This is a genomic window from Micromonospora sp. NPDC047074 (assembly GCF_040643815.1).
GTDB lineage: Bacteria > Actinomycetota > Actinomycetes > Mycobacteriales > Micromonosporaceae > Micromonospora.
Genome location: NZ_JBEYVB010000006.1, coordinates 106,445 through 164,115, shown reverse-complemented (window position 1 = coordinate 164,115; position 57,671 = coordinate 106,445). Strand labels below are relative to the sequence as shown.

46 protein-coding genes and 1 pseudogene (2 of these 47 running past the window's edge) are annotated in these 57,671 nt (G+C 74.1%); 29 read left to right on the top strand and 18 right to left on the bottom strand.

The genetic code is table 11. The features are described from left to right. Positions 1 to 101, top strand: the final stretch of a protein-coding gene (locus tag ABZ809_RS12185; protein WP_357562496.1) for a helix-turn-helix domain-containing protein. It extends 580 nt beyond the left edge of the window; only the last 101 of its 681 coding nucleotides appear in the window; its start codon lies off the left edge, out of view; the stop codon is at positions 99 to 101. A 65-nt stretch (positions 102 to 166) separates the two neighbouring features. On the opposite strand, the gene ABZ809_RS12180 is transcribed toward ABZ809_RS12185, so the two are convergent. The 3 genes from ABZ809_RS12180 to ABZ809_RS12170 form a co-directional block, all read right to left on the bottom strand. Next, entirely contained in the window at positions 167 to 3,430 is a 3,264-nt protein-coding gene (locus tag ABZ809_RS12180; protein ID WP_357562495.1) for a lamin tail domain-containing protein, read from the bottom strand. A 97-nt stretch (positions 3,431 to 3,527) separates the two neighbouring features. After that, on the bottom strand, positions 3,528 to 4,544 hold the full coding sequence (locus ABZ809_RS12175; RefSeq protein WP_357562604.1) for a GNAT family N-acetyltransferase: 1,017 nt from the start codon (positions 4,542 to 4,544) through the stop codon (positions 3,528 to 3,530). 72 nt (positions 4,545 to 4,616) lie between these two features. Beyond that, positions 4,617 to 6,203, bottom strand: coding sequence for a lytic murein transglycosylase (locus tag ABZ809_RS12170; protein ID WP_357562494.1), 1,587 nt, complete (start codon positions 6,201 to 6,203; stop codon positions 4,617 to 4,619). A 59-nt stretch (positions 6,204 to 6,262) separates the two neighbouring features. Between ABZ809_RS12170 and ABZ809_RS12165 the strand changes: the two genes are divergently transcribed. After that, a complete protein-coding gene (locus ABZ809_RS12165) occupies positions 6,263 to 6,469 on the top strand; it encodes a zinc ribbon domain-containing protein (protein WP_357562493.1) in 207 nt (68 codons plus the stop codon). A 130-nt stretch (positions 6,470 to 6,599) separates the two neighbouring features. After that, entirely contained in the window at positions 6,600 to 9,437 is a 2,838-nt protein-coding gene (locus ABZ809_RS12160) for an adenylate/guanylate cyclase domain-containing protein (RefSeq protein WP_357562492.1), read from the top strand. A gap of 153 nt (positions 9,438 to 9,590) precedes the next feature. On the opposite strand, the gene ABZ809_RS12155 is transcribed toward ABZ809_RS12160, so the two are convergent. From ABZ809_RS12155 to ABZ809_RS12135, 5 genes are all read right to left on the bottom strand, one after another. Then, a complete protein-coding gene (locus ABZ809_RS12155) occupies positions 9,591 to 10,130 on the bottom strand; it encodes a phospholipase (RefSeq protein WP_357562491.1) in 540 nt (179 codons plus the stop codon). A 176-nt stretch (positions 10,131 to 10,306) separates the two neighbouring features. Beyond that, entirely contained in the window at positions 10,307 to 11,971 is a 1,665-nt protein-coding gene (locus tag ABZ809_RS12150; protein WP_357562490.1) for a family 10 glycosylhydrolase, read from the bottom strand. Positions 11,972 to 12,334: 363 nt separating this feature from the next. Further along, entirely contained in the window at positions 12,335 to 13,060 is a 726-nt protein-coding gene (locus tag ABZ809_RS12145) for a methyltransferase domain-containing protein (RefSeq protein WP_357562603.1), read from the bottom strand. A 152-nt stretch (positions 13,061 to 13,212) separates the two neighbouring features. Beyond that, positions 13,213 to 13,530 carry a hypothetical protein gene (locus ABZ809_RS12140; RefSeq protein ID WP_357562489.1) on the bottom strand — a complete coding sequence of 106 codons (318 nt, stop codon included), beginning with the start codon at positions 13,528 to 13,530 and terminating at the stop codon, positions 13,213 to 13,215. 38 nt (positions 13,531 to 13,568) lie between these two features. After that, on the bottom strand, positions 13,569 to 15,206 hold the full coding sequence (locus tag ABZ809_RS12135; RefSeq protein ID WP_357562488.1) for an ABC-F family ATP-binding cassette domain-containing protein: 1,638 nt from the start codon (positions 15,204 to 15,206) through the stop codon (positions 13,569 to 13,571). 183 nt (positions 15,207 to 15,389) lie between these two features. Here ABZ809_RS12135 and ABZ809_RS12130 point away from each other — a divergent pair, with 183 nt between their 5' ends. The 3 genes from ABZ809_RS12130 (at position 15,390) to ABZ809_RS12120 (ending at position 17,214) form a co-directional block, all read left to right on the top strand. Further along, entirely contained in the window at positions 15,390 to 16,160 is a 771-nt protein-coding gene (locus tag ABZ809_RS12130; RefSeq protein ID WP_357562487.1) for an ROK family protein, read from the top strand. 236 nt (positions 16,161 to 16,396) lie between these two features. Next, entirely contained in the window at positions 16,397 to 16,765 is a 369-nt protein-coding gene (locus tag ABZ809_RS12125; RefSeq protein WP_357562486.1) for a tetratricopeptide repeat protein, read from the top strand. Between the two features lie 194 nt (positions 16,766 to 16,959). Further along, the gene (locus tag ABZ809_RS12120) at positions 16,960 to 17,214 is read left to right on the top strand and encodes a Smr/MutS family protein (protein WP_013736060.1); all 255 of its coding nucleotides are present in this window, start codon (positions 16,960 to 16,962) and stop codon (positions 17,212 to 17,214) included. Positions 17,215 to 17,224: 10 nt separating this feature from the next. Here ABZ809_RS12120 and ABZ809_RS12115 read toward each other — a convergent pair whose 3' ends face one another. After that, positions 17,225 to 17,410, bottom strand: a complete 186-nt coding sequence (locus ABZ809_RS12115; RefSeq protein ID WP_357562485.1) for a hypothetical protein — start codon at positions 17,408 to 17,410, stop codon at positions 17,225 to 17,227. 287 nt (positions 17,411 to 17,697) lie between these two features. On the opposite strand from ABZ809_RS12115, the gene ABZ809_RS12110 reads away from it, so the two are divergent. Then, positions 17,698 to 18,498 (top strand): proline hydroxylase, encoded by an 801-nt coding sequence (locus ABZ809_RS12110; RefSeq protein ID WP_357562484.1) that lies wholly within the window; start codon positions 17,698 to 17,700, stop codon positions 18,496 to 18,498. 18 nt (positions 18,499 to 18,516) lie between these two features. Next, the gene (locus ABZ809_RS12105) at positions 18,517 to 19,458 is read left to right on the top strand and encodes a threonine/serine dehydratase (RefSeq protein ID WP_357562483.1); all 942 of its coding nucleotides are present in this window, start codon (positions 18,517 to 18,519) and stop codon (positions 19,456 to 19,458) included. Here ABZ809_RS12105 and ABZ809_RS12100 read toward each other — a convergent pair. Then, entirely contained in the window at positions 19,452 to 21,647 is a 2,196-nt protein-coding gene (locus tag ABZ809_RS12100) for a tetratricopeptide repeat protein (RefSeq protein WP_357562482.1), read from the bottom strand. The two genes, ABZ809_RS12105 and ABZ809_RS12100, sit on opposite strands and share 7 nt — an antisense overlap. A 254-nt stretch (positions 21,648 to 21,901) precedes the next feature. Between ABZ809_RS12100 and ABZ809_RS12095 the strand changes: the two genes are divergently transcribed. Continuing rightward, positions 21,902 to 22,390: a hypothetical protein gene (locus ABZ809_RS12095; protein ID WP_357562481.1), complete on the top strand. Its 489-nt coding sequence runs from the start codon at positions 21,902 to 21,904 to the stop codon at positions 22,388 to 22,390. Between the two features lie 34 nt (positions 22,391 to 22,424). Here the strand turns inward: ABZ809_RS12095 and ABZ809_RS12090 are convergent, their stop codons facing one another. Then, on the bottom strand, positions 22,425 to 24,800 hold the full coding sequence (locus ABZ809_RS12090; RefSeq protein WP_357562480.1) for a M28 family peptidase: 2,376 nt from the start codon (positions 24,798 to 24,800) through the stop codon (positions 22,425 to 22,427). Positions 24,801 to 25,088: 288 nt separating this feature from the next. On the opposite strand from ABZ809_RS12090, the gene ABZ809_RS12085 reads away from it, so the two are divergent. The 7 genes from ABZ809_RS12085 to ABZ809_RS12055 all read left to right on the top strand — a co-directional run bounded on the left by ABZ809_RS12085 (position 25,089) and on the right by ABZ809_RS12055 (position 33,824). Next, positions 25,089 to 26,288 carry a fused response regulator/phosphatase gene (locus ABZ809_RS12085; protein WP_357562479.1) on the top strand — a complete coding sequence of 400 codons (1,200 nt, stop codon included), beginning with the start codon at positions 25,089 to 25,091 and terminating at the stop codon, positions 26,286 to 26,288. Continuing rightward, complete coding sequence (locus ABZ809_RS12080; RefSeq protein ID WP_357562478.1) at positions 26,285 to 28,024, top strand: ATP-binding protein; 1,740 nt, start codon at positions 26,285 to 26,287, stop codon at positions 28,022 to 28,024. The genes ABZ809_RS12085 and ABZ809_RS12080 overlap by 4 nt, the downstream gene beginning before the upstream one ends. After that, a complete protein-coding gene (locus tag ABZ809_RS12075; protein WP_334562146.1) occupies positions 28,021 to 28,473 on the top strand; it encodes a response regulator in 453 nt (150 codons plus the stop codon). The genes ABZ809_RS12080 and ABZ809_RS12075 overlap by 4 nt, the downstream gene beginning before the upstream one ends. Then, positions 28,466 to 29,278, top strand: coding sequence for an inositol monophosphatase family protein (locus ABZ809_RS12070; protein ID WP_357562477.1), 813 nt, complete (start codon positions 28,466 to 28,468; stop codon positions 29,276 to 29,278). Before ABZ809_RS12075 ends, ABZ809_RS12070 begins: the two co-directional genes overlap by 8 nt. A gap of 191 nt (positions 29,279 to 29,469) precedes the next feature. Next, positions 29,470 to 30,513 (top strand): hypothetical protein, encoded by a 1,044-nt coding sequence (locus tag ABZ809_RS12065; RefSeq protein ID WP_357562602.1) that lies wholly within the window; start codon positions 29,470 to 29,472, stop codon positions 30,511 to 30,513. A gap of 36 nt (positions 30,514 to 30,549) precedes the next feature. Then, positions 30,550 to 32,103, top strand: coding sequence for a fused MFS/spermidine synthase (locus tag ABZ809_RS12060; protein WP_357562476.1), 1,554 nt, complete (start codon positions 30,550 to 30,552; stop codon positions 32,101 to 32,103). A 71-nt stretch (positions 32,104 to 32,174) separates the two neighbouring features. After that, entirely contained in the window at positions 32,175 to 33,824 is a 1,650-nt protein-coding gene (locus ABZ809_RS12055) for a serine/threonine-protein kinase (RefSeq protein ID WP_357562475.1), read from the top strand. Between the two features lie 11 nt (positions 33,825 to 33,835). Here ABZ809_RS12055 and ABZ809_RS12050 read toward each other — a convergent pair whose 3' ends face one another. Together ABZ809_RS12050 and ABZ809_RS12045 are read right to left on the bottom strand one after the other, a co-directional pair. Beyond that, positions 33,836 to 34,504: a TrkA family potassium uptake protein gene (locus ABZ809_RS12050; protein WP_357562474.1), complete on the bottom strand. Its 669-nt coding sequence runs from the start codon at positions 34,502 to 34,504 to the stop codon at positions 33,836 to 33,838. Then, the gene (locus tag ABZ809_RS12045; RefSeq protein ID WP_357562473.1) at positions 34,494 to 35,852 is read right to left on the bottom strand and encodes a potassium transporter TrkG; all 1,359 of its coding nucleotides are present in this window, start codon (positions 35,850 to 35,852) and stop codon (positions 34,494 to 34,496) included. The genes ABZ809_RS12050 and ABZ809_RS12045 overlap by 11 nt, the downstream gene beginning before the upstream one ends. Positions 35,853 to 35,970: 118 nt before the next feature. Here ABZ809_RS12045 and ABZ809_RS12040 point away from each other — a divergent pair, with 118 nt between their 5' ends. From ABZ809_RS12040 to ABZ809_RS12005, 8 genes are all read left to right on the top strand, one after another. Next, positions 35,971 to 37,095, top strand: coding sequence for a glycerophosphodiester phosphodiesterase (locus tag ABZ809_RS12040; protein ID WP_357562601.1), 1,125 nt, complete (start codon positions 35,971 to 35,973; stop codon positions 37,093 to 37,095). 733 nt (positions 37,096 to 37,828) lie between these two features. Next, positions 37,829 to 39,028, top strand: a complete 1,200-nt coding sequence (locus ABZ809_RS12035; protein WP_357562472.1) for a substrate-binding domain-containing protein — start codon at positions 37,829 to 37,831, stop codon at positions 39,026 to 39,028. A gap of 6 nt (positions 39,029 to 39,034) precedes the next feature. Further along, a complete protein-coding gene (locus tag ABZ809_RS12030) occupies positions 39,035 to 39,778 on the top strand; it encodes an ABC transporter ATP-binding protein (protein ID WP_357562471.1) in 744 nt (247 codons plus the stop codon). Continuing rightward, positions 39,775 to 40,542 (top strand): ABC transporter ATP-binding protein, encoded by a 768-nt coding sequence (locus ABZ809_RS12025; protein ID WP_357562470.1) that lies wholly within the window; start codon positions 39,775 to 39,777, stop codon positions 40,540 to 40,542. Before ABZ809_RS12030 ends, ABZ809_RS12025 begins: the two co-directional genes overlap by 4 nt. Next, on the top strand, positions 40,542 to 41,432 hold the full coding sequence (locus tag ABZ809_RS12020) for a branched-chain amino acid ABC transporter permease (protein WP_357562469.1): 891 nt from the start codon (positions 40,542 to 40,544) through the stop codon (positions 41,430 to 41,432). The genes ABZ809_RS12025 and ABZ809_RS12020 overlap by 1 nt, the downstream gene beginning before the upstream one ends. Continuing rightward, positions 41,429 to 42,556 carry a branched-chain amino acid ABC transporter permease gene (locus tag ABZ809_RS12015; protein WP_357562468.1) on the top strand — a complete coding sequence of 376 codons (1,128 nt, stop codon included), beginning with the start codon at positions 41,429 to 41,431 and terminating at the stop codon, positions 42,554 to 42,556. The genes ABZ809_RS12020 and ABZ809_RS12015 overlap by 4 nt, the downstream gene beginning before the upstream one ends. 232 nt (positions 42,557 to 42,788) lie before the next feature. Then, positions 42,789 to 44,975, top strand: a complete 2,187-nt coding sequence (locus ABZ809_RS12010; protein WP_357562467.1) for a DEAD/DEAH box helicase — start codon at positions 42,789 to 42,791, stop codon at positions 44,973 to 44,975. 237 nt (positions 44,976 to 45,212) lie between these two features. Further along, on the top strand, positions 45,213 to 46,118 hold the full coding sequence (locus tag ABZ809_RS12005; protein WP_357562600.1) for a hypothetical protein: 906 nt from the start codon (positions 45,213 to 45,215) through the stop codon (positions 46,116 to 46,118). Between the two features lie 30 nt (positions 46,119 to 46,148). Here the strand turns inward: ABZ809_RS12005 and ABZ809_RS12000 are convergent, their stop codons facing one another. The 3 genes from ABZ809_RS12000 to ABZ809_RS11990 form a co-directional block, all read right to left on the bottom strand. Then, complete coding sequence (locus ABZ809_RS12000; RefSeq protein ID WP_357562466.1) at positions 46,149 to 46,565, bottom strand: helix-turn-helix domain-containing protein; 417 nt, start codon at positions 46,563 to 46,565, stop codon at positions 46,149 to 46,151. A 161-nt stretch (positions 46,566 to 46,726) separates the two neighbouring features. Then, complete coding sequence (locus ABZ809_RS11995; RefSeq protein WP_357562465.1) at positions 46,727 to 47,905, bottom strand: SAM-dependent methyltransferase; 1,179 nt, start codon at positions 47,903 to 47,905, stop codon at positions 46,727 to 46,729. A gap of 152 nt (positions 47,906 to 48,057) precedes the next feature. After that, positions 48,058 to 49,725 carry a DEAD/DEAH box helicase gene (locus ABZ809_RS11990; protein ID WP_357562464.1) on the bottom strand — a complete coding sequence of 556 codons (1,668 nt, stop codon included), beginning with the start codon at positions 49,723 to 49,725 and terminating at the stop codon, positions 48,058 to 48,060. Between the two features lie 317 nt (positions 49,726 to 50,042). Between ABZ809_RS11990 and ABZ809_RS11985 the strand changes: the two genes are divergently transcribed. Beyond that, the gene (locus ABZ809_RS11985; RefSeq protein WP_357562463.1) at positions 50,043 to 50,690 is read left to right on the top strand and encodes a ferritin-like fold-containing protein; all 648 of its coding nucleotides are present in this window, start codon (positions 50,043 to 50,045) and stop codon (positions 50,688 to 50,690) included. 68 nt (positions 50,691 to 50,758) lie between these two features. On the opposite strand, the gene ABZ809_RS11980 is transcribed toward ABZ809_RS11985, so the two are convergent. After that, positions 50,759 to 50,986 (bottom strand): DUF3107 domain-containing protein, encoded by a 228-nt coding sequence (locus ABZ809_RS11980; protein WP_357562462.1) that lies wholly within the window; start codon positions 50,984 to 50,986, stop codon positions 50,759 to 50,761. Between the two features lie 65 nt (positions 50,987 to 51,051). Then, the gene (locus ABZ809_RS11975) at positions 51,052 to 51,690 is read right to left on the bottom strand and encodes a TetR/AcrR family transcriptional regulator (protein WP_357562461.1); all 639 of its coding nucleotides are present in this window, start codon (positions 51,688 to 51,690) and stop codon (positions 51,052 to 51,054) included. Positions 51,691 to 53,036: 1,346 nt separating this feature from the next. Here ABZ809_RS11975 and ABZ809_RS11970 point away from each other — a divergent pair. The 4 genes and pseudogenes from ABZ809_RS11970 to ABZ809_RS11955 form a co-directional block, all read left to right on the top strand. Next, positions 53,037 to 54,938 (top strand): annotated as a pseudogene (locus ABZ809_RS11970) (hypothetical protein); the annotation flags it as partial. Positions 54,939 to 54,960: 22 nt separating this feature from the next. Further along, positions 54,961 to 55,935, top strand: a complete 975-nt coding sequence (locus ABZ809_RS11965; RefSeq protein WP_357562460.1) for an alpha/beta hydrolase — start codon at positions 54,961 to 54,963, stop codon at positions 55,933 to 55,935. A 5-nt stretch (positions 55,936 to 55,940) separates the two neighbouring features. Further along, complete coding sequence (locus ABZ809_RS11960; RefSeq protein ID WP_357562459.1) at positions 55,941 to 56,894, top strand: DUF3152 domain-containing protein; 954 nt, start codon at positions 55,941 to 55,943, stop codon at positions 56,892 to 56,894. 215 nt (positions 56,895 to 57,109) lie between these two features. After that, on the top strand, positions 57,110 to 57,671 hold the 5' portion of the coding sequence (locus ABZ809_RS11955) for a DUF3152 domain-containing protein (RefSeq protein ID WP_357562458.1). It continues 161 nt past the right edge of the window; only the first 562 of its 723 coding nucleotides appear in the window; it begins with the start codon at positions 57,110 to 57,112; the stop codon falls past the right edge of the window.

Below are 57,671 nucleotides of genomic sequence, written 5' to 3'. Positions count from 1 at the left end.
GCCAGTGGGAGGTGCGGGTGGCGAAGTATCGGAGCGTGCCCCCGCCGCCGCGTGTACCCCCGCCGCCGCGGCCGCCCGACCCACGCTTTCCGCCGCCGTAAGCGAACGGCCCGCCGCCCAGGTGAATCCTGGGGCGGCGGGCCGTCGGGACGCGCTCCGTGTGACGTCAGTCGTCGTCGGTGATGGTGCCCGCGGCGAGCGGGTCGGCCAGGCGCAGCCCCGGCACGCCGGTCACCAGCAGGTTCACCTTCTCGTCCGCCTCCCGCTTGCGGTCACCGCGCACGTCCACCGGGAAGGCCAGCGAGGTCTGCCCGGCGGCCAGCACCTTGCAACCGACGTACGGGTCGTAGTCGGCTCCGGCCTGGGCCGTGGTGCCGTACGTGGCGGCACAGAGCAGCACCGGCTGGGACAGCGGCCGCGAGACGGTGACCGTGAAGGTCAGCGGGCGGGTGCCCCGGTCGCCCTCGGTCACCGACACGTCGGCGACGCTCAGCGAGGCCCGTGAGCGGAACCGGGCCACCTGCGGGTCGTGGTCGCTGGAGCCCCGGGTGCCGTCGCCGGCGTGGTCGGCCGGCCAGTCGGCGTTGATGTGCGCGGCCCGCATCTGCACCAGGTCCCGGTGCAGCGTGCCGTTGACGAACAGGTGGTCCAGCGTCTGCGCCTGCCCCTCGAAGCTGTACGAGTAGGCGGACGACGGCGCGTCGGCGAGCAGGTCGTCCCAGAGGTTACGCATGCCGGCCTCGTACAGCGGCGCGAGCTGGTCCGACGCCACGGGGAACGGATCGTCGGGGCGGGGGAAGACGTTGAGGTCCCCGCCGTAGACCACCCGGGCGTGCGGGTCCGACGCCTCGACCGCGGTGACGATCGCGGCGCCGTACGCGGCCTGCTCCCGGCGCTGCCCGACCCGGCTGTCCGGCCCGGACGAGTAGTGGTTGCTCGCGGCCCACAGCGTGTACCGCTCGGTGGACCCGGGCGCGGCCGCGACGGTGAACTTGCCGAGCTGCGGGGCGCGGGTGAAGACGTTGTCGCCGTCCTTGCCCGTGGAGGTGTCCACGTCGGCGGGGAGCACCGCGTTGAGCGCCTTCGGGTTCTGCACGTCCGCGTTGCCGGCCAGCCCCGCGCCCCGGTACCGCACCGTCGGCGCCGAGCCCAGCAGCGGGTCACCGGCGGTGGCCTCGGCCAGCGTCACCCGGTCGGTGCGGAACAGGAACGCCGCCGTGATGCCCCGGGCGTCCGCGCCGGTCCGGTCGTACGCGGCCTGGTAGCTCGGGCCACCGGCGGCGGAGATGGTCAGCGCCAGGTCCTGGAGGGTGTCCGGTGCGCCGTCCGCGTTGTCCGTGGTGCCGCAGACCAACTCGCCGCCGGAGACCGAGCAGATGTCCTGGTCCTCGGCCTCCTGCACCAGGATCAGGTCCGGCGAGTGCAGGTCGGTGGTGATCTGGTCGGCCAGCGCCACGAGCTGCTCGCGGTACTCCTGCTCGCTGCCCGGCACGTAGTCGAACGGCGGGCGTACCCCCGGGCAGCCGGCGTTGCCGGTGAAGTCACAGCCGTCGAAGGGGTCGTCGCGGTAGTCGTACAGGTTCTCGACGTTGTAGGTCGCGACCGCGATCTCCTCCGACCGGTTGGCCGGCTTCGGCGGGTTGTTCCTCGACGGGTCGGCCCCGCCGGTGAACTCGGCCCGCTCGACCTGCACGCCGTACTTCTCGAACGAGTAGTAGAGCCCGCCCACCGCGTCGGCGGTCAGCGTGTCGAAGGTCCGCGCGGGCGGGAGCAGCGCGCTGCTGTCGCCCGTGGTGCCCTTGACACCCATGCTGCCGAGCAGGACGCGCTGCCCGTTGCCGTCGTCGACGGGGCGGCTCGGGTCGTTGTCCAACGGGTGCGCGTCCCGGAACACCCGGCGGGCGTACGGGTCGGCGCGGTCGAGCAGCGGGTCGTCCCGGTCGATCACGAAGATCTCGCCGTCGGCGGTGGAGGCGAAGACGTTGCGCCCGCTCACCGCGCCGCTGCCGGCCCGCACCCGCAGCCGGGCGCCCTCGTGCCGCTCGAAGAAGCGCTGCGCCGCCGCCAGTTCGACCGGCGGCACAGCGTCGGTCACCTGGACCTCGGTGTTCACGTCCACGCCGGTGGCGAGCCGGCGGACCAGCGACGCCCCGGAGAGCTGGGTGAAGTTGAAGTACTCGGAGACCCGGGCGCGCAGCACCACCTCGTCGCCGACGGTCGGCACGTAGCCGCCGATCAGCGAGGTGAACGAGCCCATGAAGACGAAGATGCCGTCCGAGCTGGTCGGGTCGCCGTCGGTGGCGTCGGAGCGGCTCTGCAGGAAGAAGCCGTGCTGGTCGCGGCCGGACGAGTCACGGGCCAGGGTGCGCTGGGTGATCACGCCGCGTACGTCGTACAGCGTGCTGCTGGTCCCGTTGCCGGACGCCGGCGCGAGCGGCGACCGGTCGGCGGGGCCGGACTCGCCGTCGGTGGTCGGGCCCTGCACCTCGCCGACGGTCAGCTCCCGGGTGACCTGCACGGTCAGCGTGCAGGTGGCGCTGTCGCCCTCCGCGTCGGTCGAGGTCAGCACGACGGTGTAAGCCCCGGCGGCCAGGTCCGCGCTCGCGCCGACCGTGGCCCGGGCGGTGCCGCCGACCGCGTCGGCCGGGGTCACCGCCGAGCGGCTGACGGAACCGGTGGCCGGGGTCGGGCTGACCGAGGTGACGACCAGGTCGACGATCCGGTCGTCGGGGTCGGTGGCGGTGACCTCCCGGGTGGCCGCCGTGCCGGCCGGGGTCACCAGCGCGGGGCCGCAGGTCAGCGTGGCCGGCGCGTCGACGGGGCCGCCCCCGTCGACAGTGTGCGTGCCGAGCCCGTCGAACGTGTCCACGGGGAAGCCGGCCCACTGGGCGGCCGGATCGAACGCGTCGGCGGGATCGGTGTCGCCGGAGGTCACGGCGGCCGACCGGCGCAGCGTGTTGTCGGCGGTGCTGGTGACGCCGGAGCCCCACTCGGTGCCCGGGTCGACGCCGACCTGGCCGATCGAGTCGAGCACGGTGCCGCCCCGCCGCAGCACGATCGCGTCGTCGCCGTTGAACAGGCTGGCGGTCGTGGTCTGGTCGGCCCGGTCCAGGATCGCCGGGGCGGCCGAGGCTGAGGCGAGGACGAAGGTGTCGCCGGCCGCGACGGTGCCCGTCAGCGCCAGGTTCGTCGGCGTCGTGGAGCCGTTGAAGTGCAGTTGGAGCTGGTAACCGCCGGCGGCCAGGTCGATGGCGGCACCGGTGCCGTTGAACAGCTCGATCGCCTTGTTGTTGGACGAGCCTTCGACGTACTCCGAGATGAAGAGGTCGGTTGGCGCGGCGCTGGCCGCGGTGGGAGCGATGCCGACGGCCGCGACGGTCACGGCGGCGGTGGCGGTCGCGAGCGCGGCAAGAGTGCGGCGCGGGCGCATGTGGCCTCCACGATGGGTGGACAGGGAGTCAACGCACGTTAAGGGCCGCCGCTGACCGCCGTCCATCCCCCACCGGACAGTTTCGTGAACTCTCCGGTCAACGTCCGGCGTCGAGACGGTGCACCAGCTCAGCCACGTCGATGCCGTATTCGCACCACTCGCGGTCCGGGCGGTAGCCCAGCTCTGCGTTGACCTTGAGCATCGCCTCGTTGGTCTGCGCGTTCCAGGTCTGCACCTCGGCCAGTTGTGGCTCCGCCGAGCGCAGCTCCATCAGCATCCGGGCCTTGATCGCCCGGTCGATGCCGTAGCCCCGGTGGTCCTGCACGACGATGGTGTCGTACTGGTCGGCGCGGGTGGGATGCTGGGCCGGCACGACCACCTCGGTCAGGCCGGCAACCTCCCCGGTCTGCTCGTGCAGGGCGAGCACGATGTAGGGCTTCATGCCCCGCCGACGTAGACAGTCCAGGCTGTCCCGCAGCCGCTGCGGGTCGTAGGAGCTGGGGCGTAGTTCGCCGTCCTCGACGTCGCGCACCTCCGCCTTGGCCCTGGCGTACGCCTCGATCAGCTCGTCCGGCGGCCCGCCGGGGCAGAACTCCAGGTGGTAGCCCGCGGCGACGCCGGTGGCCATCTCGGCCAGCTCGGCCCGGTCCACCCCGGACAGGTCGAGCACGCTGCGGGTCTCGACGTACTCCCTGGAGAAGCCGAGCGACTCGTAGAAGGCGATGGCTGGCGTGTCGCCGACCACCTCCACCCCGATGGACTGGAAGCCCTCCTGGTAGACCCGGCGGGCGGCGGTCAGGACGAGCTCACGGCCGAGGCCCGTGCGCCGGACCGAGGGGTGCACCAGCACCTCCAGCACCCCGATGTCGCCGAGCAGCAGCACGTGCACATGGCCGAGGATCGGCGCCTCGCTCCCGTCGGCGGTCGGCTCCGCCTTGGCCACCCAGGAGATCCGCCGCTCACCGGGCATCACCTCGGCGAGATATTCCCGCAGGGAACTCTCCCGCCAGGGCGGATCCTGCGGCAGATCGGCCGCCAGGACCGCGTTCAGCGTGTCCACCAGTGACGCGATCTCGGCGGACGACGCGGTCCTGGGATCCCACTCGCGCACCATCACCCGTCTAGCTTGCCGCTAACGGCTGCCCGGGGGAAGTGTCCGGTTCTCCAATGTATGCGGACGATCACATCACGTGCGGCTGGCCTGTCCGTACCGGTTGGCGGTATCGAAGACGTCCTGTGCGTACCGGCGGACGTCGTTGTAGGACAGGATCGCGTTCCACCAGTCGGCCGGAATGGTGAGGTTCCGGCCGCCCTTGCAGAGGTAGTTGCCGGCGGCGAGGGCGGCGTCGTCCAGGTCGTGCGGGTCCTTCACGCCGTCGTTGTCGGCGTCCGCCCCGATCTCCTGCCAGGTGGTGGGGATGAACTGCATCGGCCCGACCGCCCGGTCGAGGACGGTGTCCTTGTCGAGCAGGCCGCGGTCCGTGTCGGGGATGCGCATCCGCCCGCCCTGGCCGTCCAGCGGCAGCCCGATGATCTCGGGCAGCGCCTTGCCGTCCTGGCCGAGTGTGGCGTTGTTGGCCTGGCCGTGCCCCGACTCGACGAACCCGATGGCCGCCAGGGTGGTCCAGCTCAGCCCGCAGCTGCGGTTGGTCTGGGCGAGCACCATCTCGGCATAGCCGTACGCCTGTAGTGCCACCGGCGCGATGCCGACCTTCGGCCCGGTCTGCGCGGCCCAGGCGGCGAGCGCGTCGGCGGGACGGCCGGCGATTCCGCCGCCGAGGGGCGGGCCGGTCGGCACCGTGCCGACCGGCGGCACCGTCTGGGTGGGCAGTGGCACCCCGCCGGGCAGCCCGCCGGGGGTCGGCGCACCGGAGGTGGCGTCGGTGGCGCCCGGGCCGGACGCCCGGATCGTCGCGGGCACCAGCAGCGCACCCGCCGCGCCGGTCGCCGCGACCAGGACGAGCAGGAACACCCCGGACAGGGTGAGCCGGCCGCTGGGCCGCCGCGACCAGACCCGGGTGGCGCGGGCCGCGGCCAGCGCCACCCGGTGCGGCGGCCGGCGCAGGGCGTGCGCGAACTGCACCCGGCGTCGCCGGGGGCCGGCCGCCGATGTGCCCGCGAGCACGTCGGCCTTCGTCTCCGCGAGGTCGGCCTTCGTGGCCGGCGTGCCGGCGTCGCCCCCAGCCTCCGCCCCCAACTTCCCGTCGGTGGTCGCCTTGTCCGCCGGCTTTCCGTCGGTGGTCGCCTGGTCGGCCGGCTTCCCACCAGCGTCGGTCTTGTCGGCCGGTTTCGCGTCGGTGGCCGGCTTGTCGGCCGGCTTTCCGTCGGTGGTCGCCTGGTCGGTCGGTTTCGCGTCGGTGGTCGGCTTGTCGGCCTGCTTCGCGTCGGCACGGTCGGCGGGTTTCGCGTCCGCGCCGGTCTGGTCGGCGGGCTGCGCGGCGGCGGGCGTGTCGCCAGGCTTCGGGTCGGTGGTCGGTCCGGCGGCCGGCTTCGTGCCGGCGGCGGGCACGTCGGACTTTCCGTCGGGCGCCGGTGGGGCCGCCGACTTCTCCGGTGTGGACGGCGCGCTGGGCGTCGCCGCCGGCTCGGCCGGCCCGGCGGCGGGCGCGGCCGGGGCGCCGGCATCGGCGGGCGTCGCCGACCTCAGCCAGGGCCGGCGGGGTCGCGGCAATCGCGTCGGGGGCTCGGGCGGGACGCCGGAGCCGGCGGTCGGCCCGTCGGCCGGCGCGGCCGGTCGCAGGGGCCGAATGGTTGCGCTGTCCTCGCCGTCCACCACAAGTTGAGTATCACCCATGTACCCCCGTACGTCAGGACCGGCCGTACCCTGGTGGCATGCCCCGGTACGAGTTCCGTTGCCGCGCCTGCGGCGACACCTTCGAGGTCAACCGCCCGATGGCGCAGGCCGGCGAGCCGGCGTCCTGCCCGCAGGGCCACGCCGACACGGTCAAACTGCTCTCCACCGTCGCGGTGGCGGGGCGGGTTGGTGGCGCCCCGGCGCCCTCCGACGGTGGCTGTTGCGGTGGTGGCTGCGGCTGCTGACCGGTGGCGTCCGCCAGTGCTCCCGGCCCGCAAGCACCCCGTGGGTCCGGAACCGGCCGGCCGTTCTCACGATGCGTGATGGTCTGGTATCAGGCAGCATGAGTCCGACGTCACGGGCGGAGGTTCCACCATGTCGCCACGGATCCACCTCCCGAGCGGGTTGGTGACCTTCGTCTTCACCGACATCGAGGGCTCCACCCGCCTGGCCCAGCTGCTCGGGCCGGACTACCCGCCGGTGTTGCGGGAGCACCGCCGGCTGCTGCGCCGGACGATCGCCGCCACCGAGGGCGCGGAGCTGCTGACCGAGGGGGATTCGTTCTTCCTCGCCTTCGGCGACGCGACCGCCGCGTTGACCGCCTGCCTGATCGCGCAACGGGCGCTGGCCAGCCACGACTGGCCCACTGCCGAGGCCGTGCCCCGGGTCCGGATGGGGCTGCACACCGGTTGGGCCGAGCCGCGCGACGGCGAGTACGCCAGCCCGGAGGTGCACCGCGCGGCCCGGGTCGCCGCCGCCGCCCACGGGGGGCAGGTGCTCTGCTCGGCGTCGACGGTGCGGCACGCGGACCCGCTCCCGCCCGACGCGTCCCTGCTCGACCTCGGCCTGCACCGGCTGCGTGGCTTCGACGACCGGGAGCGGCTCTTCCAACTGGTCGCCCCCGGCCTGGAGCGGCAGTTCCCGCGCCCGCGTACCGCCGACGCGACCGCACACAACCTGCCCACCCAGGTCACCTCGTTCATCGGCCGGGAGGCCGAGCACGCCGAGTTGAAGCGGCTGGTGGAGGCGCACCGGTTGGTCACCGTGCTCGGTGCGGGCGGCGCGGGCAAGACCCGGCTGGCCGTGGAGCTCGCCGTCGACCTGGTGGACTCCTACCCGGACGGTGTCTGGTTCGTCGACATCGCCGCCGTCACCGACCCGGGTCTGGTGGCGTTCGCGGTCGCCGCCGTGCTCGGCCTGCGCCCCGAGCCGGGCCGCCCGATGGTCGACACGCTTGTGGAGTACGCGGCCGCCCGCCGGATGCTGATCCTCCTGGACACCTGCGACGCCCAGCCGGCAGCCTCGGCCGACGTGATCTCCCGGCTGCTGGCCGGCGGGGTGGGCGTCCGGGTCCTCGCCACGAGCCGGGAGTCGTTCGGGCTCCCCGGTGAGGTGGTCTGGCGGATCCCGCCGTTGTCGGTCGACCCGCCGCCGGACGGGGCCGAGAGCGACGCGGTCGCGCTGCTGCTGGACCGGACGGCGGCGGCCCGGGGCGGACGGCCGCCGGCCCCGGCCGAGTCGGCCGACCTGCGCCGGGTCGTGCGGCGGCTGGACGGGCTCCCGCTCGCCATCGAGCTGGCCGCCGCCCGGCTGCGGGTGCTCTCGGTCGGGCAGCTCGCCGAGCGCCTCGACGACGTGCTCGGCACCCTGGACGCCGGCCGGGACGCCCCGGCGGTGTCGCCGGTGGAGCACGGCTGGGCGGGTGATCAGCAGCAGTCGGGGGCGCGGGGCGTGGTCGCCCCGGGGATACCGCCGTTCGGCCCGGAGGCGCGGGTGGTGCAGCGCTCCGCCATCGAACGGCACCTCACGATGCAGGCGACGGTCACCTGGTCGTACCGCACACTGGGGCCGCGGGCGGCCCGACTGCTGCGCTGGCTGGCGGTCCCCGCCGGTCCGGTCGACCTGGCGACGGTGGAGTGGCTGCTCGGCGAGGACCCGCTCGACCCGCTCTCGGTGCTGGTCGACAAGTCGATGGTGCTGGCCGAGCCGCACGCCTCGGGATGCACCTACCGGATGCTCGACCCGATCCGGGCGTACGCGGCGCGACGGCTGGTGGAGGCCGGGGAGGAGCGGTCGGCCCGGGACCGGCACGTCGCATGGTCGGCGCACGCGTTGGAGCAGGCCCATCTCGGCCCGGACGGCCAGCCGGTGACCCTCTCGCTCTACGCTCTCGACCCGCTCGCCGGTGAGCTGCGGGCCGCGTTGCGCTGGTGCGCCACCGGCGGCAGTGCCCGGGCCGGCCTCCGGCTGGCGGGCGGCCTGGACCAGTGGTGGCGGGAGCGGGGGCTGGCCCGGGAGGGGCGGCTCTGGCTGTTCCGGCTGTACGGCCGGATCGCCGAGACGGGGGAGCGGATCCCCGATGCCGAGCTGGCGGCGGCGTACCACCTGCACTCGCTGCACGCCGGCGCGGACGGCGAGTTCGCCGAGGAGCTGCGCTACTCCCAGCGGGCGGAGGCGGCGGCCCGGCAGGCGGGCGACGCCGGCCTGCTCGCCCGGGTGCTCGCCGGGCGGGCGGCCCCGCTGGTGGACATGGGCCAGTTCGCGGAGGCCGAACGGGTCTGCCGCGAGGTGATCGACTGGGCGCACAGCCAGGAGGTGGTCGGCGACGCCCTCTTCGCGGTGTTCAGCCTGGCCGAGCTGCTCTGGCGGCGGGGCGCCCTGGACGAGGCCGCCGAGCTGCTGGGCGCTGCCCGCCCGGTGGAGGCGGCGCGCCCGGTCCAGCGGGGCCGCCGCTCGGTCGACATGCTGCTCGGCATGGTCGCCCTGGCGCGCGGCGACCTGGTCGCGGCGCACGAGCACCTCCAGGTGGCGCTCCGGTCGCGGATGAGCCACGGCTTCCACGGCCGGGCCTGCGACACGCTCAACGCGGTGGCGGTGCGCTGCGCGGACGGCGGTGACGGGCTGACGGCGGCCCGCCTGTTCGGCGCGGCGGGGGCGACCCGGGCGAGCATGCGCTGCGCTCCGGGCATCTACGGCGGCTACTGGGCGCAGCGCCAGGGGGAGCTGCGCCAGGAGATGGGCGACGCGGCCTTCGACGGCGCGTACGGCGAGGGGACCGAGCTGGGGCTGGAGGAGGCCGCGGCGCTGGCCCTCGGCGTCGAGCATCCGGACCTGGCGGCGGGCTCGGCGAGGTTCCGCACCGGCCAGCTCCGGGTGGCCCCCCGCCAGCCCGTCACCCCGGACCGCAGCCGCCACCACACGGGGCACGCCTGAGCCGGGAGCACGGGGCCGACCTGAGCCGGGGGCACCGGGCCGACCTGGGCCGCCTCGCCGCCGGGCGGTGGCGAAAGCGGACCCAGGCCGGCGCGGCGGACCACGGCACGCCGCGGCCCGGACAGGGCAGCGGCGCGACGCGGTACGGGTGGGTCAGCGGCGCGACGCGGCCTGGCGTTCGGCGTCGGCCTTCATCCGGGCGGCCCGGTCGATGTCGGCCTGCTGCACCGCGGCGACCGAGCCGAAGACGCTGACCGCCTGGTAGTACGTCCAGGCGAGGCTGGTGCAGGCGGGCCGGACGACGGTGTTGTAGGTGGCGCAGACCCGCTTCAGGTCCGAGTAGAAGGCGCTGTCCAGGCGGGACTTGTTCGCCGGGAACTGGCCGACCGCCTTGTAGTTGCGGTAGCCGAAGTCGTGCCGGTGACAGGAGAGGGCGAAGTTGAAGCCGAGCGGGTTGTCCGGGCTCGACGAGCAGTAGTCGGTCGACCAGTTGAAGGCGTAGTCGGCCCAGGCGGCCTTGTTCAGCCGGGCGGAGTTCCAGGCGCTGTAGCTGCTGGCGCTGGTCTGGGTCCAGCTCGACAGGACGGACAGCTTCTGGGCCGGCGTGACGGCGGCGGCGGGGGAGGCGACCCCGAGCGCGCCGAGCAGCGCGAGCGCGCCGGCGGCGAGCAGGGTGGTGAGGCGTCTGGGCACGGTTACCTCCGCGGGGGTGGCGGGCGGGGGACGGGTTACCGGCGGGTCACCGGAATGTCGATCAGTGTCGATCAACGGCTGTTCGATGGGGTGTCGTGCCGGCGGACAATTGATGACAGGTGTCGAAACAGACGAATGCCCCGGGTGCGGTGGCACCCGGGGCATTCGGTCGGACGTCAGCGGACGACGAAGGCCGGCGGGCTCGCCAGGCTCTCGTTCGCCAGCCGGTCGAGCGCGGTCACGTAGTACGTGTACCGCTTGCCCGCCTCGGCGGTCGTGTCCACCCAGGACTGCGTCCCGGTGCCGGCCGCGCGGACCGTGTCGACCAGGTGCGCCGCGTCGGCGAAGTCGCACCGGCCGGCAAGGCCGACGCCGTCGAAGCGGTAGATCGCGTACGACGCGGCGGTGCCGAGCGGGCCCGCGCCGTCGGCCGGCTGGATCCAGTTCAGCCGGACCCCGTCGTCCTGCCGGGCGGCCTTGGTGACCACCGGCATGAGCAGCGGCTTCTTCGGCAGGTGCGACATGGTCGGGATCAGCGCCGGGCGGGAGTAGTGCTCGGCGGCGTAGATGTCGGTCGCGCCGAGCCGGTTGGCCCGCACCTGCACGGCCGAGAAGTGGATGTTGCCCTGGACCTCCGGGTACTGGCGGTTCAGCGTCAGGTGGTTGGACAGCTCCTGCGGGTTCATCCAGAACGAGCCGTAGACGGGGTCACCGCTCTTGTAGTCGGCCTGCCCGATGTAGAGCTGCACCTTCGTGCCCTTCACCACGTCCGCCCACCACGGCACGAGCCGGGTGTAGTCGGCGGCCGGGTACTGGCCCATGTACCAGTAGAGCTGCGGCACGATGTAGTCGATCCACTCCTCCTTCACCCACTTGCGGGTGTCGGCGGAGACGGTGTCGTACGCCTGGCTGCCGGTGGTGTCCGAGCCCAGCGGGTCGACCGACTGGTTGCGCCAGATGCCGAACGGGCTGACGCCGAACTTCACCCACGGCTTCGCGGCCTTGACCTTGATGCCCATCTCCTGGATCAGCAGGTTGGTGTTGTCCCGCCGCCAGTCGGCCTTGTTGGTGATGCCCCGGTTGTGCTCCGCGAAGGTGGCGTCGTCGGGCACCTGGTGGGTGCCGCTCGGGTAGGGGTAGAAGTAGTCGTCGAAGTGCACGCCGTCGATGTCGTACCGCTTGACGGCGTCCATCATGGCGGTCTGCACGAACTCGCGGACCTCGGGGATGCCGGGGTTGTAGTAGAGCCGGCTGCCGGCGACACCGGCCGGCGGGTAGGCGAAGACCCAGTCGGGGTTCTCCCGCGCCGGGTGGTTGGGCGCGAGCAGGTTGACGTCCCCGCCGGCGCCGCCCGGGGCGGGCATGGAGACGCGGTACGGGTTGTACCAGGCGTGGAACTCCAGGTTCCGCTTGTGCGCCTCGTCGATGACGAACTTCAGCGGGTCCCAGCCCGGGTCCTGGCCGCGGACCCCGGTCAGGTACTCCGACCAGGGCTCGTGGGGCGACGGCCAGAACGCGTCGGCGGTCGGCCGGATCTGGACGACCACGGCGTTGTGGTTGAGCCGCTCGGCGAGGTCGAGCAGCTCGCGGTATTCGGCCTGCTGGGTGGCGATCCGGTCCGGCGACGTCTGGGACGTCTTGGTCGGCCAGTCGATGTTGACGACCGACGAGATCCACATGGCCCGGAACTGGCGCTTCGGCGTGGCCGGGTCGGTGACGCAGGTGGTGGTCGAGGCGGCGGTGGTCGCCGCGTCGGGCGCCGCGCTCGCGGGGGTGGCGACGACGAGCGCGCCGAGCAGTGCGACGGCCAGCCCGGCGGATCCGAGCCGAGTTGCCTTCATGCGGTGTGTCCCTTCGTTGGGGCTCCCGTGTCAGGGGTTCATCGCGGCACAGACGGCAAGATTCGCCGATGATGATCTGCCGCTGGTAGGAAATTTTCACACCCTACGGGGTCCGCGCAAGGGGCAGGGCAGGATCGATCCTTCCGGCCAGGTCGGCTCGTCTCTGTGGCCGGGCTCACGGAGCCGACCGTGACGGCCCGCACAACCTACCGTGGCGGCCCGGATGCCGGGACGTGGCGGTTGGCGGACGCCCACCCTGCACCCCGTACCGGATCTCGGCGGTGTTGTCCCTCGGGCGGTGCGCCTTCGTGCGGTCCCGAAAGGGGCCGCCGGGCGCGGGCCCGGCCGGCGCCGTCGGGACGGTCAGTCGAAGAAGCGGGCCAGGTGGGAAGGGCTGGGGTCGTCCGCGCCCGGGGGCAGCGGGGTGAGGTCGGCGAAGATCGAGGCGCCGTCGCAGCCGACGTGCAGCGGGTACCAGCGCGGGGTGCCCGGCGGGCGCTGGAGGCAGACTCCCTTGATCGTCTGCACGTCGAGCAGCCGGACGTGGGTCGGGTCGGCGACGGCGTTCACGTGCCGCCACCACGGGCTCATCACGTGCAGCACGCCGCCCGGCCGGAGCACCCGGTGGCACTCGTCGACGAGCGCCAGGAAGTCGATCAGGTGCTCCAGGATGTGCACCGCGAAGAACACGTCCACCGAGTCGTCGGCCAGCGGCAGCGAACCGGAGAGGTCCGCGACCGCGTCCACCCCGGTGGCCGGGAAGATGTCCAGCCCCAGGTTGCCCGGCCACTGCTTGGTGGGGCCGCAGCCCAGGTCGACCACCACCGGGTCGCGCCCGCCGACGCGTACCTGGCACCAGACGCCGAGCACCCCGGCGAGCCGGCCCACCCGGTCCCGGACCAGGCGCAGCTCGGCCTCCTCCGCGACCTCCCCGCTCAGGTGGGCCACGCCCCGGTCGAAGCGCACCTCGACCGCGAGGTCACGCAGCCGGTCGTCGTGCCGGGCCTGGTCGGCCCACGACTCGGCGAGGAATCCGTCGACCGCCCGCAACCGTTCGGCCGAGGGCGGAGTCTGTGCCAGCGCGACCATCCGGGCCACCTCCCGCCGGCCGTTACCCGGATCGCCGCCCGTCATGCCCGCTCTGTGCCACCAATCCGGCGCGCCACCAATCCGGCGCGGCGCGATGCCAACGCGGCGCGTGCCGGTCGGCGTCAGTCGTCGGCCGCGCGGTGCCGACCGGATCAGCCGTTGATCGTCCGTCGGGGGCGACCGGCGCCGCGCATCCGCTGCCGGGGCGGCGGGGCGGTCGTCTTGGGCCGCTTGAGGTGGTAGCGGTGCAGCTCGCTGCTGCCGGGCATGGACGGGTCCTCGCTCATCGCGACCAACTCCCAGCCCTGGTCACCGGCCCGGTTGAGATGGGCCAGCGCGGTGTCTCCGTAGGCCGTCACGTCGACCATCGAGCCGTCCGGGCCGTACCAGACGAAGACGATCTCCCAGCCGATGTCGGTGGTGGCCGCCTGGCGGCGGCGGACCAGCAGCGCGTACTCCCACTTGAGCATGCGGTCATTCTGACCCGCCGGGAGCGGGTCGGCACGGTTCAGTCCTCGGCGATCCGTCCGGCGGCCACCCGCAGCCGACGGTTGGTGGTCACCGCGTCGAGCATCCGGCGGTCGTGGGTGACCAACAGCAGCGTGCCCGGGTAGCTGGCCAGCGCGGATTCCAGCTGCTCGATGGCGGGCAGGTCAAGGTGGTTCGTCGGCTCGTCCAGCACCAGCAGGTTCACCCCGCGCCCCTGGAGCAGTGCCAGCGCCGCCCGCGTCCGTTCACCCGGCGACAGCGTCGCCGCCGGCCGCAGCACGTGACCCGCGCGCAGGCCGAACTTGGCCAGCAGCGTCCGCGCGTCCGCCGGGGAGAGCTGCGGTACGGCGGCGCCGAACGCGTCGATCAGCGGCGCGTCGCCGAGGAACAGCCCCCGGGCCTGGTCCACCTCGCCGACCACCACGCCCGGGCCCAACGCCGCGTGCCCCGAGTCGAGGGGGAGCCGGCCCAGCAGGGCGGCGAGCAGGGTGGACTTGCCGGAGCCGTTCGCCCCGGTCACCGCCACCCGGTCGGCCCAGTCGATCTGGAGGGTCACCGGGCCGAGGGTGAAGTCGCCCCGGTGTACGACGGCGTCCCGCAGCGAGGCCACGACGGCGCCGGCGCGGGGCGCGGCGGCGATCTCCATCCGCAGCTCCCACTCCTTGCGCGGCTCCTCGACCACCTCCAGCCGCTCGATCAGCCGCTCGGTCTGCTTGGCCTTGGCGGCCTGCTTCTCGGTCGACTCGGCGCGGAACTTGCGGCCGATCTTGTCGTTGTCGGTGGCCTTGCGGCGGGCGTTCTTCACGCCCTTCTCCATCCAGGCCCGCTGTGTGCGGGCACGCGACTCCAGCGCGGCCCGGGTATCGGCATACTCCTCGTAGTTCTCGCGCGCGTGCCGGCGGGCCACCTCGCGCTCCTCCAGGTATCCCGCGTAGCCGCCGCCGTAGTGCCGGATCTGCTGCTGGTGCAGGTCCAGCTCCAGCACCCGGGTCACCGTGCGGGCGAGGAACTCCCGGTCGTGGCTGACCAGCACCGTGCCGGCGCGCAGCCCGGTCACGAACTCCTCCAGCCGTTCCAGGCCGGCCAGGTCCAGGTCGTTGGTCGGCTCGTCGAGCAGGAAGACGTCGTACCGGCTGAGCAGCAGCGAGGCCAGCCCGGCCCGGGCCGCCTGCCCGCCGGAGAGACCGGTCATCGGGTGGTCCAGGTCCACCGTGAGGCCCAGCTCGGCCGCCACCTGCTCGGCCCGTTCCTCCAGGTCGGCCCCGCCGAGGGCGAGCCACCGCTCCAGCGTCTCGGCGTAGGCGTCGTCGGCGCCGGGCACGCCGTCGGTGAGCGCCACGGTCGCCGCGTCGAGCGCGGCCTGCGCGGCGGTGACACCGGTGCGCCGGGCCAGGAAGTCGCGGACGGTCTCGCCGGCCCGACGCTCCGGCTCCTGCGGCAGGTGCCCCACGGTCGCCGTGGGTGGGCTGAGCGCCACGCTGCCGGCGTCCACCGGCAACAACCCGGCGAGGGTACGCAGCAGCGTCGACTTCCCCGCCCCGTTCGGCCCGACCAGCCCCACCACGTCGCCCGGCGCGACCACCAGGTCCAGCCCGGCGAACAGCGCCCGGTCCCCGTGCCCCGCGGCCAGCCCCTTGCCGATCAAAGTCCCACCCATAAACCCCCGACCCTACCCGGCCCCTCGCACCCTCCGCGCCCTCGCTCCCCCCGGCGATCTTGCGGTTTGTGCCCGGGCGAATGGGGTGAAAGTCGCGAACGATGGGCCACAACTGCAAGATCGCGAGCGGGGGGCGGGAGGTACCGCGCACCATGTCCGGCGGGTACACGGCACACTGCTCAGGTGGTGACCACTCTGGCGATCGACTGTGGCGGCGGCGGGATCAAGGCGTCCGTGCTGGACGAGGCGGGGACGATGCGGGCCAGACCGCTGCGGGTGCCCACGCCGTACCCCCTGCCGCCGGCACTGCTCGTCAAGACGCTGCTCGACCTCGCCAGCCGGCTGCCCGCGGCGGACCGGCTGACCGTCGGCCTGCCGGGGATGATCCGGCACGGGGTTGTGGTGGCCACCCCGCACTACGTGACCCGCTCCGGTCCGCGGTCGAAGGTCGACCCGGGCCTGGTCGCCCAGTGGTCCGGGTACGACGCGAGGACAGCGCTCGCCGAGGCGTTCGGGGTGCCGGCACTGGTGCTGAACGACGCCGAGGTGCACGGGGCCGGGGTGGTGGCCGGGACCGGGTGCGAGCTGGTGCTGACCCTCGGCACGGGGCTGGGCAGCGCGCTCTTCGACGGCGGGGTGCTCGCCCCGCACCTGGAGTTGTCCCACGCCCCGGTCCGCTGGGGCACCACCTACGACACGTACGTCGGCGAGCCGGAACGGCGCCGGCTCGGGGACGCGTTCTGGTCCCGCCGGATCCGGCAGGTCGTGGACGGGCTGCGCCCGGTGTTCCGCTGGGACCGGCTCTATCTGGGCGGGGGCAACTCCCGGCTGATCCGCCCCGAACAACTCGCGCGGATGGGCGACGACGTGGTGGTGGTGCCGAACACCGCCGGCATCGTCGGCGGCGTCCGCGCCTGGGACCTGACCACCCCCCGCCACACCGCCTCGACCTGACCCCCCCCACCCCCAAGACGCGCCCCCACCACGCAACCGCCTCGCGATCTTGCACTTTCGGCCCAACTTCTGCGGCTTTCGTCCTGATCGCCCGGGCGCAAACTGCAAGATCGCGGCGGGAGGGAGGGGTGGGGGGAGGGGTGGGGGAGGGACGGGGGAGGGCGGGAACAGGGGGTGGGGGAGGGGTGTTGTGTCTGCGTCGGGGCAGTGCGGGGCGAGACGAGGGGGTGGGTCGAATGGATCTTCTGGCCGAGTACCGGCGGGCGACCATGTTCTTCGAGGCCGGAGACCCGACCGGAGCAGCCCGGTTGCTGGAGCCGATCGTCGAGGCCGAGCCCGAGAACGCCTCGGTGCGGCAGCTCCTGGCTCGGGCGTACTTCCAGTCGGCCCAGCTCAACCGGGCCGAGGCGCAACTGCGGGAACTGGTCGACCGGGACCCGAGCGACCATTACGCCCACCACGTGCTGGGCCGGACGCTGGAGCGGCTGAACCGGCACGCCGACGCGCTGCGGCACCTGCGCATCGCGGCGGCGATGCACAGCGGAAACGACGACTACCGCGCCGCCCTGCACCGGGTGGCGGCGCGGGTGGCGGGCGGTCGCTGACGGCGGCGGGGTGAACGCCCCCCGGGATGGGCGCGTGGACGGGGCAGCTCGACAGGGCTGCCCCGACGCGTGTCCGCCGCCCGGCGGTGGCAGCCGTCAGTGTGCGAAAAGTCGTGCCTCCACCGTCGGTGTTCGGCGCCCCGACCCAGGCCTACCATCGGTGTCATGGGACGTGACCTGCCGGTGGGTGCGGCGTGAAGCTGAAGCTGGACCTGCACGACATCTTCAACAAGGGCCATGACATCGACCGCGCGCTGCGCGGGATCATGGACGAGGCGGTGGCGAAGAAGGCCACGCTGGTCGAGATCATCCCTGGCAAGGGCTCCGGTCAGCTGAAGAAGCGGGTGTTGCGCTTCCTCGACCAGAAGGACGTCAAGCAGCTATACCACCGGGTCGAGAAGGACTCGAAGAACTTCGGCCGCCTCTTCGTCCATTTCCGCTGGAAGTGACCCGAGGGGGTCAGCCGCGCGGGCTGTCCGGACGGTGGCCGTGGCCGGCGTGCCGCCGCGACCAGCACTGCGGACGCTGCCGGATCGCGATTTCGAACGCCTGGTGATCGGACTCGATCAGCTCGTAGGCGATTCGACGCGCCAGCTCCAGTCGGTCGACCGGGGCGTCAAAATCGGTCGGGCCGGCGCCAGCCATGGTCGGACTCCTCGTCACCAGTCGGACTAGTCGCATTCTCCATCCGTCCCGGCGCCCGAACCATTCCCCGATCGGTGGAGTGCGGTCCCCGTCCGGCCGCGTCGCCATGCCGTTCGCCGGCAGGCCGTACCGCCGGTTCGCCGAATCGTGGAAAACGTTCACGACATGCGTGACAGTCAATGCCGCTTGTCGTGGCCGTGGGTGCCTCCTCTCGGTACATTGCAACGGTGCGTCCACCGGACGCGCGAGTGTTTCGGTCAGGGATCCTCGTTACGGGAAGGGCCGCCGTGGGACGACGGGAGAACAGCGATCCCCTCTTCGTCGTCGTCGAGTCCACGCGGATCACCCGTTCGGCCGTCGCTGGCCTCATGGCCGGGCGGCTGGCCGCACTGCGGGTGCCCGGGCTGCTTTCCGCGGGGCGCTGTCAGGCGATCACCGCCGCCCTGGCGGCCGCCCCGATGGACCGCTACGACGAGTCCCGGGTCTTCCCCGCCGTGGCCAAGTTCGGCCCGGCCATCAACGACCACCGGCACGCCGGGGAGTTGCGGGACGACTACTGGGAGGCCGCCCGGGCGGCGGAGAAGCACTGGTCCGTCCTGGGGCTGCCCGACACGCCGCGGGAGCTCTGCCTCCAGGCGTTCCGGCCGGCCTGGCCCCGAATCACGGCGGGCCGCCGGGCGGGGCGGGAGATGCACGTCGGCATAGTCCGCGAGATCGACGACGGCCTCCAGGTGCACTACGACGACGCGGTGCGCGAATATCGCGGCCGGCTGCTCGACACCGAGGTGGTGGCCCAGCTCGCCTTCAACATCTACCTCCGGGTCCCGCCCGAGGGCGGCGAGACGGTGCTCTGGCGGCGGCGGTGGCAGCCGGCCGACGAGGACACCCGCGTCCCGGGCGGCTACGGCTACCACGAGTCGGTGGTCGACGGGACGCAGTCGTTGACTTTGCGGCCCACGCTCGGCGACGGCCTGCTGTTCGACCCGCGCAACTACCACACGGTCCGGCCCGCCTCGGGTGGCCGGCGGATCTCCATAGGGTGCTTCGTCGGGCTCACCGACGACGGTCTGCTGGCTCTCTGGTCGTAGCGAGGGAAGTGTCTGACGATGGTGGACAGAAACGACGTCGAGAAGGCCGCCAGGCTCGTCGAGGGGCGGGTACGGCAGACGCCCGTGCTCACGGTCGACGGCGGGGAGCTGGGCGTGCCGGGGAGGCTCAGCCTCAAGCTGGAGTTGCTCCAGCACACCGGCTCGTTCAAGCCGCGCGGCGCCTTCAACCGGATGCTCCAGGGCCCGCTGCCCGCGGCCGGCGTGCTGGCCGCGTCCGGCGGCAACCACGGGCTCGCCGTCGCCCACGCGGCCCGGGCCCTCGGGGTGCCGGCGGAGGTGTTCGTGCCGGTGACCGCCTCGCCCGTCAAGGTGGAGCGGCTCGCCGGCCTGGGCGCCCAGGTGCGGCAGGTGGGCCAGCACTACGCGGAGGCGTACGCGGCCAGCACGCGACGGGCCGAGGAGACGGGGGCCCTCGTCGTGCACGCGTACGACCAGCCGGAAGTGGTTGCCGGGCAGGGCACGGTCGGCCGCGAGCTGGACCGCCAGGTCGACGGGATCGACACCGTGCTGGTGGCGGTCGGCGGCGGCGGTCTGGTCTCGGGGATCGCGAGCTGGTTCGACGGCGGGGTACGGGTGGTGGCCGTGGAGCCGGAACGGATCCCGACGCTGCACGGCGCACTCAAGGCCGGTCGCCCGGTCGACGTCGAGGTGGGCGGCATCGCCACGGACTCGCTGGGCGCGCGCCGGATCGGTGAGATCGCCTTCGAAACCGCCCGACGTACCGGCGTGCTTTCCGTTTTGGTCCGCGACGAGGACCTGGTGCGGGCGCGCCGGCTGCTCTGGTCGGAGCTACGGGTCGCCGCCGAACTGGGCGGCGCGGCCGCCCTGGCCGCGCTGGTGGGGGGCGCGTACGTGCCGAAGGCGGGGGAGCGGGTGGCGCTGGTTGTCTGCGGTGGCAACACCGATCCGGGTGATCTGGTGCCCGGCCGTCCTCACTGATCCTCGCCCGCGCGGAGCCGGCGGAGCGCCCCCTCGACCTGGAGCGTGTCCGGGTGGGCGTCGCCGAGCAGCCGGCGCCGGTCGGCGAGCAGCAGCTCGTACGCCTCGATCGCCTGGTCGATCCGCCCCCGCAGCAGCAGCACCGCGGCGAGACCCGCCCGGATGGCGAGCACCTCGTTGCGGTCCGCGTAGCGCGGCTCGACGGTGGCGAGGGTGGCCCGCAACTCCCGCTCCGCCTCGTCGAGCCGGCCCAGGTGCTGCATGCAGCGGGCCAGGGTGTGCCGGGCCAGCCAGGTCTCGGGCTGGTTGAGCGGCCACTTGCGGTAGCGCACCTCCAGGATCGCCGTCAGCATCTCCTCGGCCTCCTCGGCCCGCTGCTGGGCGAGGACGGCCAGCGCGAGGCTGTGCCGCACCACCATCGTGTCCCAGTGCTCCGGGCCGCGGACCTGGTCCTCGGCGGCGACGATCTGCCGCAGCTCCGCCTCCGCCTGCGGCCACCGGCGCTGTGCCATGATCGCTTTCGACAGCTTGTGCCGGCTGGCGAGGGTGTCGGCGTCGTCGCTGCCCAGCACCCGGGTGCGGTCGGCGATGACCTCCCGCAGCACCCGCTCGGCCATCTCCGGCTGGCCCCGCTCCAGCCACGTCCGGCCCAGCTCGTGCCGCAGCGCGAGCACCTCCGGTCGATCCGGGTCGTGGTCGTAGGCCGCGCAGCCGCGGACGATCGGATCGACGATGCCGTGCGCCGAGCCGGGCAGGCCGACCGCGATGAGGTAACGGGCGGCGAGCCGGGTCAGTTCCAGTGCCCGCTGCACCGTCTCGGGGTCGTGCTTCTGCCGCTGCGGCGCCAGGTACTCGTGGACCGCCTCCGCCACGTGCGGCACCAGCACGTCCCAGTTGGACCACGCCGCCGGGTCGTCCGGATTCTGCCCCTCGGTGGCCGCGAGCAGCAGCGTCATCACCAGCCGGTGATATTCGTCGATGTGTTGGCGGACCTCGTCCCGGTCGCGGAACATCGCGTGCACCAGCGGATGCAACGACAGCACGTGGGCGAAGGCCGGATCGGTGCCGTCCGCGCGGACGTCGAAGTCGACCAGGGCGAGGTCGCCGATGCCCTCCAGCACCTTGACCCGCTGCCGGGCGGTGAGCCCCTCGAAGAGCGGCGACGCGGCGAGGATCGCCGGCTTCAACACCGCCTCGTACGGCACCGGGGAGACGCTCAGGCAGGCCAGCACGTTGAGCAGCGGCCGGCTCTGCTGCAGGTCGCGGCGGGCCAGCAGGTCCAGCGAGATGTCGTCGACCTCGCGTACGAGCTCCAGCCCGAGCGATTCGTCGAGGTCGACGTCGGAGGCGCCGCGTGGGGAGCGGAACCGGCGTTCGAGCGCCGACCGGTAGGCCGCGAAGGTGGTGATGGTGGTCGAGCCGCGGAAGACCGGGCTGGCGTTCACCGACCTGAGGTAGTTGCCGGCCGCGCGCAGGGCGAGCGGCAGGCCGCCGAGGTCGCGCGCGAGCTCCTGCGCGTCGGCGAGGTCGCCGGCCTCCGCGCCGGCCCGGTCGGCGAGCACCTGCGCGCCCGCCTCGGCGCTGAGCGGGCGCACCTGGTGCAGGACCGACCAGGTGCCCCAGGTCGCCCGGTTGCCGTCCCGCGTGGTGACCAGGACGATGCCGTTCTCCGCCTCGGGGTGGCGCAGCCAGCCGGTGCCGTCGGCGAGCACCCCACCGGCGGGGCCCAGCGTGGCCGGGTCGTCCACGTTGTCGAAGATCAGCAGCCAGGGCTGCCGGGCCTGGTTGAGGTAGCGCCAGACCAGGTCGGTGGCGCTGACCAGCCCGGCCCAGGCGTGGTCGACCTGGGTCTCCGAGGCGCCGAGCTGGCTCACCACCTCGCGCATCCCGGAATTCAGGCGGGTCGCCTGGACCCACCACACGGCGCGCCCCGAGGCCCGGGCCCGGCGCGCGATCTCCAGGGCCACGTGGCTCTTTCCCGACCCGCCCATCCCGCAGAGGATGTGCACGCAGGGCAGGGTGCCCGCGTCGGCGTGCGGGCCGATGATCTCGTCGATCAACGCGTCGCGGCCGTGCAGCGGAGCGTCCAGCCGCCCCAGCGGCGGATCGACGGAGACCCGACTCGGCCGGTCGTACACGGACACCTGCCGGGGAGCGCCGGTGTCGTCGGGTGGAGCGTCCGCAGTCAACGCGCGGTCCCCCTTCGCGGTGGCGAATGCGGCGAGGGGGCGGCCGGACGATCGCGTCCACGGGGATGGACAAAATGGAGGGTGGGCGGCCCGTCGCCACGTCGACCGCCAGCGTATCCACTTCCGTGCCGGGTTGCACACTCTCCGTTCCGGTCGGGCCAACGGCCGGAACCGGCGGCGAGCCTTCGGTTCCGTCGTCGAGATCCGACCGATCCACCGGGTCGCCGCGTGCCACGACGTTCCACGATGGACGCATGGACTGGTCGCAATTGCAGCAGCTCGTGGACTGGGGCACCGTGCCGGACTGGTTCGGGGCGGTCGGCTCCATCGCCAGTGTCCTGTTCGTCTATCTCGGACTGCGCCGGGAGATCCGCTCCCGCCGCTCCGACGAGCTACGGGCCCGGGCCACCCAGGCGCGGTTGGTCTCGGCGGTCGCCGAGGTGCGCGGCAGCTCGGTCGTCCGGATCGTCGTCTCCAACGAGAGCGACGCGCCGGTCCTCGACCTCGCCGCGACGCCGTGCCTGCCGCCGCCCGGAGACGGCACCGGGCCGGCCGTCGAGCTGGCCGCCCCGAAACAGGTACGCCGCATCCACGGCCGCGAGAACCACGAACTGTTCGTCACGCTGGCCGCCGGCCGCAGCCTGACGCCGGCAGACGGCGTCTCCGTGGAGCTGATCTTCACGGATCACGACGGGAACCGGTGGCGGCGCAGCGGCGCCGGCCAGCCCGAGCCCGCGGACTGACCGGCCGTCGGCCGCCGCGACGGCGACCACCCCGTCAGAGCGGGTAGGTGCGGGCGACGGCGAGCATCTCCGAGCTGTGCGAGCCGACCACCCCGACGCCCGGCGGGCGGGGCCGGAAACCGGGCAGCCCGTCCAGGCCGTCGCTGGCGTCCATGGCACGCAGCGCCACCCGCTCCGCCTTCGGCGCGACGGTCAGCGTCAGTTCGACGCCCGCCGACGGTGGAGCGTGGAAGACCACCCCGAAGCCCCAGCGGCCCTCCCGGGCCTCCACCGGCACCGGCCGGCCGGCCACCTCCGCGCGCAGCACCGTCGCCGTCGCCGCGTCGACGTGCAGCGTGGCCAGGCGGACCGGGCGCTGCGGGACCAGCCACAGGCGCAGGGTGCGCTCACCGCCGGCCGTGGTGTCGGCGACCACCTGCACCTTCGGGGCGGGCAGGTCCGCCGCCTGCGCCGGGCCCGCGCGCAGCTCGGCGTCGCCCAACCCGGGAAAGTCGGTCACCTCGGTGACCCCGTCGACGTACCCGTCGGTCCAGGGCTGGGGATCCTCCTCGTGGCTGAGCCAGCGGGCCTGGCCCGTGCCGGCGTCGAGGGCGTACATCAGGTGGGTGGGCGCGGGGTGCGCGGCGTCGAAGCGGTCGACGGCGAGCCCGACCCCGGCGAGGACCACGGCCGCGAGCGTGGTGGCGACGGCCGGCAGCGCGCCGAGCCGGCGCGCCCGGAGCGCGACCAGCCCGCGCTGCCCGCCGGCCCGGGGGTGCAGCAGGTCGAGCACCGGCAGCGCGGCCAGGCCGAGCAGCACCGCGACCAGGGCGGCGACCCCGCCCATCGCCATGCCGAGCGCCGGGAAGAGCAGGACGACAGTGGGCAGCAGGATCAGCACGGCCACCGCGGCGGACAGCGTCGTCGCGACCACCGGCCACGGCCCGTCGATCCGCGTGCTCAGCGCGGCCAGCCCGGCGAGCGCGCCGGCCAGGGCCGGCAGGGTGACCAGGTACGCCCCGCCGGGCACCAGCACGGCGAGCAGCACGCCGAGCACGGCCAGCCAGCCCAGCCCGCCGATCGCGAGCGCGGCCGGGCCGACCCGGCGGCGGGTCAGCGCGTACCAGGCGAACAGGACCGCGGCGGCGAGCGCCAGCACGGCCAACCGGTACCAGGTCGGCCGGTACGGGTCGAGCAGCTCGGCGTAGCCGGGCCGGAGCGCGGTGATGGCCGCCCAGAGCAGTTGCGCGGCGAGCGGGGCGACCACGATCGGCAGCAGCGCCAGCCCGAACCCGGCGGCGAGCCCGCCCCCGGTGGCCCGGCCCCGCCGCCGGGCGAGCCAGCCGAGGGCCACCACGGCGGCGAGCGCGAGCAACGCCAGCGGCAGGATCAGCCAGCCGGGATAGCGGACCAGCCCGCCCGGGACCGGGAAGTACGTCGCGTCGTGCCCGGAGTCCAGCGCGGTCAGGTCGACCCGGCCGAACTCGCGGGCGAGGCCGAGGGCGTTGTCGCCGTGGTGCTGGAGGCTGGCCCGGTCCAGGGCGGCGGCGGTGTCCAGCGGGGTGTGGTAGATCGCGCCACCGTCGATGTACGCCGAGTTCAGCCCGACGAAGTCCGCGTCGAGGAACGCGGTGAAGTCGGTGTCGTTGGGCAGCGCGCGGTAGATCTCCACGGCGAACGAGGTGCCCACGGGGTGCGGCGCGGCCCGGCCGAACACGTCCACCAGTGCGGCGTTGTTCCGCGAGGTCTCGAACATGATCACGGGGCCGGTGGAGCCGCGCGCCTCCAGGTTGAGCACCACGCCTCCGTCGGCGGCCAGCGGGTGGCTGGACGCGAACGCCGCCGCGCCACACAGGCACGCCTCCTCGGCGTCGGTGAGCACGAAGACGATGTCGTTGCGCGGCCGGGGGCCGGCGGTCAACGCGCGGGCCACCTCCAGGATGGCCGAGGTGCCGGCGGCGTCGTCGTTGCCGCCCGGCCCGGACTGCACCGAGTCGTAGTGGGCGACGAGGAAGACCCGGCCGGTCGGGTCGGTGCCGGGCAGCCGGGCCACCACGTTGCGGACCCGGGCCAGGGTGGCCCCGCCCGCCGCCCCGCTGAGCTGGCCCGCCTCGGGCGCGACGGTGTCCTGCACCTCGGTCTCCAGGCCGAGGCCGCGCAGCGTCCCCTCGACGTGCGCGCGGACCTGGTCGTTGGCCGGGCTGCCCGCCACGTGCGTCCGGGCGGCGACGACCTCGACGTGCCCGTACGCCCGGGCGGCGCTGAACTCGCCCGCCGGTGCGTCGGCCGCGCGCGGTGCCGGGGTGCGCAGGTCGAGCAGGGCGCCGGCGCCGACGGCGACGAGCGCGACGAGCGCCGCGGCGGCGGCGACCGCCCGGCGGCGTGGCCGGGCCAGCGCGCGGTCGGCGGCGCGGGTGGAAGGTGCGCCCACGGGCTCTCCTCGGGGACGGGGCAGGGGGTGGGCACCATCCTGCACCCCACAGGCCGCCAGCGGGACTCCCCCGTGCCGACCACGCTCGCCCGCCACCGCCTCGTTTCCCCGCCGGCCAGTGATCCGGCCCATGCCCGCGCGTACGGCGCCCGTCGTGTTGTGTGCGAACGTTGTGTAATACAGGATCAGCAGGGCACTCGGAAGGAGCCCGACATCACCAGCGACCTCCCGCGACTCGCGGCGGTGGCCCGGCCGCACCGGGGGACCGGCTCGGCCGGTTCCTCCGTCGTGCCGTATCCGCACGGCGGCCTGGGGCGGCACCCCAACCTGCCGCCCGGTGAGCGGCTGCGGGTGCTGCTGGTCGAGGACGACGAGGGCGACGCCTTCCTGGTCGGTGAGCTGCTCGCCGAGACGAACTCGATGATCGACCTGGTGGTGGCGACCAGCCTCAGCGCCGCCCGGCAGCGGGTGACGGGCGTCGACTGCGTCCTGCTCGACCTCGGCCTGCCGGACGCGCAGGGCCTCGACGGGCTGCGCCAGGTGCTGGAGATGGCCAGCGGCGCCGCGGTCTGCGTGCTGACCGGCCGCAGCGACGAGCACCTCGGCATCGTCGCGGTCGCCGAGGGCGCCCAGGACTACCTGGTCAAGGGCCAGGTCGACGGGGTGCTGCTGACCCGGGCGCTGCGCTACGCGGTGGAACGCAAGCGGGCCGACGAGAACGCCCGGCGGCTGCGCGAGGTGGAGCTGCGCCAGGCCGAGTCCGCCCGCCTCGAACGGGGCCTGCTGCCGCAGCCGCTGATGACCACCGACGCGGTGGCGGTGCACACCTTCTACCGGCCCGGCCGGCACGCCGCCCTGATCGGCGGGGACTTCTTCGACGTGGTGCAGACCCGGCCCGACCGGCTCGAACTGATCGTCGGCGACGTCTGCGGGCACGGCGTGGACGAGGCCGCGCTGGGCGTGGAACTTCGGGTCGCCTGGCGGGCCCTGATCCTCGCCGGGGTGCCCGACGACGAGGTGCTCCCCGCGTTGGAGCAGGTGCTGATGAGCGAGCGCCGGGCCCAGGAGATCTTCGCCACCGTCGCCACCGCCAGGCTGGACCTCGACGCCAACCGGGCCACCGTCCGGTTGGCCGGGCACCCGCCGCCGCTGCTGCTCGCCGGGGGCAAGGTGCTGCCGGTCCCGGCTCCCAGCGGTCTTCTGCTCGGCGTACGACCCCGCCGGCCCGTGGCCTACGACCTGGAGTTCGACACCGATGACTGGTCCCTGCTGATGTACACCGACGGCCTGATCGAGGGGCGGATCGGCGAGGGCGACGAGCGCCTCGACGTGCCCGGCCTCAGCGGTCTGCTCGCCGACCCGGCGACCCTCGCCGTGCCGCTGGCGGAGCTGCCGGCCTGGCTGGTCGGGCGCGCCGAGCAGATCAACGGCGGTCCGCTCGCCGACGACGTCGCCATGCTGCTGGTCAGCCGGGGCGGTGGCCGGTGACGGCCGTCCGCGACTGGACCCTGCGCCGGCGGGTCGTCGTCCTGCTCACCGTCGTCGCCGTCCTCCTGGTCGGCCTGGCCGCCGGCGAGGTGGCCCTGGCGGCGAAGAACCGGTCGCACATCGACGCGATCCTCAACAAGACCGGTCCGCTGCGGGTGCAGGCGCAGGAGATGCTGAACGCGCTGCTGGACCAGGAGACGGCGGTCCGCGGCTATGCCGTCAGCGGCAACCCGGCCGACCTGGCCCCCTACGACGCCGGCCGGAAGCGCGAGGCGGACCTGGTCGCCGCGATGCGGGGGCTGGCCGCCGACTATCCGGGGCTCCGGGAGGAGATCCGGATCGTCGAGGAGCGGGCCGAGTCGTGGCGCCGCGGGGTGGCGGTCCCGGTGATCACCACGACGGAGCAGCGCGGCACCGCCGCCGGGCAGGCGCTCATCACCGATCAGGCCCGGGAGCAGTTCGACGAGGTCCGGGCCGCCATCGACCATCTCCAGGCCGAGATCTTCGAGGCCCGGCAACGCAGCGCGGAGGACGTCCGGGGGACCAGCAACCTGCTGGTCATCCTGCTGGTCGCCGCCGTCGCCGTGGTGATTCTCGCGGGCGGTGTGCTGCTGATCTCCCTGGACAAGATGGTCATCCGCCCGCTGACCGGGCTCGCCGACCAGATCCGGGAGGTGGCCGAGGGTGACTACCAGCACGGCATCGTCGGCTCCGGCCCGCCCGAGTTCGTCACGCTCGCGGACGACGTGGACGCGATGCGGCGCAAGATCGCCAAGGACCTGAGCGAGGTACGGGAGGCCCGGGAGCGGATCGAGTGGGTCAACAGCCAGCTCCAGAAGCAGGCCGAGGAACTCACCCGCTCCAACCGTGACCTGGAGCAGTTCGCGTACGTCGCCTCGCACGACCTGCAGGAGCCGCTGCGCAAGGTGGCCAGCTTCTGCCAGCTCCTCCAGCGCCGCTACGCCGGGCAGTTGGACGAGCGGGCCGACCAGTACATCGCGTTCGCGGTCGACGGCGCGCAGCGGATGCAGCGCCTGATCAACGACCTGCTCGCCTTCTCCCGGATCGGCCGGCTCACCTCCGGCTTCACCGAGGTCGACATGAACAAGGTCATGGGCGACGTGGCCGGTCAGACGGAGGCGGCCCGCCAGTACGCCGACGCGGAGCTGACCTGGAGCGAACTGCCGGTCATCCGGGGCGAGGAGCCGTTGCTGACCAACCTGCTGGCCAACCTCGTCAGCAACTCGATCAAGTTCCGCCGCCCCGACGTGCCGCCGAAGGTGCGGGTCTCGGCCCGCCTCGTGGGCGACGAGTGGGAGATCAGCTGCCAGGACAACGGCATCGGGATCGAGCCGGAGTTCGCCGACAAGATCTTCGTCATCTTCCAGCGGCTGCACGCCAAGGACGCCTACCCGGGCACGGGGATCGGGTTGGCGATCGTCAAGAAGATCGTGGAATACCACGGCGGGCGGGTCTGGGTGGACACCGACGTCGAGGAGGGCACGGCGATCCGCTTCACGCTGCCCGCGCTCGCCGAGGACGTCGAGGCGGCAGCCGCGTCGGCCGCCGAGCCGGCGACGGGTGCGGCCGAGGACGGCGGCGAGCCGGCCGGAGAGCCCGGGGCCGACATCCCCGAGCAGGCCGGCGGGGACGCCGAGGAGACGGACGCCACGGACGGGCCCGGTCGGGCGCCGGAAGGCGGTAGAACGGGTGACATGAGGGAGACGGTGGGATGACCGCGCCGGCTGATGGCAAGAGCCCGATCGAGGTCCTGCTGGTCGAGGACGATCCGGGCGACGTGTTGATGACCCAGGAGGCGTTCGAGGAGCACAAGCTCCGCAACCGGCTGACCGTCGTCTCCGACGGCGCCGAGGCGCTGGCCTATCTGCGGCGCGAGGGCCAGTACGCCGACGTGGTGGCGCCGGACCTGATCCTGCTCGACCTGAACCTGCCCCGGCGCGACGGGCGGGAGGTGCTGGAGGAGATCAAGAAGGACGAGCAGCTCTGCCGGATCCCGGTCGTGGTGCTGACCACCTCCCAGGCGGACGAGGACATCCTGCGCAGCTACCAGTTGCACGCCAACGCGTACGTGACGAAGCCGGTCGACTTCGAGCGCTTCATCTCGGTGGTCCGGCAGATCGACGAGTTCTTCGTCAGCGTGGTGAAGCTGCCGCCGCGTGGCTGACACCCTGCTCGACGACGTGGGTGGTCTGCTGCGCGAGACCGCCGACCAGGTCGTGCTTCCGTTGTTCCGCAAGCTCGACGACGCCGACATCAGCGAGAAGGCGCCGGGCGACCTCGTCACCGTCGCCGACCGCCGCGCCGAGGAGATGATCTCGGCCGCCCTGCGCCGGCTGCGCCCCGGCTCGGTCGTGGTGGGCGAGGAGGCGGTCGCCGACGACCCGGCCCTGCTGGAGCACCTGCGCGGCTCCGGCGACGTGTGGCTCGTCGACCCGGTCGACGGCACCTCGAACTTCGCCGCCGGCCGGCAGCCGTTCGCGCTGATGGTGGCGCTGCTGACCGACGGGGATCCCGTCGCCGCGTGGGTGCTCGACCCGCTCGCCGGGACGCTGGCCGTCGCGCGCGCCGGCGAGGGGACCCGGCTCGACGGCCGGCCGGTGCGGACCGGCGACCGCGCGCCCGCGCTCGACGCGGTGCGCGGCGCCGCGATGTCACACGCCCTGCCGGCCGCGCCGCGCGCACTGGTCGAGGCGGGCGGCGCGCGGCTGGGCGAACTGCTGCCCGGCCTGCACTGCGCCGGCCGGGAATACCTGGACGTGCTCACCGGGGACCAGGACTTCGTGCTCTTCTGGCGCACCCTGCCGTGGGACCACGCCCCGGGCACCCTGCTGGTCCGGGCCGCGGGCGGGGTCGCCCGGCGGTTCGACGGCACCGACTACCACCCGGCCGACGAGGGCCACGGCCTGCTGGTCGCGGTGAACGACGCGGTCTGGGCGGAGGTACGCGAGGCGCTGCTCGGCGCTGGGTGACGACCTGGCGACACTGCGTCGACGCCCGCTCGCCGGGCCTTCGCGGGCCCGGCCGGGAGCGCTCCGTCCGGTATCCTGACCGCCGGCCTCCGCCAGCAGGTCGCCGGCCGGCGCCGGCGGGGCCGCCGCCGAGCAACGCTGCAACCCCCCGGACCGGCGGCCGACGGAAGGATGCTTTCGTGCGCAGGATCATGCCCGTCGGGCGGCGTGGCCGCCACCCATCGACCACCCTGGCGGCTGGGCGGCGTGCCCGTCGCCCCCTGGTCACCCTCCTCCTCGCGGTGGCGCTGCTCTTCGGTGGCGGGGCGGTTCCCGCGTACGCGGAGCCCAACGAGGGCGGCACCAAGAAGCTCCGGGACGCCCTGGAGGCCACCGCCAAGGCGCACATCGAGGCCAAGGGGAAGCTGGACAACTCCAAGCGCCGGCAGAAGCAACTGGTCGGCGAGCTGGCCACCGTGGAGGGCCGGCTGGTCGAGCTGACCGCGCAGGTCGGCGAGGTGGCCGCCCAGTCCTACCGGCTGGGCCGGCTGACGCCCGCGTCGGCGCTGCTCAACAGCGCCTCGCCGCAGGCGTTCCTGGAGCGGGCGGCCAGCCTCGACATGATGGCGCAGCGCGACGGCAGGCGGCTGCGCGACCTGACCGAGGCGCGTGAGCAGTCGCGGCAGGCCAAGATCGCAATCGACACCGAGGTCCGCGAACAGCAGAAGCAGGTCGCGGTGATCGCGAAGAAGAAGAAGGAGGCCGAGGCGGCGCTCGCGGAGGTCAGCTCGGGCAGCAGCGGCGGCTTCAGCGGCGGCAACTCGTCCTCGGCGAGGCCGGCGCCGCGCAACTCGGACGGTTCCTGGCCGTCGGAGTCCTGCTCGGTGAACGACCCGACCACCTCCGGCTGCATCACCCCGCGCACGCTCAACGCCCTGCAACAGACCAAGGCGGCCGGCTACAAGCGGTACGTCTCCTGCTACCGAAGCGGCGGCTCCGGCGAACACCCCAAGGGCCGGGCCTGCGACTTCGCGGCCGCCGTCGGCGGGTTCGAGGACAGGACCGCCACCGGCGGGGACAAGTCGTACGGGGACAGCCTCGCCGCCTGGCACGTGCGCAACGCCAGCCGGCTCGGCGTGCTCTACGTGATCTGGTACCGGCAGATCTGGCACCCCGGCACCGGCTGGCAGTCGTACGGCGGCAGCGGCAGCCCCGCCGCCGACCACACGAACCATGTTCATCTCTCGATGTACTGACCCGGAGGCCCAGTTTCACTGCGTACCATCGCGCGGGTGAGCTCCCCATCCTCCGACGTCACGGTGCCGCCGGTCCAGCCGGCGGCACCGACCGCCCGGGCCCTGCCCAACGGCCTCGCCGCGTTCCTGGTCTTCTTCTCCAGCGGCGCCGTCCTCGTGCTGGAGACCGCCGCGCTGCGGCTGGTCGGGCCGTATGTCGGGGTGACCCTCCAGGTGACCAGCTCGGTCATCGGCATCGCCCTGGCCGCCATCGCCTACGGGGCGTGGACGGGCGGCTGGCTGGCCGACCGGCGGGACCCGCGCCCCCTGCTGGCCCCGGCACTGGTGCTGGCCGGCATCGCCACCGCGGTCACCCTGCCCGTCGTCCGGTACGCCGGCGAGGTGCTGCGCGGCGGGGCCGCCTCGGCCATCCTGCTGCTCGTCGCCCTCGCCGTCTTCGTGCCGGCGGCCCTGCTCGCCGCGGTCACCCCGCTGGTGGTCAAGCTCCAGCTCGCCGACCTGGCGCGCACCGGCCGGGTGGTCGGCCGGCTCTCCGGCATCGGCACGCTGGGCGGGATCACGGCCACCCTGGGCACCGGGTTCGTGCTGGTCGCCGCGCTGCCCAGCACGGTGATCCTGTTCGCCCTGGCGGCCTCGCTCGGGCTCACCGGGCTCGGCCTCGGGGTGTGGCTGCGCCGACAGGACTCCTCGAAACTGCCCGGCCCGGCCCGGGCCAGGGCCGCCCTGGCGGTGCTCGGTCTCGTCGGCGCCGGGCTGACCACGGTGGCCCCGAACCCGTGCGACATCGAGACGGCCTACCACTGCGCCAGCGTGGAGACCGACCCCGACCGGGAATCCGGGCGCACCCTGCTGCTCAACTCGGCCCAGCACTCGTACGTGGACCTCGCCGACCCCACCCACCTGGAGTACGCGTACACCCGGTGGATCGGCGCGGTGGCGGACGTGGTCGCCCCGACGGGGCAGCGACTGGACGCGCTGCACCTGGGCGGCGGCGGATTCACCGTGCCGCGCTACCTGACCGCCACCCGCCCCGGCACCGACAACGTCGTGTTCGAGATCGACGGCGGGCTGGTGGAGCTGGGCGAGCGTCAGCTCGGCGTACGCCAGGGCCCGGACCTGCGGGCGGTGGTGGGTGACGCCCGGATGCTGGTCGCCGGGGAGGCCACGGACAGCCGCGACCTCGTGGTCGGCGACGCGTTCGGGCACCTGGTGGTGCCCTGGCACCTGGCCACCCGGGAGATGGCCGCCGAGGTCCGCCGGGTGACCCGGCCGGGCGGCGTCTACGTGCAGAACGTCATCGACTATCCGCCGCTGCGCTTCATCCGCAGCGAGTTGGCCACCGTCGCCGCCGAGTTCCGGCACGTCGCGCTGATCGCCCCGGCGCCGGCGCTCGCCGGGCAGGAGGGCTCGAACTTCCTCATCGTCGCCTCCGACGCCCCGCTGCCGGTGGACGCGGTCCGCGCCCGACTGGCCGAGCTGCGGGAGGACGTCAACCTGCTGGCGGGCGCCGACCTCACCGGGTTCGTCGGCGAGGCGCTGGTGCTGACCGACGACTACGCGCCGGTGGACCAACTGCTCGCCACCGCCTGATCGGGTGACAATCCTGACCGATTCCGACCGTCGAGGTGTAGGCGGGACGGCCCTGGGCAACAACGACCCCCATGGGTGGTGGGAACCGGGACGGCGCGCAACTGCTCGGTGAGCGGTACCGGCTGATCGAGCAGCTCGGGGCGGGCGGCATGTCCGTGGTCTGGCGCGGCTACGACGAGGTGCTCGGCCGGCAGGTGGCGGTCAAGGTGCTCGCGTCCCGGCTGGCCGCCGACCGGGCGTTCCGGCACCGCATCCGGATCGAGGCGCAGGCCGCCGCCCGGCTGTGCCATCCGCACATCACAAACGTGTACGACTACGGCGAGTCCGAGCAGGTCGGCCTGACCGTGCCGTACGTCGTCATGGAGCTGGTCGACGGCGAGTCGCTGACCGGGCGGCTGCGCCGGGGCAGCCTGCCCTGGCGGGAGGCGGTGACGATCGGCGCGGAGGTGACCTCGGCGCTGGCCACCGCGCACGCCCGGGGCGTGGTGCACCGGGACGTCACTCCCGGCAACGTCATGCTGACCGCCAACGGCGTGAAGGTGGTCGACTTCGGCATCTCGGCGCTGGTGGGGGAGAAGGAGAAGGGGCCGGACGGCGCCCTGCTCGGCACGCCCGCGTACCTGGCCCCGGAGCGGCTCGACAACGGCCAGGTCTCGCCGGCCACGGACGTGTACGCCGTCGGCCTGCTGCTCTACCGGATGCTCACCGGCCGGCTGCCCTGGCAGGCGAGCACCACCACCCAGATGCTGCACGCGCACATGTACCACGACCCGGAGCCGATGCCGCCGCTGCCGGGGCTGCCCGACGAGGTACGCGACCTGGTGGGCCGCTGCCTCGCGAAGCGCCCCGGTGACCGGCCCGCCACCGCCGACGTCGCCCGTACGCTCGCCGAGGCCGCCGGCATGCTCGCCGTGGTCCCGGTCTCCCCGGCGGCGGGGCCGGTGGACCCGGGCGCCCTGGCCACCGCCGGCACCACGATCCTGCCCTGGTCCGCCGCCACCGACGCGCTGCCGTTCTCGGGTACGCGCCGGCGGCGCGCGGCGACGCGGCGCCGGCGGATCGAGGCGGGGGTGGCCGCCGCCGGACTGGTGGTGGTGACCGCGGCGCTGTGGGGAGTGACCTCGCGCAGCCCGGCCAGCGGCGGCATCGACCAGCCGACCCAGGCCCGGATGGGCGCGGGGGAGCCGACGCCCTGCCGGGTCGTGTACACGCTGCGCAAGGACTCCGGCAGGGACTTCGCCGCCGAGCTGACCCTGACCAACACCGGCCGGCGGGAGCTGCGTGACTGGCGGATGAGCTTCTCCTTCCCGGGCCAGCAGACGGTGACCAGGGCGGTGCCCGTCCCGGTGCGCCAGCAGGGGCGGACGGTGCTCGTGGAGCCCGGCCCGGAGCACGCCGCGCTGGCCCCCGGGGCGTCGGAGAAACTGACCCTGACCGGCCGGCACCCCGGCGCGAACCCCCTGCCGGTGGAGTTCCGCGTCGGCGACGAGACCTGCGGGGTGCAGGTCTCCGGGGTGGCCGGCTCGGCCCCCAGCGTCGCGCCCACGAAGGCCCCGGCGACGAAGGCCCCGGCTGCCAAGGCCCCGGCGAAGAAGGCCGGCACGTCCGGCGGGACGAAGGCCAAGTCGGACAACTCCGGCAAGGGCAAGGCGGGTGGTGGAAAAAAAGTAAGCCAGGAAAGGGACGGGGACGATGACGACGACGAGGGCGACGACGACTGAGTCCGCCGGGGTCAACTGAGCGCGGCGAAGCGCTGCACCTGCCCGATGTCCCCTTCCACGATCAGCATGCTGCCGGACGCGATCACCGTGGTGTCCGTGGCGTACCGGAAGCGTTCGCCGGGCAGCTTCACCCCGACGACCCGTACGCCGTGGCGCTCGGTGGGCGTCAGCTCCGCGAGGGGCCGGCCGACCATCACCTCGGGGGCGCACACCTTGGCGATGGCGAAGTCGTCGCCGAACTCGATGAAGTCCAGCATCCTGCTGACGATCAGGTGGGCCACCCGCTCGCCGGTCTCCGCCTCGGGAAAGATCACGTGGTGCGCGCCGACCGAGTCCAGGATCTTGGCGTGCTTCGTCGAGGTGGCCCGGGCCCAGATCTGCGGCACGCCCAGCTCGGCCAGCGCCAGCACCGACAGCACGCTCGCCTCCACCGACGCGCCGATGGCGACCACCGCCCGGCCGAAGTCCGCCACGCCGAGCTGACGCATCGCGCCCTCCTCGGTGGCGTCGGCCTGCACGACCCGGTCGAGCTGCGCCGACCACCGTTGCACCTGCTCGGGACTGCGGTCGATGGCCAGCACCTCGTGGTCGAGCGCGGTCAGCGAGCCGGCCAGGTGACAACCGAACCGGCCGAGCCCGATCACGACGACGCTGCCGCCGTCCGTCTTCCTAGCCGACAATGGGTTGCTCCTCCGGGTAGCGGTACAGCCGACGGCGGGTGTTCAGGGCGATCGCCGACCCGAGGGTCAGCGGCCCGACCCGGCCGACGAACATGAGGACGATCAGGGCGAGCTGGCCGTTCTCCGGCAGCGTCGCGGCGACGCCGACACTGAGACCGGTGGTGGTGAACGCCGACGTCACCTCGAACAGCGCCTGGTAGTAGCGGACCCCGTCGGTGAGGAAGATCAGCAGCACGGTGCCGCAGACCACCAGCGCGACGCTGAGCAGCGCGACCGTGATCGCCTGCCGTTGGCTGGCGGTGGCCACCCGGCGGTGCCCGACCGTCACGTCCGGCTCGCCCCGCAGCTCCGCCCACATGACGAAGGCGAGCAGGAAGAAGGTCGCCACCTTGATCCCGCCGGCCGTGCTGGCGCTGCCGCCGCCGATGAACATCAGCGCGATGATCAGCGGAAAGCTCTCGTCCTCCAGGTGTTCGACGTCGACGACGTTGAACCCGCCGGTGCGGATGAACGCGTCCTGGGCGAACGCCACGAGCAGCTTCTCCGGCCACGAATAGCTGCCCAGGGTGCGGGGGTTGGCCCACTCGACGACCAACAGCCCCAGGAAGCCCACCACCAGCAGGGTCAGGCTGCCCCAGACGGTCAGTTTGGTGGCGACCGCCCACCGGCTCGGCTGCCGCCACTCCCGGACGGCCTCGAACAGCGCCGGGAAGCCGAGCCCGCCGACGATGGTGCCGATCGCGAGCGGCAGGGTGACCCAGGCGTCGGTGGAGAAGCCGATCAGGTTGTCGGTGTAGAGCGCGAACCCGCCGTTGTTGAAGGCCTGGACGGCGTGGAAGACGCTGCCCCAGAGGGCATCGCCGAACGGGTGGTCGTAGGCGATCCAGAGCCGGGCCGTCAGGATCGCGGTGATCACCGCCTCGCAGGCCAGTGCGAGGCCGGCGATGCGCAGCAGCAGCCGGCGTACGTCGCCGATGCCGAACTCCGCGGTCTCGGCCTGCACCAGCAGCCGGCTGCGCAACCCCAGCCGCCGGGCCACCACCACGATCACCAGGGTCGCCCCGGTCACGATGCCGAGGCCGCCGACCTGGGTCAGCACCGTGATCATCACGAGCCCGAACTCGTTCCAGTAGTTCGGGGTGTCCACCACGGCCATGCCGGTCACCGAGACCGCCGAGGTCGCGGTGAACAGGGCGGTCAGGAACGGCGTGTACCGGTACTCGCTGGTGGCCCAGGGCAGCATCAGCAGCCCGGTGCCGAGCAGGATCGTCACCAGGAAGCCGATCGGCACGAGCCGTACGGGGTGACGAAAGAACCGGCGCACCAGACAATCTTCCTTTTCCACCATGAGTCGGGTGTGGAAACCGGCATCCCGAGGGTTCACCCGCCGGCCAGCCGCCGACCAACTCGGCGTCAACCCGGGCCTGTCTGCTGAGCGGCGATTCCTCGACGACAAGGAGAAGGCGTTGCGACGTACCCTTTCCGCCCTCGGTGTGGCCGGCGCCCTGCTCGCGGCCGCCGCGGTCGTGCCGACGGTGACCGCCTCGGCCGCCCCGGCGCCCGCCGCCGAGTCCTTCCGGGCGGCCGACCGCCCCCTCGTGATCGCCCACCGGGGCGCCAGCGGTTACCGGCCCGAGCACACCCTTGAGGCGTACCGGCTGGCGATCCGGCAGGGCGCGGACTTCATCGAGCCGGACCTGGTCGCCACCCGCGACGGCGTGCTGGTCGCGCGGCACGAGAACGAGATCAGCGGTACGACCGACGTGGCCGCCCGCCCCGAGTTCGCCGCCCGCCGGGCCAGCAAGACCATCGACGGCGTCACGGTCACCGGCTGGTTCACGGAGGACTTCACCCTGGCCGAGCTGAGGACGCTGCGGGCCAAGGAACGGCTGCCCCAGGTGCGCGTCGCGAACACCGCCTTCGACGGCCGGTACCAGGTGCCGACCCTCCAGGAGGTCATCGACCTGGCCCGGGCCGAGGGGCAGGCGCGGGGCCGGACGATCGGCGTCTACCCGGAGACCAAGCACCCGACCTACTTCGCGTCGATCGGGCTGCCACTGGAGGAGCCCCTGGTCGAGGTGCTGCGCCGCAACCGGCTGACCCACCGGAACTCGCCGGTGATCGTGCAGTCGTTCGAGACGGCGAACCTGCGCAAGCTCGACCGGATGACCGACGTCAGGCTCGCCCAGCTCCTCGACGCCACCGGCCGCCCCTACGACTTCACCGTCGCCGGGGACGCCCGCACCTACCAGGACCTGGCGAAGCCGGCCGGCCTGAAGTGGATCGCCTCGTACGCCGACGGCATCGGGGCGCACAAGAACCTGGTCGTCCCGCGTGACGCCGCCGGCAAGTTGCTCGCCCCGACCACCCTGGTCCGGGACGCGCACCGGGAGCGGCTGACCGTGCACGCCTGGACGTTCCGCGCGGAGAACCAGTTCCTGCCGGCCGACCTCCGGATCGGCACCGACCCGAACGCCCGTGGCGACATCCAGGCCGAGTACGAGCTGTTCCTGGGCCTCGGCCTCGACGGCGTCTTCACCGACCACCCGGACACGGCCGTCGCCGCCCGCGAGGGCCTGGCCCGGCGCTGACCTTCCGCCGCCCTACCCGGCCCGTCACCCCTTGTCTCGGGGCGGCGGGCCGGCTCCATGTGCGGAGTTGCTCGCTGGCCTGCCTGGTCGTCGGTGCCGGCCGGCCTGCGGAACGTGCCCACCTGGCGCGGCCGGTAGGTGGGTGTCCGCACGCTGTCGAGCTGCCCCGTCTGTGCGGGCGCCGTTGTTGGGCGACGGCTGGTGGTGGGGGCGGTGCGGTTTGCCCCGTTTGTGCGGGCAGGTCGACAGCGGCGGCTGATCGTGGTGGGGACGGTGCGTTGCCCCATCGGTGCGGGCAGTTCGACAGGCGGCGGATGGTGGTGGTGCGGGTGACGGCGTGCGCCCGGCCGCCCCGTCCGTGCGGGCAGCTCGACAGGCGGCGGATGGTGGTGGTGCGGGCGACGGCGTGCGCCCGGCCGCCCCGTCCGTGCGGGCAGCTCGACAGTGCGGGTGTGGCGGTGTTGCGGGTTGCGGTGGCTGCGCCATGGTCTGCGCGGCGACGACGGCTTGCGGCGGGTGTCGGTGGCGCGGGGCGACACAGGTGTGCTTCCCGCGATGGCGGGGGCGCCCATCGCGGACGACCGGCATCACTGCCGACTCGCCGCGGCTGTAACCGTCGGCCACCCCACCTCTGTTACTTGTGTGTTTCGGCCACATAGCCCGTGGGTGACGTCACTTCTAGCGTGAGCCGTCAAATGAGTTCCCTACCTCCGAGTCCTCACGTGGAGTCGCAATGACGGTCCGGACGACGCGGCGGGTGTTCCTCTCCGCCGCCACCATGATGGCCGCGGCGCTCGCCGCCACGGCCTGTGGCAGCCCGCAGGACACCGCCTCCGGCGGCGGCGACAGCGCCGCCCCGGTGAAGGTTGGCCTGGTCTACTCCCAGTCGGGAGCCCTCGCCAGCTACGGCAAGCAGTACATCGAGGGCTTCAAGGCCGGCCTCGACTTCGCCACCAAGGGCACCAACAAGGTGGGCGACCGGGCCATCGAGGTCACCGAGGTCGACGACGCGGGCGACCCGGCGAAGGCGGTCTCCGCGGCCAAGGACCTGATCGGCAAGGGCAACAAGATCATCGCAGGCTCGACCGCCTCCGGCGTGGCTCTCCAGGTCGCCCCGATCGCCGCGCAGAACAAGGTCCTCTTCATCTCCGGGCCGGCCGCCACCGACGCGGTGACCGGTGCGAACAAGTACACGTTCCGCTCCGGCCGGCAGTCGTACCAGGACGTGGTGACCGCCAAGTCGTTCATCGGCGACCCGGCCGGCAAGAAGGTCGTGGTCTTCGCCCAGGACGGTGCCTTCGGCGACGCCAACGAGGCGGCCGTGAAGGCCGTCATCGGCGGCGCGGGCGCCACCGTGAGCAGCGTCCGGGCTCCCGCCAGCGCCACCGAGTTCACCCCGTTCGCCAGCCAGATCAAGTCCGCCAAGCCGGACCTGCTCTTCGTCGCCTGGGCCGGCACCACCGCCCCGGCCATGTGGCAGACGCTCGACCAGCAGGGCGTGCTCTCCTCCACCACGGTCGTCACCGGCCTGGACATCCGCGCCTCGTGGCCGACCTTCGGGGCTGCCGGCGCCAAGATCTCCTTCCTGTCGCACTACTTCGACGGCGCCTCCGACAACGAGGCCGCCAAGGCGCTGAAGGCCAAGGTCGGCACCGTCGACCTGTTCCACCCGGACGGCTTCGCCGCCGCGCAGATGGTCGTCCGCGCGATCACCGAGGGCGGCGACGACGTCGAAAAGATGATCACGGCGCTGGAGGGCTGGAGCTTCGACGGGGTCAAGGGCAAGATGAGCATCCGCGCCGAGGACCACGCGCTGCTCCAGCCGATGTTCCAGGCCAAGCTGACCGGCAGCGGCACCGCGTTCACGGCCACCGCCCAGAAGGCGCTGACCGGGGACGAGTCCGCGCCGCCGGCCGTGGCGATGAAGGGCTGACAACAGATGCTCGCCACCCGCGGTCTGACCTGGCGGATCGGTGAGGTCGCCATCGTCGACAGCGTCTACCTCGACCTGGCGCCCGGGGAGTTCCTCGGCGTCATCGGGCCGAACGGCGCCGGCAAGACCTCACTGTTCAACCTGATCACCGGCATCCGCCGGGCCACGGAAGGTCGGATCACCCTCGACGGGGAGGACATCGGCTCCCTCCCGCCGCACCGGCGGGCCCGCCTCGGGCTCGGCCGTACCTTCCAGGCATCCTCGGTCTTCGGTTCGCTCACCGTGCGGGAGAACGTCCGGCTCGCCGTGCAGGCGCACCGCGGGGGCTCGATGAAGCTGTGGCGGCGGGCGGCGGCCGACCGGGAGGTCGCCGCCGCCGCCGACGCGGCGCTCGACCGGGTCGGCCTCGCCCACCGGGGTACGGCGCTGGCCGGCACCCTCGCCCACGGCGAGAAGCGGAAGCTGGAGATCGCCCTCCTGCTCGCCGGGGAGCCCCGGGTCATGCTGCTCGACGAGCCGATGGCCGGGGTCAGCGCCGAGGACGTGCCCGAGCTGGTCTCGGTGATCCGTTCACTCACCGGCGACAGCGGCCGGTCGGTGCTGATGGTCGAGCACCACATGGACGTCATCCTGGAGCTGGCCGACCGGATCGCCGTGATGCACCACGGCGCGCTGCTGGCCTGCGACACCCCGGAGACGGTGATGGCCAACCCCACCGTGCAAGAGGCCTACCTGGGGGAGTCGCTATGAGCGAGCCCGTTCTCAGCGTGGAGAATCTGTCGGTCCGGATCGCCGGGCTGCACATCCTCCAGGGGGTGTCGTTCACGGTCGCCCCGACCGGCGTCACCGTCCTGCTCGGGCGCAACGGCGTGGGCAAGACGACCACCCTGCGCGCGATCGTCGGCCTCACCCCGCCCGCCGGCGAGGTGCGGGGCACCGTCCGGATGGGCGCGCAGAGCCTGCTCGCCCGGCCCACCCACCGGCTGGTCCGCGGCGGGCTGGGCTACGTGCCGGAGGACCGGTGCGTCTTCGCCGGGCTCACCGTCGCGGAGAACCTCCGGCTCGCCGAGCGGCGGGGCAGCACTCCGGCGTACGACAAGGTCTTCGCGCTCTTCCCGGAGCTGGACCGGCGCGGACGGCAACGGGCCGGCTCGCTCTCCGGCGGCCAGCAGCAGATGCTCGCGATCGGCCGGGTGCTGCTCAACGACAACCGGCTGCTGCTGGTCGACGAGCCGACCAAGGGGCTCGCGCCGAAGGTGGTGACCGAGGTGGCCGAGGTGCTGGAACGGGTCGCCGAGTCCGTGCCGGTGCTGCTGGTCGAGCAGAACCTGGCCGTGGTCCGGCGGCTCGCCCGGGACGCGGTGGTGCTGGCCGCCGGCCAGGTGGCCTGGACCGGCGACGCGCAGGAACTGCTGCTGGAGACCGCCCTGACCAAGTCGCTGCTGGGCGTCGGCTCGGCGGAGGGACACCACCCCGCCGGTACGCCGGCCGCCGCGCGGAAGGACCAGCACTGATGGACACCGTCATCCTGTTGACGCTGACCGGGCTCGGCCTGGCGGCGCTCTACTTCCTGGTCGCCAGCGGCCTCTCCCTGGTCTTCGGCCTGGCCGACGTGCTCAACTTCGCGCACGGCGTCTTCCTGGGCGTCGGCGCGTACGGGACCTGGTGGGCGGCGCACAACCTGCCCGGCGCCGGCTCGGACGGCTTCGGGTTCGTGGTCTCGGTCGCCTTCGGGGTGGCCGCCGGCACGCTCGTTGCGGTGCTGGTCGAGCTGGTGCTGATCCGGCCGCTCTACTCCCGCACCATCGAGCAGGTGCTGGTCACCGTCGGCCTCTCGCTGGCCGGCGTGGCGCTGCTCCAGGCCACCTGGGGCGCGGACGCCCGGCCGTTCCCGCGCCCCGAGTGGACCCGGCAGGTCACCTCGATCCTCGGCGCGAACGTGCCCAACGGCGGCCTGCTGCTGATCATCGCCGCGGTGCTGGTGCTCGGCGCGATCCTGGCCTTCCTCCGCTGGACCCGCTACGGCCTGATCATCCGGGCCGGCGTGGAGAACCGGGAGATGGTCACCGCGCTCGGCATCGACGTGCGCAAGGCGTTCACCCTGGTCTTCGCCATCGGCGGGGCGGCGGCGGCGCTGGCCGGCGCGCTCGGCGGCGTCTACTTCGGCACCGTCTCGCCAGGCCAGGGCGGCTCGCTGCTGATCTTCGCGTTCATCGTGGTGGTCATCGGCGGCATGGGCTCGGTCGTCGGGTCCGCGTACGCGGCCGTCGCCGTCGGGCTGACCCAACAGTTCGTCAACTACTACGGCACCTCCGGGCTGGGCGACATCTGTGTGGTCGCGCTGCTGGCCGTGGTGCTGCTGCTGCGCCCGCAGGGCATCGCCGGAAAGGTGGCAACGGCATGACCGAGGTCAAGAGCCCCGAGGTTCCGGCGCCGGCCGCGGCGGTACCCGACGAGCTGACGCCGGGGCGCCGACGGTGGCACGGGCTGCGCCCGTACCTGCCGCTGGTCGCGCTGGCGGTCGCCCTGATCCTGCCGTACTCCACGCTGCACCTGCCGGGCATCTTCGAGGGGGCGCTGAACTCCCCGGGCACCCTGCAACTGCTCGCCGTCTGCCTGGTCTTCGGCGGCCTGGCGGCCGGGTACGACCTGCTCTACGGGCGGACCGGGATGCTCTCCTTCGGCCACGCCCTCTACTTCGCCGCCGGTGTCTACGGCACCGACATCCTCGTCACCAAGGCGGGGCTGCCGCTGTGGCAGGCGGGGCTGCTCGCCATCACCGGCGGGACGATCCTCGCCGCGCTGATCGGCGCGGTGGCGCTGCGTACCGTCGGGATCGCCTTCGCCATGGTGACGCTGGCCTTCGCCCAGGTCGGGGCGATCCTGGTGGCCCGCGACTTCGGCGGGCTCACCGGTGGCGAGGAGGGGCTGCCGCTGGACGTGTCCGGGCTGCCCGAGGGGCTGGTCGGGGTCACCAACACCGTCAACCTCTACTGGCTGGCGCTGGCGTACCTGGTCGTGGTGGTCCTCGTGGTGCACCGGGTCTCGGGCTCGCCGACCGGGCGGGTGCTCGCCGGCCTGCGCGACGACGAGCGGCGGATCGGGGTGCTCGGGCTCGACCCGTACCGGTTCAAGCTGGTGGCGTTCACCCTGGCCGGTGGGCTGGCGGCGGCCGGTGGCGTGGTCTACGTCCTGATCGTCGGCGGTGCCTCGCCGCACATCACCTCCTCCGAGTGGACCCTGGCGCTGCTGGTCATGGTGGTGCTCGGCGGGCCGGGCACCCGGTGGGGCCCGGTGATCGGCGGCATCCTCTACATGTACCTGGACCACCGGCTGGTCGCGTTCGGCACGTCCGACGCGGTGGAGGCCCTGCCGGCGTTCCTGAGCAACCCGCTGTCGCAGCCGCTCTTCGTGCTCGGCACGCTCTTCATCCTGGCCGTCTACTTCTTCCCCGGCGGCCTGGCCAGCCTCGCCCCCCGCGTGGCGCTCCTCCGCCACTCCCTACGCCCCCCGTCCCGCCGCCCCTGACGGCGCGGACCGTAGCCCTGTCGGTCGTGATCCCTCTCGCCCACCCGGCGAGCAACCCGACCGACAGGGCTACGACGCACCCCCGCCCGTCCCGCCGTCCCGCCCGCCCCGGGCCGGCCGGGTGCACTACTTCCGGGATCTAGTCCCCTCCCACACCCGGCGAGGCCACAACATCCCGGAAGTAGTGCACTCGGCCCCCCGCCCGTCCCGGCGACGCTGGTAGAAATGCCGGATGAGCCAGGATCGGACGGCGGTACGGGAACGGGCCGAGGCGGTGCTGCGGCGGCTGGCCGGCGAGCACGCCCGGCTCCGCGAGGACCAGTGGCGGGCGATCGAGGCGCTGGTGGTCGACCGCCGCCGGGTGCTCTGCGTGCAGCGCACCGGGTGGGGCAAGTCGGCCGTCTACTTCGTGGCCACCGCCCTGCTGCGCGAGCGCGACCAGGGCGCTGCCACAGTGCCGGGCGAGGAAGGGCGGGTGCCGGGCGAGGAAGGGCGGCCCGGCGGCGGCGTGGCCGGGCCTACCGTGATCGTCTCGCCGCTGCTCGCGCTGATGCGCAACCAGGTCGAGTCGGCGGCCCGCGCCGGCATCCGGGCCCGCACCATCAACTCCGCCAACCTCGACGAGTGGGACGAGATCACCGCCGAGATCCACGCCGGCGCGGTGGACGTGCTGCTGATCAGCCCGGAGCGGCTCAACAACCCGGACTTCCGGGACACCGTGTTGCCGAAGTTGGCCGGCACGACCGGCCTGCTCGTGGTCGACGAGGCGCACTGCGTCTCCGACTGGGGGCACGACTTCCGGCCGGACTACCGCCGGCTGCGTACGTTCCTGGGCAACCTGCCCGAGCGCACGCCGGTGCTCGCCACCACGGCCACCGCCAACGCCCGGGTCACCGCCGACGTGGCGGAGCAGCTCGGCGACGCCCTCGTGCTGCGCGGCAGCCTGGACCGGGAGTCGCTGCGGCTCGGCGTGCTCGACCTGCCGAGCCCGGCGCACCGGCTGGCCTGGCTCGCCGACCACCTGGACCGGCTCCCCGGCTCGGGCATCGTCTACACGCTCACCGTCGCCGCGGCGGGGGAGACCGCCGAGTTCCTCCGCTCCCGGGGCTACGCCGTCGCCTCCTACACCGGCCAGGCCGAGGACGCCGACCGGCGGGCCGCCGAGCAGGACCTGCTCGACAACAAGATCAAGGCGCTGGTCGCCACCAGCGCCCTCGGCATGGGCTTCGACAAGCCCGACCTCGGCTTCGTGGTGCACCTCGGCGCGCCGCCGTCGCCGATCGCGTACTACCAGCAGGTCGGCCGGGCCGGCCGGGCCGTCGCCCACGCCGAGGTGCTGCTGCTGCCCGGCGCCGAGGATGCCGCGATCTGGCGCTACTTCGCCTCGCTCGCCTTCCCGCCGGAGGAGCAGGTCCGGGCGGTGCTGGCCGCCCTGCACCCCGACCGGCCGCTCTCCACCCAGGCCCTCGAACCGATCGTCGACCTGCGCCGGGCCCGGCTGGAGCTGATGCTCAAGGTGCTCGACGTCGACGGCGCGGTCCGCCGGGTGCGCGGAGGCTGGCTCGCCACCGGGGAGCCCTGGGTCTACGACGAGGCCCGGCTGCGCCGCGTCGCCCAGGCGCGCACCGCCGAGCAGCAGGCCATGCGGGAGTACGCGACCACGCCCGACTGCCGGCTGCGCTACCTGCGCGAGTGCCTGGACGACGCCGGCGCCGCCGACTGCGGCCGGTGCGACCGCTGCGCCGGCCCGCTCTTCACGGCCGACGTGTCGGACGTCGCCCTGACCGCCGCGCAGACCTTCCTCGGTCGGCCCGGGGTGGAGATCGCGCCGAAGAAGCTCTGGCCGACCGGGCTGGAGGCGGTGGGCGTACCCCTGAAGGGGCGGATCGCCCCGGCGGAGCAGGCGCTGCCGGGGCGCGCGGTGGGGCGGCTCTCCGACCTGGGGTGGGGCGGCCGGCTGCGCGACCTGGTCGGGCCGGAGGCGGCGGACGTCGCCGTTCCCGACGACGTGGCCGCCGCCGTGGTCGAGGTGCTGAAGGCGTGGGCGCACGGCGACGAGCGGTGGCCGCGCCGCCCCGTCGGGGTGGTCGCGGTCGGCTCGCGCCGCCGGCCCCGCCTGGTCGGCTCGCTCGCCGAGCGGATCGCCACCGTGGGCCGGCTGCCGCTGCTCGGCCAGGTGACGCCGGGCGGCGCGGCGGCCGGCGGCTCCCGTGGCAACAGCGCCCAGCGGGTACGCGCCCTGCACGGCGCCCTCACCGTGCCGGACGACCTGGCCGGCGCGCTCGCCGGGCTCGACGGGCCGGTGCTGCTCGTCGACGACCTGGTCGACTCGGGCTGGACGATGACGATGGCCGCCCGCGAGCTGCGCCGGGCGGGGGCCCCCGACGTGCTTCCCCTCGCGCTGGCGGTGGCCGGCTGAGCCACCGCCGTGGCGGGACACGGTCGGGCCGGGAAAGTTCCCGGCCGGGCAGGACTGCGACGGTCGCCACGCCGCACCACCGGCCGACCGGCGCGACGGTGCGGGGCGGTAGCGTGGGCGGCATGACCGATGACCAGGCCGGACGCGCGCGGGACGGCGGCGGTGCCTGACCAGATCACGGCCGCTTCCACCGAAGCGTCGGCCGGGCCGGAGCAGGAGTCGGCCGGGCCGGAGCACGTGTCGGCCGTGCCGGACCGGAGCACCCTCCGGCTGGCGCTGGTCGTCGGCGGGCTGGTGCTCGCCGTCCTGCTCGGCTTCGGCCTCGGCCGGCTCAACGCCGAGAGCCCGTCGGCGGCGGGGCTGGACAGCGCCCTCAGCGGCCACACCCACGCGCCCGGCACCGGTGCCCACGAGCACGGGGCCGACCAGGCCGCGGCGGCGCAGGCCGGCGGCTTCTCGGTCAGCTCGGCCGGCTACACGCTGCACCCGCTGGCCGCCACGTTCACCGCCGGCCGCCCGGGCGAGCTGCGCTTCCAGGTGCGGGACGCGCAACGCCGCCCGGTGACCCGGTTCGCGATCGTCCACGACAAGCCGATGCACCTGATCGTGGTGCGTCGCGACCTGACCGGCTACCAGCACCTGCACCCGACGATGGCGGCCGACGGCACCTGGTCGGTGCCACTGACCCTGTCGCAGCCGGGCGTCTGGCGGGCGTACGCCGACTTCACCGCCCTCGCCGACGACGGCCAGCAGACCGCCGTGACCCTCGGGGTCGACCTGACCGCGCCGGGCGGCTACCAGCCGAGGCAACTGCCGGCGGCGGCTTCCTCGGCCACGGTCGACGGGTTCACCGTCAGCTACCAGGGCACCCCCCAGGCCGGCCTGACCGTGCCGCTGACCTTCCGCTTCGACTCGGCGAGCGGGCCTGTCGCGCTGGAGCGGTACCTGGGCGCGTACGGACACCTGGTCGCCCTGCGCGAGGGGGATCTCGGCTACCTGCACGTCCACCCCGAGCCGCAGCCGGCCGACGGGGCGGTGACGTTCTGGGTGACCACGCCCGGCCCCGGGCAGTACCGGCTCTACCTGGATTTCCAGGTCGCCGGCGTGGTGCGTACCGCCGAGTTCACCATGACCGTGCCCTGACCTCGCCGGAGCCGCATCAACCAGAGGTGATCAGCCGGCGCGGCGGATCGGGCGGCGGGCGAGGTAGCGCAGCAGATCGCGGATGTGGTGCTTCTCCTCGGCCGGCACGGCCGGGTCGGCCAGCCGTTGCAGGATCACCCGGACGTCCGCCTCGACCGGGCCGTCGTCGACGCGCCGACGGGGCGCGGGACCGGCGTCGGGCAGGCCGAGCGCGCGGAACGCGGCCGCGACCGGCAGGTCCAGCGCGGCGCAGAAGCCCCGCACCTTCGCCAGCTCGGGATAGTCCTGCCAGTCCCCGGCGAGCCAACGGAACACAGTGGAGCGACCGACGCCGGTGTGGGACGCCAGGTCGGTGACGGTCCAGCCGCGTTCCTCACGGGCGTCGTCGATGGCGCGTCGCACGAAGCGTGCGAAGGCCATCTGGGGCGATACCTCTACGGAACCCATTCCTGCGGGTCTTCCCTCCCGACCGGCACCCGGCGGTGCGACTTTCGAGGGTAGTACGAAAAGGTAGGGAAACAATTGACTGATCGACCAGACCGTCCCGTCGGCGGGACTCTCCACTCCGCGAAATGGCGCGGATCACACCACGGCCGCCGACGCCCGTGTCACGCCTCCGCGTTCGGCGCGCGCCCGGCGTCCGGGGCGGGCGTCAGGAGCGTCTCCAGCCGTGGCGTCACCGCCCACTGGTCGACCAGTTCCTGGTACTCCGCCCGCTGGGCGGCGGTCGGCGCGGTGCCGGTGTGGCGGGCCCGGACGAGCAGGTTGCGTGGCGTGTGCCGGGAGTCGACGAACTCCACCACCTCGGCCTTGTAACCGTGCAACCGGAGCAATCCGGCACGCAGCGCGTCGGTGAGGACGTCCGCGAAGCGCTCGCGGAGGATGCCCTGCCGGGTCAGCAGCGCGTACGGCGCCGGGGCCGGCCGCGCGCGGAGCTGGGCGGCGACGTCGTGATGGCAGCACGGCGCGGCGAGCACCCAGCGGGCCCGCCAGCGCACCGCCCGGGCCAGCGCCTCGTCCGTGGCGGTGTCGCAGGCGTGCAGGGCCAGCACCAGGTCGGGGGCGGGCTCCACGACCGCGTCGGCGATCGTGCCGGCCACGAAGCTGACCCGGTCGGCCCAGCCGAGCCGCTCGGCCAGCTCGGTGTTGCGCCGCCGCTGGTCCTCCCGCACGTCCACGCCGACCAGCTCGACGTCGATTCCCCGCTGGGCCAGCCACCGGTACGCGGCGAAGGTCAGGTAGGCGTTGCCGCAGCCGAGGTCGACCACGCGCAGCGGCCCCGGCAGGTCGTCGGGAAGGGTCGCCGCCAGCGCCCGCAGGAACGCGTCGACCTGCCGTCGTTTCGCCGCCGAGCCGCCGATCTCGGCGAAGATCGGGTCGCCCGGGTCGAGCAGGTACTCCTTCGCCCGGTCGTGCCCACCCGGTTCGGCGGCGGGCCGGGCCGTGGCGGCCCGGTGCACCTGAGCCTCGCCGGACTTGGTGACCCGCAGTTGCAGCGTCGCGTCGGCCGTCTCCACGTGCCAGTTGCCGAACGGCTCCGCCAGCAGCGCGTCCACCGCCGCGTCGGCCTCGGGGCCGGGGGCCACGTTGCGGGTGTACGGGCGGGAGCCGTCGGAGGTGGAGATCTGCAACCGGGCACCCCCCTTGAGCGCGACCGGCCGCAGTTCGGCGCGGACCACCGAGGGCCGGTGCCCGCGGCGGCGTCCGGCGGCCACCGCCCGGGTGAGCGCGGGGTCGAGCAGCAGTGCCCGGACCTCGGTCAGGGCGGCGTCCAGCGATTCGGGCATTGCTCCATCATCCTGCTCGGTCGGGCCCGCCCCGTACGGGGTGCGGGTGCCATGCCACGTCGGGTCCGGGCGCCCCGCAGATCCCGGGCGGCCGTTTCAGACGGACGTCCCCGCACCGGAGGCCGGTACGGGGACGTCGGATGCGTGCGCTGTCAGTCGGCGGTCGCCTCGGCCGGCGTACCGGCGGCGGAGCCACCGCCACCACGACGGCGCCGGCGGCGGCGCGGCTTCGTGGCCTCGCCCTCGGCGGCTGCCGGGGTCTCGGTGGCCTCGGCGGTGATCACCGTGGTCGGCTCGCCCGTGACGGTCTCACCGGCGACGGTCTCGCCGGCGCGGCGACGCCGGCGGCGACGGGGGGTGCGGGTGCCCTCCTCGGCGGCGTCGGCCGGCGTGTCCGTCGCCGGGGCGTCGGTGCCGCCGCCGGCGCGGCGGGAACGGCGCTCCCCGCGACCGCGGCCCTCGCTGCCGCGCGTGCCCCTGCCCTCGCCCCGCCGGGACCGGCCGCCGCCGAGGTCCTCCTCGACCTCGGCCGACAGGCCGGCGCGGGTGCGCTCGGCGGTGGGCAGCGTGCCGCTCACCTCCGTGGAGATGTGCAGGTCGCTGTAGAGGTGCGGGGACGTGTGGTACGTCTCCGGGGGCTCCGGCATGTCCAGGCCCAGGGTCTTGTCGATGATCCGCCAGCGGGGCGCGTCGTCCCAGTCGACGAAGGTCACCGCGACGCCGCTCGCCCCGGCCCGGCCGGTACGCCCGATCCGGTGGGTGTAGGTGTCCTGGTCCTCGGGGCAGTCGTAGTTGATGACGTGGGTGACGCCGCTGACGTCGATGCCGCGGGCGGCGACGTCGGTGGCGACCAGGGTGTCGATCTTTCCGGCCCGGAACGCCCGCAGCGCCCGCTCGCGCGCGCCCTGCCCGAGGTCACCGTGCACGGCGGCGACGGCGAAGCCCCGGAAGTCGAGGTCCTCGGCGACCCGGTCGGCGGCCCGCTTGGTGCGCGTGAAGATCATGGTCAGCCCGCGCCCCTCGGCCTGGAGGATCCGGGCCACGATCTCGATCTTGTTCATCGAGTGGGTGCGGTACGCGAGCTGCTCGGTCTGCGGCGACGGCCCGGTCTCGGCGGTGTGCCCGGCGTGGATCGTCACCGGGTGGCGCAGGAAGCGCCGGGAGAGGGTGACGATCGGGTCCGGCATGGTCGCCGAGAAGAGCATGGTCTGCCGGTCCTCCGGCAGCATGGCGAGGATCCGCTCGACGTCGTCGAGGAAGCCCAGGTCGAGCATCCGGTCGGCCTCGTCGAGGACCAGCGCGTGCACCCGGTCCAGGCGCAGGTGCTTCTGCTTGGCCAGGTCCAGCAGCCGGCCGGGCGTGCCGACCAGGATCTCCACGCCCTTGCGCAGCGCGTCGACCTGCGGCTCGTACGCGACGCCGCCGTAGATCGGCAGCACGCGCACGCCCCGGGTCCGGCCGGCGGCGGCGAGGTCCTTGGCCACCTGGATGCCCAGCTCACGGGTGGGTACGACGACCAGCGCCTGCGGCACGCCGTCGCCGCCCTCGCCCGGCGCGAAGACCCGCTCCAGCAGCGGTACGCCGAAGCCGAGGGTCTTGCCGGTGCCGGTGGGCGCCTGGCCGATCAGGTCGGTGCCACGCAGCGCGATCGGGAGCGCGTACTCCTGGATGGCGAAGGCGCGGGTGATGCCGGCGGCGGCCAGCGCGTCGACGGTCTCCTGACGCGCGCCCAGCTCGGCGAAGGTGGGTGCCTCCGGGCGCACCGGAGCGGTGGCGGCCAGTTCCTGGCCGTCCATGAGGTCTTGAGTCAGCTCGCTCATATGGATTTGGGGGTGCCCTCTCGTGGGTGCGCCCCGCCATGTCCTCAGGGCGCGTTCGGTGTGGCGCGGGCCACACGGTCGGCGGCAGACTGCCTTTGCCGGACCGGGCCGCACGCGCGCCGCGGGCTCACACTTCGATCGGGCCGGCTGGTCGGTTGAACCAGCCTGGCCAGGTCGGCGCCCACGGCAACTGCTCCATGCTACCTGAACCGGCCAGGGGGTGTCCTGATTCCGGGGCGCACGCGCCACGCCGGGGGCATGTGGTGTGATCTGCATCACTTTAGCGTCGACTTGTCGATGGGCGGTAGCCTGCGCTGGTGCCCGATCTGCCCGACCATGCCGTCGTCGACCTGCTCGGCCTGGTGGCCCTCGGTGAGCTGCTCGCCTTCGAACGGATGGCCGTCGACGCGCGGCTCGCCCCCGACCTGCGCCGGCGGGCGGCGCTCGGGGAGATGGCCGCCGCCGAGATCGGCAACTACCGGCGGCTGGCCGAACGGCTCACCGCGCTCGGCGCGCTCCCCGACGACGCCATGGCGCCGTACGTCGGGCCACTCCAGGCCTACCACGACTCGACCGAGCCGAGGGACTGGGCGGAGGCGGTGACGAAGGCGTACGTGGGCGACGCCATCACCGACGACTTCATCCGGGAGATCGCCGAGGCGCTGGCCGAGCCGGACCGGGGGCTCGTCCTCGACGTGCTGCACGACTCGTCCTACGCCGACTTCGCCGTCGCCGAGATCCGGGCGGCCATCGAGGCCGATCCGAGGGTGGCCGGCCGGCTGTCGATGTGGGCGCGGCGGCTGGTCGGCGAGGCCCTGTCGCAGGCCGGCCGGGTGGCCGCCGCGGAGCGGGGGGCGTTCTCCGCGCTCCTCGCGCAGGGCGGGCGACTGGACGTGCCGGGGCTGTTCGGGCGGCTGACCGCGGCACACGCCACGCGGATGACCGCCGCCGGGCTGAACAACTGACCGCCGGAGCGACCCGGGGCGGTCCGCGACGGGCGACCGTTGTCACCCGTCGCGGCCGACCGGACCACTCAGCGGACGGTGAATCCGACCGCGCGCGGGGACGCCTCGGCGATCTCGACGTAGGCGACCTTGCTGACCGGCACGATGACCCGCCGGCCCTTCTCGTCGGTCAGGGAGAGGGTGCCGTCGTTCTTGGCGATGGCGTCGGTCACGATCTGCTCGATCTCGGCCGGCGACTGCGCGCTCTCCAGGACCAGCTCGCGGGGCGCGTACTGCACGCCGATCTTGACCTCCACTGTGCCTCCTCATTCGGGCGAAAGAGCCGCCGATGGGAAGGCTATCCGATCTCGGGGCCGGATGTTCAGGCTGACTCACCTTGCAGCGGGAAGCTGGCGATCCCCCGCCAGGAGAGCGCCCCGACCAACGCCTCCGCCTCGGCCTTCGGCACCTGCCGGCCGCCGGCGAGCCAGAACTGGGCGGCGGTCTCGGCCGCGCCGACCAGCCCGGAGGCGAGCAGCTCGGCGTGCGCCCGGCTGATCCCGGTGTCGGAGATGATGGTGTCGGTGATCGCCGCGATGCAGCCCTGCTCGACCCGCTCGACGCGCTGCCGCACCGCCGGGTCGTTGCGCAGGTCCGACTCGAAGACCAGGCGGAACGCCTCGCTCTCGTGGTCGACGAAGTCGAAGTACGCGCGCACCGACGCGCCGACCCGATCCTTGTTGTCGTTGGTGCCGCGCATGGCCTCGTCCACCTTCGCGAGGATCGCGTCGCAGTGCGTGTCGAGCAGGGCGAGGTAGAGATCCATCTTGCCGGGGAAGTGCTGGTAGAGCACCGGCTTGGAGACTCCCGCCCGCTCGGCGATGTCGTCCATCGCGGCCGCGTGGTAACCCTGGGCGACGAACACTTCCTGGGCCGCGGCGAGCAGCTGCTTGCGGCGCGCGGAACGGGGCAGGCGGGTGGGCCGGCCGGCGGTCTGAGCACCGTTCCCCACAGCGGTCATGGGAACCTCCGAGTCTCTTCGTACGAGCCGGCATTTCACCCGAACCGGTCGGGGCCAGGGGCCCCTCGCGGAATTGGCCCGCCGCTGTAACTTATCGCCACTGTCACCACACGGTAGCCTCAGCGGGGGCGACCAAGGAGCGCGCGGTGAGTGAAACAGGGCAACCCGGTGCCGCCACCCCGGGAGAGCACGGCGACGGGACGGGTCCGCAGGACGACCTGGCCCGTTCCGGCAGCGGGTGGGCGCCCCAGGCGGCCAGTTGGCCCCGGCGCGGGGAGGTCTCGGGCCCTCGGGAGCCCGCCCCGTCGTGGGGTCCCCCCGATCCGGCGTCCGGCTGGGCCGCCTCGTCGACGCGGCACGGAGACCTGCCGCCGCCACTGCCCGGTTCGGCCTCCGCCGAGCCGCCAGCCCGGGCCAACGGCCACCGCGTCAACGGCGTGGACCACTCCGCCGACGACGTGCCGGCCGACCGCCGGACCCCGGTCAGCGCCCCGCCCGGCGGCATGGGCGAGCAGCGCCGCGACCCGGGCAACGACCGGCTGGTGGTGCCGGCGCAGCGTCCGGCACCGGTGACCGAGCAACCGCCGGGGCAGCAGCCCGGGTTCGCCGACCCCGAAGCCGGCTCCGCCCGCTACGCCTCCGACGACCCGCGCCCCGGGCGGCAGACCCGCTGGCCCGACCACGGCCGGCCCACCTCGGCGCCGCCAGCCGTGCAGGTCCCGCCCGTGGGCACGGCCGCCAGCGGCTTCGAGGTGACGCCCGGTTTCCACGCGCCGTCCGCCGACCGTCCCGTCGCCGAGGAACCCGCGTCGGCCGCCCACGCGCCGCGCGGCTGGGGAGACTCCTTCCCGCCGGACCCGCGGGCCACCGACCCGCGTTCCTTCCCACCGGCCGCCGAGCGCCCGGCCGAGACCGCGCCGGGCGGTGACCGGCTCGCCGGCGTCGACCGCACGCTGGACCGCGGCTTCCGCGACGACCTGGGCCCCGACCCGGCGACCGCCGGCCCGGACCGCACGTCGGGTGAGTTCGGCCAGGACCCGGCGCCGGGTGGCCCGCGTGCGGACCGTGCCCCGGGCGGATACGGCCAGGACCGCGCGCCGGGCGTCTCCGACCGCCCGTCAGGCGCTTCCGGACCCGACCGTGCGTCCGGTGCTGCCGGACACGACCGCGCGTCCGGTGCTGCCGGACCCGACCGCGCGGGGCGTGGCTTCGGCGCGGGCTCCGGAGCCGGTGGAGACCGGTCGCCGGACGTCGACCGGGCAACCGGGGTGGAGCATGCTCCGGGCGTCGCCCGGGAGGCGTCGTCCGACCCGGAGCCGGACACCCCCCGGTGGCCCGCCGCGAGCGAACCGGACCGGGCCGGTCCGAGCTGGAACCGGCCGAGCTGGGGTGCCTCCGCCTGGGCTCCGCCGTGGTCGCGTGAGGAGCCCGAGACGCCGGGGCGTCGATCCCGGGAGGAGCCCGAGGCGGGCGGCCGCGGATCCCGCGAGGAACCGGGGTCGTCGGCAGGCCGCCGGTCCCGCGAGGAGCAGGCGCCGACGTGGGCCGCGGAGCCACCCCGGCCGTACGACCCGCCACGGGCCGAGGCCACCCCGCCCTACGACCCCTCGCGGGCCGAACCGGGCCGCCCCTACGACGCCTCGCCCGCCGGCTCGATGGCCCGACCGCCGTACGAGCGTCAGGCCGCCCCCGCCGACCGGGCGACGGCGCCCACTGCCGAACTGCCGGCCCCGGGCCCGGCCGAGCGGCCCGCCTGGGCGGGTCGTGGGCCGGCCGCGCCGGCGAGCGCACCCCCGCTGGCGTACGCCCCGGCCACCGGGGAGGCGGCCGCCCGCGCCGACGACACCCCGGACCGGGCCAGCCGACCGTTCCGCCTCCGGCCGGAGAGCGGCGAGGCGCCCCCGAAGTCTCCGGGCGGTCCGTCGGCCGCCCCGGGTCCCGCCGCCGAGGCCCCCGCCAGCGGGCTCGGGCGGCGTGACCGCACCCCGTCCGCGCCCGCCCCGACGAGCGCACCTCCCTACGCGGCCCGCCGTTCCGCCCCCGAACAAGCCCAGCCGGCCGCCGACGACCGGACGTCGGATCCCACGGCGGCGGTGTTGCCGCAGCGCGTCCCCGCTGAGCCGGACGTGCCCGTCGTGCCGGAGCCGCCAACCGTGGAGCCCCCCGCCGAGACCCCGGAACTCGCCCGCATCGCCACCCACCTGCGCCGCGACGACGAGCCCGCCCCGCTGCGGGAACGCCCGGAGGGCTTCGACGTCGACGCCATCCTCGACGCCGTCCGTGACGTGGCCGGCGTCCGCGGCGCCGAGCTGCGCCGCACCCCGGCCGGCGCGCACAGCCTGCGCCTCGACCTCGCCGACGGCGCCGACCCGGCCGAGGTGAGCCGGCAGGTCGCCCGCCTGCTCCAGGACCGGATGGGGTTGGCGGCCGCGCCGCAGAACGTGCCCGGCCTCCCGACCGCGCCCGCTCCGCCGGTGCGTCGCCGGTCGGCGGATCCGCGGGGTGTGGGCAGCCCGCCACCGGGAGTCGCCGGGCCGCGCGTCGCCGAGCCGTCGCCCGCCGAGACCCGGGTGCCGGGCGGCCGGCTGCCCGGCAGCCTGCCGGAGGCGCCGCAGGCCCGCGTCCAACAGCGTCCTGAGGCGGTGCCGGATGCCCCGCGTCGGCGCCGGCAGCCCGTCGCGCCGCACCGTGGCCGGGCCGCCGTGGAGGAACCGGGTTCGATCTCCGGCGCCCCGACGGGGATGGCCGGCGGCCCGACCAGCGGCGGTACGTCGTACACCGGTGGGCAGGTGACGACGACGGAGACCGCGCCGTCCCGGCCGCTGGACACCGGCGGCGCGGTGGGGCCCCGGGTGGTGATCGACCACGTCCAGGTGAGCACCTTCGGGCTCGACGCCACCGTGGAGGTCCGCCTGCTGGCCGGCGGGGAGAGCGCCGCCGGCTATTCGACCGGGCCGGCCGTCGACGGGTACGTGCTGCGACTCTGCGCGGTGGCCGCGGCGGCGGCCGTGGACGAGTTGCTGCGCGGCGGCGATCCCGGCGCCGACCGGGGGCGGTGCTTCGTCGAGCACGCCGCGGTGGTGCCCTTCGGGAACTGCGACGTGGCCACCGTCGTGGTCCTGCTGGTCTGCGACGGATGGGTGGAGCAGCTCGTCGGCTCCGCGCTGGTCGCCGGTGACCCCCGGCAGGCGGTCGTCCGGGCCACCCTGGCCGCGGTCAACCGCCGGATAGAGGCGCTGCTGGCCTGAGCGTCCCCGGCAGACTGGAGGCATGAAACGCGCCATCCTCCGGCCGGACCATCTCCTCCCCGTGCACTCCGTCCCGCCGCCCTGGCCGGGGCGGGAGGTGCGGCTCGACGGCACGACGACGTACGTCCGGGACACGCCGGCCACCGCACCCGGCGCGGAGCCGGCGCTCTACGTGCACGGCCTCGGCGGCTCGTCGCAGAACTGGACCGACCTGGCGGGCCTGCTCACCGACCACCTCGACGGGCAGGCCATCGACCTGCCCGGGTTCGGCCGCAGCGAGCCGGGACGCCGGTACACCGTGCCGGCCTTCGCCGAGCGGGTGATCCGCTGGATCGAGCACTCCGGCCGGGGCCCGGTGCACCTGTTCGGCAACTCCCTGGGCGGGGCGGTGTCGGTGCAGGTGGCGGGGCTGCGGCCGGACCTGGTCCGGACCCTGACCCTGATCTCGCCGGCCCTGCCGTTCCTCGACTTCCGGCGTTCGTTGCAGGGTCGGATGCTGCCGGTGCTGGCGATCCCCCGGGGCGAGCGCCTGGTCGGCTGGCGGCTGGCCCGGGTCGCGCCCGAGGTGATGGCCCAGCAGGTGATGGAGGCGTGCGTCGCCGACCTGACCCGGGTCTGCGACCAGCGCCGGCAGGAGGCGCTGGAGGAGATCCGCGCGCGGCACGAGACCCCGCACCACGCCGCCGCGTACGTCCGGACGTTCCGTGGGCTGGTCTCCAGCTTCCTGCGGTCCTACCTGCCCGGCCCCGGGTCGCTGTGGCGGCTGGCCGGGGCGGTCCGGGCGCCCACGCTGGTGATCGGCGGGCTGGCCGACCGGCTGGTGGACGTGCGGGTGGCGCCGCAGACGGCCCGGGCCATCCCGGACAGCCGGCTGCTGATGCTCGACGGGGTCGGCCACGTGGCGCAGTTGGAGGTTCCGCGCCTGGTCGCCCGTTCCGTGCTGGGCCTGCTCGCCGAAACGGGGGACCCCGCGCGGCGGTCCGACATGGCAGGCTGACCGGGATGCCCCCCGCCCACCGCCCCGCCGCGGCCAGTCGCGCCGAGGGCCGTCGTCGTGCCTCCGTACGGGCGCCGGCACCGGCTGACGACCGGGACCTGACCCGCCCGCGGCACCGCCGTCCGGCGCGTCGGCGACACCTCGCCCAGCTGGTCGCGCTCGTGCTGGCGGTCGGCGCGGCGGTTGCGCTGATCGCCGACCGGCGGGGCGCGGCCGGCGAGGCGGAGGTGCTCACCGCCGAGCAGTTCGGCCCGGGGCCCGCGCCGGAGGCGGCCTCGTCGTTGCCGGCCGTGTCCGCCCCGACGTCCCCGTCCGCCTCGACGTCCCCGTCCGCCCCGACGTCCCCGCCGGCCGTGCTCCGGCTGCCCGGGCCGGTGCCCTCGGCGGGCCGGGGCAGCTTCGGCTACGACGACCGGGTGGGCCCGGTGCTGGGTGACACCGGCACGCTGCGCCGCTACCGGGTGGCCGTGGAGTCGGGCGCCGGCGAGGACGCCGGCGAGTTCGCGTCCGCCGTCGAGCGGGCGCTCGCGGGGCCGGGGAGCTGGGTCGACGGCGGGCTGCGGTTGCAGCAGGTGGCCGGCGGCTCCCGGCACGACTTCACGGTCTACCTCGCCACCGCCCGGACGGCGGGTCGGATGTGTGCCGCCGGCGGGGTGAACATCCGGGTGGGCGGGCGGCCGTACACGTCGTGCCGGGCGCCGGGCAAGGTGATCATCAACCTGGATCGCTGGCGGCTCTCGGTGCCGCACTTCGTCAGCGCGAAGGTGCCGCTCTCGGTCTACCGGACGTACGTGGTGAACCACGAGGTCGGCCACCAGTTGGGGCACCGGCACGAGCGCTGCCCGGGCAAGGGCCGGGTGGCGCCGGTGATGATGCAGCAGACGCTCTTCCTGAACGGCTGCGTGGCCAACCCGTGGCCGTACCGGGACGGTCGCCGCTACGCGGGCCCTCGGCTCTGACCTTCCAGGCCGCGGCGGGCCGGGCTCCATCAACCGGAGTACGCGAGTCCGAATTACGTTAGTTGCGATCGCCTGACCGATTGGCGTGGGATTCTCATGTCATGACGTTGTCGTCCCCACCCGAACCGACATCGCACGACTCGTCGTCCTCGGCGGCACCGCCCCGACCAGCAGGGCCGCGGTGGCCGACGGCACCGTTGCGGGACCGTCGGGTGGTGGGGCTCGGCGTCCTCCTGGTGCTCGCGGCGACCGCCACCGTGGCGCTGGCCCGGGCCGGCGAGCAGGCGGCCGACCCGGCCGGCAGCCCTCGGGGCGGGACCTCGTCCGAGGCGGTGCCGGTCGAGCGGCCGCGGCCCTCCAGCTATCCCCGGACGGGGCCGGGCGGCTTCACTCCCGCGCCCGGCGACTCCCCGGTGTGGGGCACCGACGGGCCGCTGCGGCGTTACCAGGTGGCCGTCGAGCAGGACACCGGCCAGGACGCCGCCGCCTTCGCCGTGGCCGTCGACGGGGTGCTGGCCGACCCGCGCGGCTGGATCGCCTCGGAGGAGTTGCGGGTGCAGCGGGTGGCGGAGGCGGGCGAGGCCGACTTCACCGTCTACCTGGCCACCCCCGGCACCTCGGAGCGGATGTGCGCCGAGGGCGGGCTGAGCACCGACGGCTACACCTCCTGCCGCCTCCCCGGTCAGGTGATCATCAATCTGGCGCGCTGGCTGGAGGCCGTTCCGGACTACGGCGCGCCGCTGGAGACCTACCGCGCCTACGTCGTCAACCACGAGG

What these genes read in the sequence shown, in the direction of transcription:
- ABZ809_RS12180 (WP_357562495.1), bottom strand. Translation starts at nt 3,430, where the DNA reads ATGCGCCCGCGCCGCACTCTTGCCGCGCTCGCGACCGCCACCGCCGCC.
- ABZ809_RS12175 (WP_357562604.1), bottom strand. Translation starts at nt 4,544, where the DNA reads ATGGTGCGCGAGTGGGATCCCAGGACCGCGTCGTCCGCCGAGATCGCG.
- ABZ809_RS12165 (WP_357562493.1), top strand. Translation starts at nt 6,263, where the DNA reads ATGCCCCGGTACGAGTTCCGTTGCCGCGCCTGCGGCGACACCTTCGAG.
- ABZ809_RS12160 (WP_357562492.1), top strand. Translation starts at nt 6,600, where the DNA reads ATGTCGCCACGGATCCACCTCCCGAGCGGGTTGGTGACCTTCGTCTTC.
- ABZ809_RS12150 (WP_357562490.1), bottom strand. Translation starts at nt 11,971, where the DNA reads ATGAAGGCAACTCGGCTCGGATCCGCCGGGCTGGCCGTCGCACTGCTC.
- ABZ809_RS12145 (WP_357562603.1), bottom strand. Translation starts at nt 13,060, where the DNA reads ATGGTCGCGCTGGCACAGACTCCGCCCTCGGCCGAACGGTTGCGGGCG.
- ABZ809_RS12140 (WP_357562489.1), bottom strand. Translation starts at nt 13,530, where the DNA reads ATGCTCAAGTGGGAGTACGCGCTGCTGGTCCGCCGCCGCCAGGCGGCC.
- ABZ809_RS12135 (WP_357562488.1), bottom strand. Translation starts at nt 15,206, where the DNA reads ATGGGTGGGACTTTGATCGGCAAGGGGCTGGCCGCGGGGCACGGGGAC.
- ABZ809_RS12125 (WP_357562486.1), top strand. Translation starts at nt 16,397, where the DNA reads ATGGATCTTCTGGCCGAGTACCGGCGGGCGACCATGTTCTTCGAGGCC.
- ABZ809_RS12115 (WP_357562485.1), bottom strand. Translation starts at nt 17,410, where the DNA reads ATGGCTGGCGCCGGCCCGACCGATTTTGACGCCCCGGTCGACCGACTG.
- ABZ809_RS12105 (WP_357562483.1), top strand. Translation starts at nt 18,517, where the DNA reads ATGGTGGACAGAAACGACGTCGAGAAGGCCGCCAGGCTCGTCGAGGGG.
- ABZ809_RS12095 (WP_357562481.1), top strand. Translation starts at nt 21,902, where the DNA reads ATGGACTGGTCGCAATTGCAGCAGCTCGTGGACTGGGGCACCGTGCCG.
- ABZ809_RS12075 (WP_334562146.1), top strand. Translation starts at nt 28,021, where the DNA reads ATGACCGCGCCGGCTGATGGCAAGAGCCCGATCGAGGTCCTGCTGGTC.
- ABZ809_RS12065 (WP_357562602.1), top strand. Translation starts at nt 29,470, where the DNA reads ATGCCCGTCGGGCGGCGTGGCCGCCACCCATCGACCACCCTGGCGGCT.
- ABZ809_RS12055 (WP_357562475.1), top strand. Translation starts at nt 32,175, where the DNA reads ATGGGTGGTGGGAACCGGGACGGCGCGCAACTGCTCGGTGAGCGGTAC.
- ABZ809_RS12045 (WP_357562473.1), bottom strand. Translation starts at nt 35,852, where the DNA reads ATGGTGGAAAAGGAAGATTGTCTGGTGCGCCGGTTCTTTCGTCACCCC.
- ABZ809_RS12035 (WP_357562472.1), top strand. Translation starts at nt 37,829, where the DNA reads ATGACGGTCCGGACGACGCGGCGGGTGTTCCTCTCCGCCGCCACCATG.
- ABZ809_RS12030 (WP_357562471.1), top strand. Translation starts at nt 39,035, where the DNA reads ATGCTCGCCACCCGCGGTCTGACCTGGCGGATCGGTGAGGTCGCCATC.
- ABZ809_RS12025 (WP_357562470.1), top strand. Translation starts at nt 39,775, where the DNA reads ATGAGCGAGCCCGTTCTCAGCGTGGAGAATCTGTCGGTCCGGATCGCC.
- ABZ809_RS12020 (WP_357562469.1), top strand. Translation starts at nt 40,542, where the DNA reads ATGGACACCGTCATCCTGTTGACGCTGACCGGGCTCGGCCTGGCGGCG.
- ABZ809_RS12015 (WP_357562468.1), top strand. Translation starts at nt 41,429, where the DNA reads ATGACCGAGGTCAAGAGCCCCGAGGTTCCGGCGCCGGCCGCGGCGGTA.
- ABZ809_RS12010 (WP_357562467.1), top strand. Translation starts at nt 42,789, where the DNA reads ATGAGCCAGGATCGGACGGCGGTACGGGAACGGGCCGAGGCGGTGCTG.
- ABZ809_RS12000 (WP_357562466.1), bottom strand. Translation starts at nt 46,565, where the DNA reads ATGGGTTCCGTAGAGGTATCGCCCCAGATGGCCTTCGCACGCTTCGTG.
- ABZ809_RS11995 (WP_357562465.1), bottom strand. Translation starts at nt 47,905, where the DNA reads ATGCCCGAATCGCTGGACGCCGCCCTGACCGAGGTCCGGGCACTGCTG.
- ABZ809_RS11990 (WP_357562464.1), bottom strand. Translation starts at nt 49,725, where the DNA reads ATGAGCGAGCTGACTCAAGACCTCATGGACGGCCAGGAACTGGCCGCC.
- ABZ809_RS11975 (WP_357562461.1), bottom strand. Translation starts at nt 51,690, where the DNA reads ATGACCGCTGTGGGGAACGGTGCTCAGACCGCCGGCCGGCCCACCCGC.
- ABZ809_RS11965 (WP_357562460.1), top strand. Translation starts at nt 54,961, where the DNA reads ATGAAACGCGCCATCCTCCGGCCGGACCATCTCCTCCCCGTGCACTCC.
- ABZ809_RS11960 (WP_357562459.1), top strand. Translation starts at nt 55,941, where the DNA reads ATGCCCCCCGCCCACCGCCCCGCCGCGGCCAGTCGCGCCGAGGGCCGT.